At 63.0% G+C, this 57,671-nt stretch carries 47 protein-coding genes and 3 pseudogenes; 22 read left to right on the forward strand and 28 right to left on the reverse strand.

Translation table 11 applies throughout. The features are described from left to right. Positions 1–33: 33 nt before the first annotated feature. From ACE10W_RS29095 to ACE10W_RS29105, 3 genes are all read right to left on the reverse strand, one after another. Positions 34–3,228, reverse strand: a complete 3,195-nt coding sequence (locus tag ACE10W_RS29095) for a hypothetical protein (protein WP_271551049.1) — start codon at positions 3,226–3,228, stop codon at positions 34–36. Positions 3,229–3,240: 12 nt separating this feature from the next. After that, the gene (locus tag ACE10W_RS29100) at positions 3,241–3,534 is read right to left on the reverse strand and encodes a hypothetical protein (RefSeq protein ID WP_271551050.1); all 294 of its coding nucleotides are present in this window, start codon (positions 3,532–3,534) and stop codon (positions 3,241–3,243) included. A gap of 169 nt (positions 3,535–3,703) precedes the next feature. Then, the gene (locus ACE10W_RS29105) at positions 3,704–4,369 is read right to left on the reverse strand and encodes a hypothetical protein (protein WP_271551051.1); all 666 of its coding nucleotides are present in this window, start codon (positions 4,367–4,369) and stop codon (positions 3,704–3,706) included. Positions 4,370–4,614: 245 nt separating this feature from the next. Between ACE10W_RS29105 and ACE10W_RS29110 the strand changes: the two genes are divergently transcribed. From ACE10W_RS29110 to ACE10W_RS29120, 3 genes are all read left to right on the forward strand, one after another. Beyond that, positions 4,615–4,926 carry an AlpA family transcriptional regulator gene (locus ACE10W_RS29110; RefSeq protein WP_304564128.1) on the forward strand — a complete coding sequence of 104 codons (312 nt, stop codon included), beginning with the start codon at positions 4,615–4,617 and terminating at the stop codon, positions 4,924–4,926. Positions 4,927–5,668: 742 nt separating this feature from the next. Continuing rightward, positions 5,669–6,880, forward strand: coding sequence for a transglycosylase SLT domain-containing protein (locus ACE10W_RS29115; RefSeq protein ID WP_271551052.1), 1,212 nt, complete (start codon positions 5,669–5,671; stop codon positions 6,878–6,880). An 883-nt stretch (positions 6,881–7,763) separates the two neighbouring features. Then, complete coding sequence (locus ACE10W_RS29120; RefSeq protein ID WP_028175692.1) at positions 7,764–8,924, forward strand: MFS transporter; 1,161 nt, start codon at positions 7,764–7,766, stop codon at positions 8,922–8,924. A gap of 2 nt (positions 8,925–8,926) precedes the next feature. Here the strand turns inward: ACE10W_RS29120 and ACE10W_RS29125 are convergent, their stop codons facing one another. Further along, on the reverse strand, positions 8,927–9,916 hold the full coding sequence (locus tag ACE10W_RS29125; protein ID WP_110116856.1) for a tripartite tricarboxylate transporter substrate binding protein: 990 nt from the start codon (positions 9,914–9,916) through the stop codon (positions 8,927–8,929). Positions 9,917–10,209: 293 nt separating this feature from the next. Here ACE10W_RS29125 and ACE10W_RS29130 point away from each other — a divergent pair, with 293 nt between their 5' ends. Next, positions 10,210–13,050 (forward strand): winged helix-turn-helix domain-containing protein, encoded by a 2,841-nt coding sequence (locus ACE10W_RS29130; protein ID WP_110116857.1) that lies wholly within the window; start codon positions 10,210–10,212, stop codon positions 13,048–13,050. A gap of 45 nt (positions 13,051–13,095) precedes the next feature. On the opposite strand, the gene ACE10W_RS29135 is transcribed toward ACE10W_RS29130, so the two are convergent. The 3 genes from ACE10W_RS29135 to ACE10W_RS29145 form a co-directional block, all read right to left on the reverse strand. Then, positions 13,096–14,034 carry an aldo/keto reductase gene (locus tag ACE10W_RS29135; protein WP_011088996.1) on the reverse strand — a complete coding sequence of 313 codons (939 nt, stop codon included), beginning with the start codon at positions 14,032–14,034 and terminating at the stop codon, positions 13,096–13,098. A 70-nt stretch (positions 14,035–14,104) separates the two neighbouring features. Beyond that, complete coding sequence (locus ACE10W_RS29140) at positions 14,105–15,598, reverse strand: MDR family MFS transporter (RefSeq protein ID WP_011088997.1); 1,494 nt, start codon at positions 15,596–15,598, stop codon at positions 14,105–14,107. Beyond that, complete coding sequence (locus ACE10W_RS29145) at positions 15,595–16,668, reverse strand: HlyD family secretion protein (protein ID WP_375762219.1); 1,074 nt, start codon at positions 16,666–16,668, stop codon at positions 15,595–15,597. The genes ACE10W_RS29140 and ACE10W_RS29145 overlap by 4 nt, the downstream gene beginning before the upstream one ends. 212 nt (positions 16,669–16,880) lie before the next feature. Here ACE10W_RS29145 and ACE10W_RS29150 point away from each other — a divergent pair, with 212 nt between their 5' ends. Beyond that, positions 16,881–17,522, forward strand: a complete 642-nt coding sequence (locus tag ACE10W_RS29150; protein WP_304564126.1) for a TetR/AcrR family transcriptional regulator — start codon at positions 16,881–16,883, stop codon at positions 17,520–17,522. A gap of 178 nt (positions 17,523–17,700) precedes the next feature. Here ACE10W_RS29150 and msrA read toward each other — a convergent pair whose 3' ends face one another. From msrA to ACE10W_RS29185, 7 genes are all read right to left on the reverse strand, one after another. Next, positions 17,701–18,216: a peptide-methionine (S)-S-oxide reductase MsrA gene (gene msrA, locus ACE10W_RS29155; RefSeq protein WP_038966770.1), complete on the reverse strand. Its 516-nt coding sequence runs from the start codon at positions 18,214–18,216 to the stop codon at positions 17,701–17,703. A gap of 29 nt (positions 18,217–18,245) precedes the next feature. After that, positions 18,246–18,686: a cupin domain-containing protein gene (locus tag ACE10W_RS29160; protein ID WP_011089001.1), complete on the reverse strand. Its 441-nt coding sequence runs from the start codon at positions 18,684–18,686 to the stop codon at positions 18,246–18,248. A 21-nt stretch (positions 18,687–18,707) separates the two neighbouring features. Beyond that, entirely contained in the window at positions 18,708–19,130 is a 423-nt protein-coding gene (locus tag ACE10W_RS29165) for an OsmC family protein (protein ID WP_011089002.1), read from the reverse strand. 206 nt (positions 19,131–19,336) lie between these two features. Beyond that, on the reverse strand, positions 19,337–20,185 hold the full coding sequence (locus ACE10W_RS29170) for an enoyl-CoA hydratase/isomerase family protein (RefSeq protein ID WP_110116859.1): 849 nt from the start codon (positions 20,183–20,185) through the stop codon (positions 19,337–19,339). Between the two features lie 72 nt (positions 20,186–20,257). Next, a complete protein-coding gene (locus ACE10W_RS29175; RefSeq protein WP_110116860.1) occupies positions 20,258–21,571 on the reverse strand; it encodes an epoxide hydrolase family protein in 1,314 nt (437 codons plus the stop codon). Positions 21,572–21,808: 237 nt separating this feature from the next. Next, on the reverse strand, positions 21,809–22,495 hold the full coding sequence (locus tag ACE10W_RS29180; RefSeq protein ID WP_375762220.1) for a VOC family protein: 687 nt from the start codon (positions 22,493–22,495) through the stop codon (positions 21,809–21,811). Positions 22,496–22,646: 151 nt separating this feature from the next. Further along, positions 22,647–23,312: a sensor histidine kinase gene (locus tag ACE10W_RS29185; RefSeq protein ID WP_271551097.1), complete on the reverse strand. Its 666-nt coding sequence runs from the start codon at positions 23,310–23,312 to the stop codon at positions 22,647–22,649. A 327-nt stretch (positions 23,313–23,639) separates the two neighbouring features. Here ACE10W_RS29185 and ACE10W_RS29190 point away from each other — a divergent pair, with 327 nt between their 5' ends. The 5 genes from ACE10W_RS29190 to ACE10W_RS29210 all read left to right on the forward strand — a co-directional run bounded on the left by ACE10W_RS29190 (position 23,640) and on the right by ACE10W_RS29210 (position 30,205). After that, complete coding sequence (locus ACE10W_RS29190; protein ID WP_110116863.1) at positions 23,640–26,483, forward strand: winged helix-turn-helix domain-containing protein; 2,844 nt, start codon at positions 23,640–23,642, stop codon at positions 26,481–26,483. A gap of 118 nt (positions 26,484–26,601) precedes the next feature. Next, positions 26,602–27,309, forward strand: coding sequence for a hypothetical protein (locus ACE10W_RS29195; RefSeq protein ID WP_011089008.1), 708 nt, complete (start codon positions 26,602–26,604; stop codon positions 27,307–27,309). Between the two features lie 181 nt (positions 27,310–27,490). Beyond that, entirely contained in the window at positions 27,491–28,192 is a 702-nt protein-coding gene (locus ACE10W_RS29200) for a type 1 glutamine amidotransferase domain-containing protein (RefSeq protein WP_171463800.1), read from the forward strand. Between the two features lie 82 nt (positions 28,193–28,274). Continuing rightward, positions 28,275–29,231, forward strand: a complete 957-nt coding sequence (locus ACE10W_RS29205; RefSeq protein WP_110116864.1) for a heme-binding protein — start codon at positions 28,275–28,277, stop codon at positions 29,229–29,231. A gap of 17 nt (positions 29,232–29,248) precedes the next feature. Continuing rightward, positions 29,249–30,205, forward strand: a complete 957-nt coding sequence (locus ACE10W_RS29210) for an alpha/beta fold hydrolase (RefSeq protein WP_110116865.1) — start codon at positions 29,249–29,251, stop codon at positions 30,203–30,205. A gap of 93 nt (positions 30,206–30,298) precedes the next feature. Here the strand turns inward: ACE10W_RS29210 and ACE10W_RS29215 are convergent, their stop codons facing one another. Beyond that, complete coding sequence (locus tag ACE10W_RS29215) at positions 30,299–30,439, reverse strand: hypothetical protein (protein ID WP_162603708.1); 141 nt, start codon at positions 30,437–30,439, stop codon at positions 30,299–30,301. A 248-nt stretch (positions 30,440–30,687) separates the two neighbouring features. Here ACE10W_RS29215 and ACE10W_RS29220 point away from each other — a divergent pair, with 248 nt between their 5' ends. Beyond that, positions 30,688–31,674 carry a helix-turn-helix domain-containing protein gene (locus tag ACE10W_RS29220; RefSeq protein ID WP_162603709.1) on the forward strand — a complete coding sequence of 329 codons (987 nt, stop codon included), beginning with the start codon at positions 30,688–30,690 and terminating at the stop codon, positions 31,672–31,674. A gap of 316 nt (positions 31,675–31,990) precedes the next feature. On the opposite strand, the gene ACE10W_RS29225 is transcribed toward ACE10W_RS29220, so the two are convergent. The 4 genes from ACE10W_RS29225 to ACE10W_RS29240 all read right to left on the reverse strand — a co-directional run bounded on the left by ACE10W_RS29225 (position 31,991) and on the right by ACE10W_RS29240 (position 37,439). Continuing rightward, positions 31,991–34,312: a molybdopterin guanine dinucleotide-containing S/N-oxide reductase gene (locus ACE10W_RS29225; RefSeq protein ID WP_162603710.1), complete on the reverse strand. Its 2,322-nt coding sequence runs from the start codon at positions 34,310–34,312 to the stop codon at positions 31,991–31,993. Positions 34,313–34,524: 212 nt separating this feature from the next. Continuing rightward, entirely contained in the window at positions 34,525–35,574 is a 1,050-nt protein-coding gene (locus tag ACE10W_RS29230; RefSeq protein WP_110116868.1) for an Ldh family oxidoreductase, read from the reverse strand. Between the two features lie 2 nt (positions 35,575–35,576). Then, positions 35,577–36,458, reverse strand: a complete 882-nt coding sequence (locus ACE10W_RS29235) for an alpha/beta hydrolase (RefSeq protein WP_110116869.1) — start codon at positions 36,456–36,458, stop codon at positions 35,577–35,579. A gap of 78 nt (positions 36,459–36,536) precedes the next feature. After that, the gene (locus ACE10W_RS29240; RefSeq protein WP_028175707.1) at positions 36,537–37,439 is read right to left on the reverse strand and encodes a VOC family protein; all 903 of its coding nucleotides are present in this window, start codon (positions 37,437–37,439) and stop codon (positions 36,537–36,539) included. Between the two features lie 23 nt (positions 37,440–37,462). Here ACE10W_RS29240 and ACE10W_RS29245 point away from each other — a divergent pair, with 23 nt between their 5' ends. Continuing rightward, positions 37,463–37,756 (forward strand): hypothetical protein, encoded by a 294-nt coding sequence (locus ACE10W_RS29245; protein ID WP_162603711.1) that lies wholly within the window; start codon positions 37,463–37,465, stop codon positions 37,754–37,756. Next, positions 37,749–38,480 carry a GntR family transcriptional regulator gene (locus tag ACE10W_RS29250; RefSeq protein ID WP_028175709.1) on the forward strand — a complete coding sequence of 244 codons (732 nt, stop codon included), beginning with the start codon at positions 37,749–37,751 and terminating at the stop codon, positions 38,478–38,480. Before ACE10W_RS29245 ends, ACE10W_RS29250 begins: the two co-directional genes overlap by 8 nt. A 147-nt stretch (positions 38,481–38,627) precedes the next feature. Here ACE10W_RS29250 and ACE10W_RS29255 read toward each other — a convergent pair whose 3' ends face one another. Next, positions 38,628–39,515, reverse strand: a complete 888-nt coding sequence (locus tag ACE10W_RS29255) for a branched-chain amino acid aminotransferase (protein WP_110116870.1) — start codon at positions 39,513–39,515, stop codon at positions 38,628–38,630. Positions 39,516–40,168: 653 nt separating this feature from the next. Here ACE10W_RS29255 and ACE10W_RS29260 point away from each other — a divergent pair. Beyond that, complete coding sequence (locus tag ACE10W_RS29260; RefSeq protein ID WP_171463801.1) at positions 40,169–41,041, forward strand: acyl-CoA acyltransferase; 873 nt, start codon at positions 40,169–40,171, stop codon at positions 41,039–41,041. Between the two features lie 37 nt (positions 41,042–41,078). On the opposite strand, the gene ACE10W_RS29265 is transcribed toward ACE10W_RS29260, so the two are convergent. From ACE10W_RS29265 to ACE10W_RS29285, 5 genes are read right to left on the reverse strand one after another with little or no spacing between them, the layout of a single operon-like run. Further along, a complete protein-coding gene (locus tag ACE10W_RS29265) occupies positions 41,079–42,443 on the reverse strand; it encodes a cytochrome P450 (protein ID WP_171463802.1) in 1,365 nt (454 codons plus the stop codon). Beyond that, positions 42,440–43,588 carry a homoserine O-succinyltransferase gene (locus ACE10W_RS29270; protein ID WP_110116872.1) on the reverse strand — a complete coding sequence of 383 codons (1,149 nt, stop codon included), beginning with the start codon at positions 43,586–43,588 and terminating at the stop codon, positions 42,440–42,442. The genes ACE10W_RS29265 and ACE10W_RS29270 overlap by 4 nt, the downstream gene beginning before the upstream one ends. A 26-nt stretch (positions 43,589–43,614) precedes the next feature. Further along, positions 43,615–44,889: an O-acetylhomoserine aminocarboxypropyltransferase/cysteine synthase family protein gene (locus ACE10W_RS29275; protein WP_110116873.1), complete on the reverse strand. Its 1,275-nt coding sequence runs from the start codon at positions 44,887–44,889 to the stop codon at positions 43,615–43,617. Between the two features lie 32 nt (positions 44,890–44,921). Then, positions 44,922–45,926 carry an amino acid--[acyl-carrier-protein] ligase gene (locus ACE10W_RS29280; RefSeq protein WP_110116874.1) on the reverse strand — a complete coding sequence of 335 codons (1,005 nt, stop codon included), beginning with the start codon at positions 45,924–45,926 and terminating at the stop codon, positions 44,922–44,924. Positions 45,927–45,952: 26 nt separating this feature from the next. Beyond that, positions 45,953–47,179 carry an acyl-CoA dehydrogenase family protein gene (locus ACE10W_RS29285; protein ID WP_110116875.1) on the reverse strand — a complete coding sequence of 409 codons (1,227 nt, stop codon included), beginning with the start codon at positions 47,177–47,179 and terminating at the stop codon, positions 45,953–45,955. Between the two features lie 243 nt (positions 47,180–47,422). Here ACE10W_RS29285 and ACE10W_RS29290 point away from each other — a divergent pair, with 243 nt between their 5' ends. The 6 genes and pseudogenes from ACE10W_RS29290 to ACE10W_RS29315 form a co-directional block, all read left to right on the forward strand. Next, entirely contained in the window at positions 47,423–47,692 is a 270-nt protein-coding gene (locus ACE10W_RS29290; protein WP_038966761.1) for a phosphopantetheine-binding protein, read from the forward strand. Beyond that, positions 47,689–49,572 carry a long-chain-acyl-CoA synthetase gene (locus ACE10W_RS29295; protein ID WP_110116876.1) on the forward strand — a complete coding sequence of 628 codons (1,884 nt, stop codon included), beginning with the start codon at positions 47,689–47,691 and terminating at the stop codon, positions 49,570–49,572. The genes ACE10W_RS29290 and ACE10W_RS29295 overlap by 4 nt, the downstream gene beginning before the upstream one ends. 34 nt (positions 49,573–49,606) lie before the next feature. Beyond that, positions 49,607–49,852, forward strand: coding sequence for an acyl carrier protein (locus ACE10W_RS29300; RefSeq protein WP_038966762.1), 246 nt, complete (start codon positions 49,607–49,609; stop codon positions 49,850–49,852). Continuing rightward, positions 49,839–51,224 (forward strand): AMP-binding protein, encoded by a 1,386-nt coding sequence (locus ACE10W_RS29305; RefSeq protein WP_110116877.1) that lies wholly within the window; start codon positions 49,839–49,841, stop codon positions 51,222–51,224. Before ACE10W_RS29300 ends, ACE10W_RS29305 begins: the two co-directional genes overlap by 14 nt. Next, positions 51,217–51,342 (forward strand): annotated as a pseudogene (locus ACE10W_RS29310) (SDR family NAD(P)-dependent oxidoreductase); the annotation flags it as partial. The gene ACE10W_RS29305 and the pseudogene ACE10W_RS29310, both read left to right, overlap by 8 nt. Beyond that, a pseudogene (locus tag ACE10W_RS29315) lies at positions 51,329–51,451 on the forward strand (3-oxoacyl-ACP reductase); the annotation flags it as partial. The pseudogenes ACE10W_RS29310 and ACE10W_RS29315, both read left to right, overlap by 14 nt. A gap of 17 nt (positions 51,452–51,468) precedes the next feature. On the opposite strand, the gene ACE10W_RS29320 reads toward ACE10W_RS29315, so the two are convergent. Then, a complete protein-coding gene (locus ACE10W_RS29320) occupies positions 51,469–51,729 on the reverse strand; it encodes a hypothetical protein (RefSeq protein ID WP_161533867.1) in 261 nt (86 codons plus the stop codon). A gap of 692 nt (positions 51,730–52,421) precedes the next feature. Further along, positions 52,422–53,108, reverse strand: coding sequence for a response regulator transcription factor (locus tag ACE10W_RS29325; RefSeq protein WP_246790647.1), 687 nt, complete (start codon positions 53,106–53,108; stop codon positions 52,422–52,424). A gap of 731 nt (positions 53,109–53,839) precedes the next feature. On the opposite strand from ACE10W_RS29325, the gene ACE10W_RS29330 reads away from it, so the two are divergent. Together ACE10W_RS29330 and ACE10W_RS29335 are read left to right on the forward strand one after the other, a co-directional pair. After that, positions 53,840–54,739, forward strand: coding sequence for a response regulator transcription factor (locus ACE10W_RS29330; protein ID WP_246790648.1), 900 nt, complete (start codon positions 53,840–53,842; stop codon positions 54,737–54,739). A gap of 1,322 nt (positions 54,740–56,061) precedes the next feature. After that, positions 56,062–57,171 (forward strand): Wzz/FepE/Etk N-terminal domain-containing protein, encoded by a 1,110-nt coding sequence (locus ACE10W_RS29335; protein ID WP_162603712.1) that lies wholly within the window; start codon positions 56,062–56,064, stop codon positions 57,169–57,171. A 151-nt stretch (positions 57,172–57,322) separates the two neighbouring features. On the opposite strand, the pseudogene ACE10W_RS29340 reads toward ACE10W_RS29335, so the two are convergent. Then, positions 57,323–57,611 (reverse strand): annotated as a pseudogene (locus ACE10W_RS29340) (hypothetical protein); the annotation flags it as partial. Between the last annotated feature and the right edge of the window lie 60 nt (positions 57,612–57,671).

Raw genomic sequence — 57,671 nt, forward strand, 5'->3', positions numbered from 1 at the left:
TTCCCCTCTTTCCCTTGGTGGCGGCATCTCGCGTCAGTTCGACGACGAAAAAGGATCATCGTCACGATCGCCGGATACCGCCGGCGACGGCCGATCGTCAGCCGCCCTGCGGATCTCGATCCGGTATAGATTCTGCTGATGACCAGGGACGCGGCGCAGGAACGCGACGCGGCCTTCGATCCACGTTGGCCGGCCGGTCAAATGCTTCTGGAAGAGCTTGCCGATACCCTGCGCGGTCGCCTTATCGACCGCTTTCTGCGCCAACTCCGCCAATCCGTCCGCAAGCTCCGCGGCATCCTCGTCGGTCGCGAGATTGTAATCCGAGAAAAGCGATGCCACTGACCGCGCGGTGAACTGCTCCTCACCGAACCGCATCCAAAGGGCGGTCAGAACGCGCGACGTCGTGCTCGCTTCCTCGTCCTGGGCCTCGCCGGCCAGGAGGAGCTTGCCGCAATCGAAGTCAATGCCGACCAAAGCCGCCGCGTATTCAACAGGCCATCCGGCCAGGTTCCACCAGCTCTTGAAGCGCGTTTTCGCCTGTTGCTCGCTCGGTCGGTTCTGAATGCCGGCAACCAGAATCAAATAGAGCGCCCGAAGAAGACGCGCGCGGTTCGCCTGCGTCCAGCCCACAGGATCGCTGTGCATGAAAACACGATTCTCCGGATCAGGCCGATCCACGTTCAACGACAGGATGAACGACCGGCTTGCCATGTCGCCACGAGGCGCGATCGAGTTGCCGGTGAAGACCTGAATGGTCGACGCCGGTACAGTCTCGAACATGGAAACGCCCAGGACGCGATCCGAGATCTCGGGCGCAGTGAGCGCGGCCTCAATATGGGGACAGCTGATCGTGGATCCACGGCTGATGTTATCCCAGATCAACACACCGACAGCTTGACGCAGATACGAGAACAACGCCTTTTTTCGCTCCTCCGCATTATCCGACCACGCCGCCGCAGCAGCAGGTCGGCCGAGAATTGCCGCGACAATCATTTGAATCAACGTCGTCTTGCCGCCACCGCGCTGGCCCGCCGTGACGAAGAACGCCGGACGCTCGGGGAGCAGCGCGCGCTGCAAAAGGGTGATTGCGAGAACGATGACGACGCATTTGCCGGCATCGTCGAGAGCCACATCAACGAGCCATTCACGCATCAGAAATTCCAGCGCCACGCGAGCCTCGTTGTCCGTCGGCTTGCCGGCGGGCAAGCACGCACGCAGGGCGGGATCGATGCGATGCACAACACCGAGAGCCCGATCGAGGCCGTTTCCGTCGATCACTCGTCCGGTTGCAGTCACGAGCGGCGCCTGATTGATCCCGCGAACAACGGGCATCTCGCTGTCTGCATAGTCAAAGAACGCTTTGATGAACGGCAATGGCGTTGCCGCGAAATAGATAGGTCCATCTTTGCAGACCTTCTCCCAGCGGAGATACTTCTCGATCAGCATCTGCAGGCTGCTCGCCGTCAACTCGGTGATCACCGGCTGGGTCGGCGCCTTCATCAGCTCATCGGGGCGAGCGGTCGCGTTTGCCGAACCGGACGTCAAAAGATGGAGAGCCCATGGCTCCTTTTCGTCGATCCGAACAGGAACACCGTTTGCGTTGCGCATCGGGGGCTCGGGGCTGTCGTCTTTTGCGAGAACATCGTCGATTAAGGTGACCGTCGGCAGCAATTCCTCATTGGCGTACGGAAGCGGACGAACGATCCGGGCATCGGTCGCCGCCTCCGCAAAAAACCTTTCTCGCGCCTGGCTCTTTCGTTCGGCGAGTTCGCACTTCATTCGCGCCTTGATTGTACGCACGCTCGCGCCAGCCGCCTTTGCTACCGACGCAGCAAAGTCGTCGAGCTCGTCCAGCTCGAGCCTGGCTTGAGCAAGAATCGCCATCGCGTGATCTACCATGCCGGCGGCGGGTCCGGCGGTGACGATCGCCTTTGCTGATGCCAGATCGTAACGCAGGTAATAGAGCGAACGACCATGCGCAAATGAGTGGATCACGAGATCGCCCTCGCCTCCTCCCAACACCATGGCTTTGCCGCGACCGTACGACACGCCCTCCAGCGGATCGGCAAGCGTTTCATTCACGTAACGCTCCGGCGTCGCCAGCACGGCGCCGACGGTGACGCTACCAAGGCGATCGAACTCCAACTCAATGTCGGGATAGAGCACGCCCTGGTGCCGCGCTTTGATCAAACGCAACGCGGTAGCGATCGGCGTGCCTGACCGAGCTGAGATGGCCTTGGCGAGATCTTGGTCGTGCTTGTTCGCGACCTCGGCAGCGGCTTTGCTCAAAGCTCGCTTGCTGTCAGCCTTGGCCAGGCTGATCCGGTGCCGGTCGTACTCGGTCGGCGGCGGCACGACGCGGCTGGAGTCAATCGCCTGGCCGTCAAAGACGCGAGGCTCTCGCTTCGAAGAGTTCTGGACCAGCGGCGGGACGAGCAAGGGAGTACCCTCGAAGCACAAGCGCTCGCCAAAGCCCACCATGCGATCCACGATGCTCCGTTCGAGCAATTGGCCGGCGCGGCCGATTATGTACCAGCCGTATCCATTCAGCCAGCATCGGTCGTGGAGATCGGTCAGGAAGCGCTCGATGTCGCCACCGTCAGCGACGAGCAAGTAGTGATGCTCGCCATCCGAGCCGGGGATCAAATCACCAGTGTCACCACGAGATAGCCCTGAGCTCGTGCTGGCGCGGCTCACGCGGGCGGCAAGCGCGAGATCCGGAGCGACCATGAGCAGGCATTCCCACATACCGCCGTTGGAAGCGATCTTGGCTTTGACCTCCGAAGGCATGCCCTTGGTATCAAAATCGATCAAGACCCAAGACGGCACGCCCGACCGATAGTCGATGAAGTCGCGGGTCCGGGCAATGCTGCCGGGGCTCTGGTTGATGCGGTCTTTCGTGACGATGTGGACGGGGGTGGCGATGTTCTTCGCCAGCGAGCCGAGCGCAATCGCTTGATTGGGACGACAAGCGACGATGATGCGCGCGAGCATAGCCGCGGTGGCGGCGAATGCGCGCGTAGCCATACCCTTGCTCATCCAGCATTTCGAGCCGTCGCTGTTCAGCGAGCCGTCGTCGTTCAACGACAGCCGCTTCGACATCAGCGGCGGCTCGTCCATTTTCGTGATCAAGGTCAGTTGTGCGCCCGCCAAGTCGGTCTGACCGGCGACGTCGCTTTGCTTGATGTCTTCGTCAGCTGACTGAGGAACAATGTCAGGAGTGCTCATTGTCGCGCACGACTACTTGTGCAAACGCGCGTCGGTTTCGCGTTCGCGGATCGCGGCGAGCTTTTCTTGATGAGCTGCGCGATCTTCAGCAACGCGCAGCTCGACAGCACGCTCCAGCTCATCCGCCGCATTGCGCATCGCGCGGATGATGTTCGTGAGCAGGTACTGCGACCAGCTGTCGGTCGGCGCGCAGGTCAGCGCCGTGCGCGTGATCTGCTCAATGTCGCGACATGCGCGGTACACGTACCGGTGCAACGGCATCGGCGACTTGGGTTTGGGACCTCGCGGGACGATGGTGAAATTCATAGCGTGGAGACCTCCGCTCTTGCGGGGTCGCACCGGCACGGCATCGTCATTGTGCAATCGAGCCAAGACCGGGATGCAAACCCAGTTTTAGGGAAAACCCCATCGCGGCGCCGCGTTGGGGTTATTCACTCTGGGACTTGGTCTGGCTAAATTACAGGAAAGGCGGCGGTCACGTTTTGGGGCGCCGATTTGCTTTTGATTTCTTGGGGCCGGCGCCAGCGAGTTCTGCGGCAATCGTGTTGATATTGGCGTTGGATGCTCGGATATTCTGTTCGACCCCGAGCCAGTCGAACAAAGCATCGAATATCTGCTTGCGCGGCCGCTCTCTGCGACTCGTGGTGATCTCGTACTCGGCCATCAGCTTTAAAAAAGGCTCGACCACCAGTTTCCGCACTTGGCGCTTTTTGTAGCCCTTCTGATTGGACGCGAGCCAGTGGTCGATATTCAGCATGTAGTCCGATAACTCCACAGCCATGCGGTGTTTAGGACGGTGGTCGGCAATGAGCATCCGCAACGTACTAGCATCGGCGTTGGGGTTGAGCAGTTGCAAGCTCGCCAACTCGATTTCGTTGTCCAAGGTATCCGACCCGGCAGCTTTATGAAGCGCGAGCACCTTCGCTATGGCCGCGCGAAGTTGGCGCACCCGCTTCGGGACCAGTAGTTTTGACGGATCCGCAACACTGCGTTGGTAGTCGAGTGCGATCTGCTCAAGAGCGGCCTTCAGTGCATACTCACCGAGGGGACCCATCTCGTTCAAACCCATCGCCGTTAGCAGTTTCGCGAACTGCTGCTCACGGTTATTTACGTTGATAAGCGGTCGCCTGTGCTTGGTCATTCGGACTCGCCGATTGGAACGATAGTCGGCAGCACGAAAACACTCCGCCGGTTTTCGTTGGCAGGAAATGCGTCATTCTATACGCAGAACAAGCTCGCACTTCGCATTTGTTGAGAGACTTCCCCAGCTAAAGCGCAAATATCGTTACAACAGCGTTACTCGCCGGGAGGGATCGCCGGCCCACGAAACCTTCGGTGAGGCGGGTGTAGCGGGCGCGACACCGGTGGAACGACCCTGAGATTGTGATGATAGCAACCAATCAACGCGAAGCCGAAACGGAGGACGTAGCACCGGCTAAATCTCGTCCTCGCCGCATGCTTAACGAGACTCAGGTGCTGGGGATCATCCCGGTGAGCCGCACTACCCTGTACCGCATGGAGAAATCCGGCCGCTTTCCCAAATCGACCTATATCAGCCCGAACCGGCGCGTCTGGTTTGAGGACGAGATCATCGCGTGGCAGAACGCTGTTGATGAATTCGACCCGCACCGGGCACGGGGCAAGGGGCGGCGTGCGCGTGCGGTTGCTGCCGTTGCGGGCACACCGAACACGCGTTGAGGGTGCTCGTCTAGTGCTCGCCGGCGATCTGCCTTGAGCGACCACCAACTGCACGATCTGCTCGCCGACATGCGGTCGCTCGCCGAACTTTAGCAAAGCGCGATGTCCGTGGTTGAAGGTCTTAGGCGCCATTTTGGTTGTTGCAGCATGACCGGCGCCTCGATCCGCCCGGTCACTATCCGCGGTTTGTCGAGCCAAGGCGGGCGCCGTGCCTCACCAAGATCGTCGCTGATCGCGGCGCAGTGCGAACCAGCATTGCCAAAGGAGCGCGCGGCAAAGCGCCACTGGACGGCGTGGAAGTACCGAATGCTCGTTTCCGCGCTGCAGCCAGATACACCGACCATAAGGCATTGCCCGACGCTTCTGCGGCGCGGTAATTGCAATCTCGTCCTCGATTCGCATATCCGCTGCGCGCACGCGCGTCGAGCCCATCAAGCTCTTCAATCAACTGGCGATCAGACAAGTCGGGTAGAGAGAATTTACGCTCCTCCGGTTAATTGCACCCCGCGAGCCCCATGCCGTTCTGTGGTCGTCATTTTTTGGCCCGGCCCCTTGCCAAGCAGTTGACTGAGAACGAGCCAAAGTTTGATCGCGGCTAGCGTCGGCACAGCTTGGCCGGGTCGCCTCTCACGGGTCAAAGGCACCGCGCGAGTTTGCCGCTCGCTCGAACGCACGAAGATGCCTTGTTTAGCGATAGTTGCGCGATATGGCGCCCGTCCTGTTCCTCGGCAAGAGGCCCATCATGACTGCAACTTCCAATTTAGGCAGTCTTGGCGACGCGGCCAAGACTGGCCGCACCTGCGCCACACGTGCGCCCCATTGTCATCCCCTCGCCTCCTTAATCTGCGTGCCAAGTCAGGGACAGAATGGGGGGACCGCGGCCGCGCGGCTGGCGACATTGAAGATTTGGCAAGCAAGCTGTATTGCCGGCGCGCTGACAGCGCTTGCCGCGGTTGGTCAGATCGCGGTACCGCGCCCAAGCATCGCAACGCCGAATGCAAGAGTGGCTGATGCATTCAGGGGCATCCCGCTGAATGTGACGACGGTCCTGACAAATGCTGGCGCCGCGTTTCCGGCCCCGGCCATCGAGACGAAATTTGATACAGGATTATCGGCTAATGCGATCGTCGCGGCGAGATTTAGCGCCGCGGCGCCGGACTCGATGCCGCCGTCCGATGTAACCACTTCGCAAGGGCAAATGTTGCAGGTCGCCAGCCTTGAGGCAGCGTTGCCCGAGAACTCGGCAACGCTACAGCAGGACCGCCCGCCCTTTGCTTCGCCCAATCCGGGCGAAGACAAACAGTCGTATCTCAAATACTACGTCTACTCGGAAATTTCGCCGCCGGAGAAACCCGCGAAGATCGCCTTGTCGGCGTTGAGCGACGTTCCGCTCGGAACGCCCGTCCGGGAGATCGAACGTGCGGCCGAAGCGTTCGGTGTCGATGTCAATTTCATGAAGGCGGTCGCCAAAATCGAATCCGATTTCAATCCCAGGCAACGCACCGGGTCCTATATCGGCCTGTTCCAGCTGAGCAAGTTTGAGTTCAGCAAATACGGATCGGGCGACATCCTCAATCCTCGCGACAACGCTATGGGTGCGGCCTACAAGTTTCTCAGCGAGGCCGCGCTATTCGAAATAATGACGCAGAAGAAGCCGACCTTTTCCGACCTCTACCTGATCCACCAGCAGGGCTGGGAAGGAGCCGCCCAACACATCAGCCGTCCGCAGCGGATTGCCTGGAAATCGATGTGCGCAACCCAGGAGGGCTCGGCGAAGGGCGAGCGATGGTGCAAGCGCGCTATCTGGGGTAACACGCTGCCTGCGGTCAAACGCGAATGGAAGTCGGTCGATAGTCTCACCTCGGGTGCGTTCGTGGCGATGTGGCGGGACCGCGTCGACACGCTCTATGCCCGCTATCCTGTGCTAACTGCGGCGGCCGAACGCTTGAGATAGAACAGCTTGCGACTGCTCTCACGCACACCTCTTGGCCCACACATTCGTTTCGTCGAGAAGCTGTGTCGGCAATCTAGTTCCGGCGCCGGATAAGTTTGCGTTCCACTTAGAGACTGGGTGGTTGTTCGGCTTCGGCGGCCGAATTGACCCGACACCTCGACCAGTGCCGCTCCGCGGCCCGGGCTCCTAGATTATTCACAGGGCAATCACCTTGCTGATGGCCGGCCCTTGGCAGAAGTGTAGCCGCAAGTGATCTGCGTCCGCTTTCCCGATTGAGCGGTCTAGGGCCTATTGGGGCCGGTCATCGCGCCCGTGGATCGCTTCACTATCAATAATTCGACTAACGCTTTGGTCGAAAACGGTTTTTTTGTGTCGCAGCCGAGTGAAAAATGCTGGACGCAAGGACCACACGGTTTTGCCGTACGCACGGCCCGCCATTTCGCCGCAGTTTTCCCGGCCCTGTCGACGGAGCCGGAAACTTACAGACGAGACGAACCTGACAGCGCCGCTCATCCAGCACGAAGTCTTGGGCTCACGGAGAGCAATCCGCCCTGCCCACGCCTCTCGCGCCCGACGCTGCCGCGTCCACCGCAAGCCCGGCTCGCGAAACGTGACGACACAAGATCGCCCCTCAAGGATGAGCCGGGATGGGCGACACATACGACAAATCAGAATTTCTGTAAATCGGAATATTTTCATGACGAGGGATTGACGGGGCAGCGAAACAGGGCCGGTGTTTTGCCCGACAGGCAATCCGCCGGCGCCGAGATGCTCCGCAACATCTGGGAACTGCTGCGACAAATCGGGCACATCAGGACATAAAGTCGCGGTAATCGTCGGGCTTGTCGACCGCGCCCTCCTTGCCTCTGCTTCCGGAGTTCTCATGCTTTCTGCCGACCGGCCGGCGACACGGCTTGCGACGCGACTTGCCTTCCTCGTCGCGGGCTTCGGCATCGCGTGCTGGGCGCCTCTGGTGCCGTTTGCGAAAGCACGGCTCGGCGTCGACGACGGCGTTCTCGGACTGCTGCTGCTCAGCCTCGGCATCGGCTCGGTCGTCGCAATGCTTCTGACCGGAATCATGAGCGCGCGTTACGGCAGCAGGCCGATCATCATCGCCGGCGGGCTCGGTCTGGCGCTGGTCCTGCCTCTGCTGGCCATCGCAAGCTCGCCGGCGACGCTGGCACTGGCGCTGCTCGCCTTCGGCGCCGCGCTCGGCTCCATCGACGTCGCCATGAACATCCATGCGGTGGAGGTGGAGCGCGCAGCGAAACGTCCGCTGATGTCCGGCTTCCACGCGCTGTTCAGCATCGGCGGCTTCGCCGGATCAGCGCTGATGACCGCGCTGCTCTCCCTGCAACTCGGCGCGCTCGCCTGCACGCTTATTTGCTCCGTCCTGATGCTGATTGCGATGCTTGTGACCTGGTCGCGCCTGCTTCGCTCAGTGCAGGTACAGGACGGACCGCTGTTCGTGCTGCCGCACGGCTCCGTGCTTCTGCTCGCGCTGCTCGGCGCCATCACCTTCCTGGTCGAAGGCGCGATGCTCGATTGGGGCGCACTGCTCGTCATCGGCGCCGGCCTTGTCTCCGAGGCGCAAGGCGGGATCGGCTACATCGTGTTCTCGATCGCGATGACGATGGGGCGACTCGGCGGCGACGCCGTCGTTGCGCGCATCGGGGATCGCACCACCCTGTTCTGGGGGAGCATCATTGCGGTCGCGGGCTTTGCGGTGCTGCTCACGGCTCCGGTTGCGGCGGTCGCCATAGTCGGCTTCCTGCTCATCGGCCTCGGCGCCTCGAACCTCGTGCCGGTGCTGTTCCGCCGGGCAGCCCGGCAGACGGTGATGCCCACGGGGCTCGCCGTCGCGGCGATCACGACCGCGGGCTACGCCGGCATCCTCGTTGGTCCCGCCGGCGTCGGCTTCGTCGCACGACTTGGCGGATTGCCGACGGCGTTCTGGCTGCTGGCTGTGCTGATGGGACTGGTCACGCTGTCGGCGCGCATCGTCACGACGGAGCAGCGCGAGGTATCACCTGCCGGCACGTGAGCTCATGACTTGCTCAATCCAATCGATCTGATCACGGGCGCCAGGCTTGCCGTTGTCGCATCGATAATGCGCTGGAATTTGTCCGGACTTGAATCGCTGTCCGGCTCCATGCCCTGGGCACGGTAGCTCGCCTGAAGCGCCGGATCGGCCATGGCGAGGCGCGTCGTCTGCGCGATCCGATCGATGATCGCATCATCGGTGAGTTTGGGAGCAAAGATGCCGAACCAGCCCTCATATCTGAGATCCGGCATGCCGGATTCGACGGCGGTCGGAATATCAGGTGCGCCGCTCAGCCGCCTTTCGGTCGTGACCGCAAGCAGCCGGATCTTTCCGGCCTGGCTCAGCTGCTGCAATTGAACCGACATGACGCCGATGACGAGCGAGATCTGGCCGCTGACGAGGTCGTTGGTCGCCTGCGCGATACCCCGATAGGGAACGTGGACGATGTCCAGTCCGCCCGCCTGCTGCTTGAACGATTCCCCGACGAGATGATTGCCGGTGGCGATCCCGGGCGTCCCGTAGGACAGCTTGCCCGGATTGGCCTTCGCGTAGGCGATCAGTTCGCGCAAATTTGCGGCAGGCACCGACGGATGGACGGCGAAAACCAGCGCACTGTTGATCAGGCGATAGATGGCCCGGAAATCGCCGACGGAATAGCCGGGATTTGACGAGGTCAGGGGAATGATGACCTGCGTGCTGCCATTGCCGAGCAGCAGCGAATAGCCGTCGGGCTCCTCGCGCGCGACCGCTGCGGTTCCGATCGCGCCACCGGCGCCGCCGATGTACTCGACGAAAGTCGGCCCGAGCAGCGCCGACATCTTGTCCACCCAGGGGCGCCCGATCTGATCGCCCGCTCCGCCGGCTCCATACGGAAGCACGAGGCGAATGGGACGAGACGGATAATCGGCGGTTTGTCCGCTGCGTGGGATGGCGGCGAGCGCCGCCGCGCCCGATAACACATGAACGACCTGTCGCCGCGAGTAGGAGGGCATGTCTCAATTCCGGAAGCGGTAGTCACTGTCGAGGCGGGACCGGCTCCCGAACCAAGCAATCGCAGCAATCCGCGACCGCCGTCAATGCTCCGCCCGGACAAGTCCCGGCGCGGTCGCCATGGGACGGCGACCTAACCCCTTACGTTCTAAGTCTTATTCCGGCGGGCCGGTGGCGACCCAAGCGATCTGCGCAGGTCTGCCAGCCATGCTGCTTTCGGACAGTTTACTGTACGCCTCGTTCTGCTAGACCAAAAAATAATACCTTTTGACTCCCGTCGTGGGGGCAATGGCGCGTGCCAGAGCATAACGAAGACTCGGCCATTTCATTTGGGCCATTTCGCCTGTTTCCAAAGTCCCGGCTCTTGGAGAAGGAGGGCTCGCCGCTTCATGTCGGCGGCCGCGCGCTCGATATCCTCATCTTCCTGGCCGGGCGCCCCGGTGAAGTCGTCGACAAGAGAGAGCTGGTCAAGCGCATCTGGGCCGACGTCAATGTCGACGAGGGCAGCCTGCGCTTCCATGTCGCAGCGCTGCGCAAGGCGCTCGGCGATACCGGCAAGTCGGCCCGTTATGTCGTCAATGTGCCCGGCCGCGGCTATTGCTTCGTCGCGTCGCTCGCTCAAGCGGCCGCTCCGGTCGCGCCGGTCTCCCTCGACATCGTTCCTCCGCGCTCCCTGCCCGTTCAGCTCGCGAAGATGGTCGGACGAGAGGAGGTCATCGAAAAGATCTCGAACGGACTGTCGCTCTATCGCTTCATGACCGTGGTCGGCCCGGGCGGGATCGGCAAGACCGCGGTCGCCGTCACCGTCGGGCATCGGCGTTCCCAGGATTTCGGCGGCCGCGTCTTCTTCGTCGACTTCGGCCCGCTGCGGGATGCCAGCCACATTGCAACCACCATCGCCTCCGCGCTCGGGCTGACCATCAGCGCGGAGGATCCGACGCCGGCCCTGCTGACATTTCTCAAGGCCGGCCCGGCCCTGCTGATCTTCGACAGCTGCGAACACGTGCTGGACAATCTGGCCCCGCTCGTCGAGCGCATCGTTCGCGAAGCGCCGCAGCTTCGTGTTCTCGCGACCAGCCGCGAGTCGTTCCGGAGCGAAGGCGAGCGGATCTTCCGGCTGTTCCCGCTGGATTGTCCGCCGGAACGGGAAGACCTGGGTGTCGCCGAGGTCCTCACCTACCCCGCGGCCCAACTCTTCATCGAGCGTATTGCCCAGAGCTCGGGTCCGTTCCAGCTCAGCGCGGAAGAGGCCCCGCTCGTCGCGAGCATCTGCCGGCGCCTCGACGGCATTGCGCTGGCAATCGAGCTCGCGGCGGGCCGCGTCAATGCCTATGGCATCGCAGGCACGGCTTCCCTGCTCGACAGCCGTTTTTCGCTGCAATGGCGCGGACGACGCACGGCCGTGCCGCGGCACCAGACGCTCGCCGCGGCCCTCGACTGGAGCTATGACCTGCTGCCCGCGGCGGAGAGCGCCACCTTGCGGCGACTATCGGTGTTCGCCGGCCCCTTCGCGCCGGAGGCGGCCGCCACGGTCGCGGCAGGCGACGGCGTCAGCGCATCGGAAACCCTCGAAGCGATCGACAGCCTGGTCACCAAATCGCTGATCTCGCCGTCCGGCTCGCGGACGTTGCGCTATCGCCTGCTCGACACCACGCGCACCTACGCGCATGGAAAGCTCAACGAGCTCGGTGAAACCAGGCAGTTCGCGCGGCGCCACGCGGAGCATTTTCGCGATTTCTTCGAGCGGGCCGAGGCCGACACGTCGACGCCGCTGCCCGAGTGGCTGCACGTGTATGGCGCGGAGCTGGACAATGTGCGCTCCGCGCTGGACTGGGCCTTCGGGCCCGACGGCGATCCCGCGCTGGGAATCGCGCTGACGGCGGCCGCAGTCACGCTGTGGGTGCGGCTTTCGCTGTTCGCCGAATGCCGCGAGCGCTGCAGAACGGCACTGGCAGCGCTCGGAGACAGCGGCGGTGACGGCCGCGTCCGCATGCAGCTCCTGTCGGCACTCGGCTGGTCGCTGATGTATGGCGAGGGCCGTGCGCGCGAGGCGCGCCCGATCCTCGAGACAACCCTCGAGATCGCCGACAGGCTCGACGACAAGGATTTCCGCCTGCGCGCGCTCTGGGGCCTGTGCATCGACCAGTTCAACAACGGACAGTTCGGCAAGGCCCGCGCACTCGCCGACCGTTTTGCGAACGCGGCGGCGAATTCTCCCGACAAGTCCGATGTCCTGCTGGGTGACCGGCTGATGGCCGTCGCGCTGCATTATCTCGGTGACCAGAACGACGCGCGGCTGTGCATCGATAGGGTGAACGCGTCGCTGCATGTGCTGGCGGAGAAGCCGAAGATATTCCCGCTCGACCTCAGGATATCGACGCAATATTTCCGGGCCCGCATCCTGTGGCTGCAAGGCCTCGCCGACCAGGCCCAGGCGCTGGCCGCACGAACCATCGAGGAGGGCCTCGCCAACGGCCACGCGCTGACCTTCTGCAGCGTGCTGGGACAGGCGGCCTGCCCGATCGCCTTCTGGGCCGGCGATTTCGCCGCCGCGGAACGCCACGGCGCCGAGCTGCTCGAACACACCGAGCGACACGCGATCCGGCTGTGGGGCCTGTGGGCACGCGCCTTCAACGCGGCAGTCGTTGCCAAGCGCGGCGACGTCGCGACCGGCCTGCCGCTGCTGCGCGAAGAGCTCAACCGCGCCGGCGATGCGCGCTTCCTGCCGCGCTTTCTTCCTCTGCTCGGTGAACTCGCCGCGTGTTTCGGCGAGGCCGACCAGACCGATCGCGGCCTGGAGATGATCGAGGACATATTGGCGCGTTGCAACGACCGCCAGGAGCGCTGGTATCTGCCGGAGCTGACGCGCATCAAGGCCGAATTGATGCTCAAGCAGACCAAGGGCCTGCCCGCCGCCGAAGCGGCTTTTCGCGAGGCCATGGACATCGCGACGCACCAGGGCGCACGATCGTGGGAGCTGAGATGCGCCATCGGCCTCGCGCGGTTCAGACTGGGACAAGGCCGCGATGCAGAGGCGCTGGAGGTTCTGGAAACCGTTTGCCGGCCGCTGACCGAGGGATCCCGCACCGCCGACATGCGCGAGGCCCGAGGCCTGATCGCGCAGCTCCGGAACTGAGGCAGCGCTGCTCGGCCGTCGAGCGATCGCTCCGCACTGCCCGGTTCATCGGGCCCTTGGAATAAATCCGGGCACGCCAGTCTCCACCACTGCGTTGAACCTGACGTTCGTCGTGATCCCGTCTCGTATCTCCCGCATCGCATCCTCGGGCAGAGCCGAGATGTCAAAATTCTCCCGGATTCGCGCGGGATTGGTCGAGGTCGTCAGGAACGCCGTGCCGCGCTGGACGGCCCACGCCAGGCAAACCTGAGCCGGTGTCTTCTGCACGCGCCGCGCGATGGCTGTGATCACGGGATCCTCCAGCACGCGCGGCTCCATGGCATGTCCCAACGCCGCGAACGCCTGGAGCACGATGCCATGCTCGCGACAGAAGTCGAGCAGGTCCCATTCGGGAAGATACGGATGCGATTCGACCTGCACCATGGCAGGCCTGATCCGCGCGACGGCAACGATCTCGCGCAGCTTCTCCAGGGTAATGTCCGACAGGCCGATCGACTTGCAGTGCCCCTCGTCAACGAGGCGCTCCAGCGCGTGCCACGTCTCCACCAATGTAACGCCGGAATCATAGATGACCCGACCGCTTGCGTCGCGCGGATCCTGCTCGTCACCGGGCTGAAAGGCAAAGGGCGTATGGATGATGTAGCAGTCGATCTCGTCGAGTTGCAGCCGTCGGCGGCTGGCGTCGAAGGCAGGCTTGACCCGCTCCGGCCGATGATTGGTGTTCCATAGCTTCGTCGTCACGAACAGCTCCTCGCGCCGGAGCTTCCCGGCCTTGAAGGCGTCCTGCATCGCATCGCCGACCGCCGCTTCGTTGCGATAGCGCTCCGCACAATCGAGATGTCGAAATCCGGCCTCCAATGCGGCCCTGATGGCCTGCCTGGTCACGAGCGGATCCGGAATGAGCGTGCCAAATCCCACTGCCGGAATCGTCACGGACTCATGAGTTGGAATCCTCGTGTCACGAAGCGAATCGGAGGTCGTCATGGTGATACTCCCTTGTTGTCTGCTCGCCGCCCTAGCGGACGAAGCGATCGAGGTTGGCGGCTCCCCGGCATTAACCGGCAGGCCGTGGCTTGCGGAGAAAGAACACCAGCGGGATCACGACGAGCATGGCGAACATCAGGATCTCGAACTGATCGATGACCGCGACCGTGGCCGCCTGATGCGTGACCATGCCGTTGAGCGCGGCAAGGCTTGGCTTCCCGATCGGGCCCGCGCCATGCGCCGCGACGCGGAAAGGCGTGAGATGCTTGGCGAGCGCGACGTGCACGGCCTGGGTGTTGGCATAGAAGAAGAGCTGGACCACCGCGATGCCGATGGTGCTGCCATAAAGGCGCGACAGGTTGATCAGCGCGCCGCCTTCCGGGCGAAGCTTCGGATCGAGCGTGCCGAACGCGGCCCTCGCGAGCGCCGGCAACAACATGCCGAGACCGGCACCCTGGAGCATGCCGGCTTCGACCACCGGCCGCCAATCCATCGCCGGCGAATAGCCGAGCATCAGCCAATTGGCATAGACCACCAGCGCCATGCCGCCCATGAGGAACGGCCGGTAGTCGACCTGCCCCGGAACCAGGCTCGTCAGCACCAGCGCTCCCACCAGCGCCACACCGCGCGGAATGGTCATGTAGCCCGTGGTGTCGACGGGATAGTTGAGCAATTCCTCCAGCATCGGAGACGTCAACGCCAGGGTCGGCAGCAGCACGAAGCCAAGCGCGAAGGAGATGACCGTCGAGAGGACGAGATTGCGATCCCTGAACAGCGCCGTGCGGAGAAAATGCTCCCGGGTCGTCAACACGTGCACGCTGAAGAGATAGAAACCCAGGACCGAGGCGACCGCCTCGGCCCAGATCTCCGTCGAGGCAAACCATTCGAGGCGCTCGCCGCGGTCCAGCAGCATCTGTAGCCCGATCATGCCGACGGAAAAGGTCGTCAGGCCGAAGAAGTCGAAGGGCTGGCTTCGCTCGGCCCGCTTCTCGCTCAGCAGCGAGGCCATCGTCATGAAGATGAAGGCCGTCATCGGCAGGCTGACATAGAAGATCGACGCCCAGCCGTAGTATTCACTGAGCCAGCCGCCAATGGCGGGGCCGGTGCTGATGCCGAGCAGGGAGCAGACCGTCGATGCCAGGCTCATGCGCGCATGCCGCGCCGGCGTCACCTCGAGCAGGATGGCCAAGGAGAGCGGCGCGAGCGGTCCGCTCGCCGCGCCCTGGAGGATCCGCGCCAGCACGAACTGGATCGACGTCGTTGCCAGCGTGTCGAGGACAAGACCGAACGTGAAGATGGCGAGGGCAGCCTGATAGACCGCCTTGCGGCCATAGCGGCCCGCGAGCCACTGCGTGATCGACATGGTCACGGCACTTGCCGCGATATACGAGGAGAACACCCAGCCGACCTCGTCATTCGCCATCGAGAGCGTCGCCTGAATGTGCGGCAACGCTGCATTCGGTATCGAGATGTTCACAGCCTGCATGTAGATCGCGATAAGGGCCGCCGCGGAGATCGCACGATGGTCGCCGGCCGCGCCGGTCGATGGGACGGTCGTGCTCATTTGACCTCCGTCGCGAGCGCGCCTTGGAGCAGATGCGGCCAGCTGCGGCGGTGGCCGGTATCGACCCGCGCCGTCACGCTGATGCCGGAGAACAACGGCCGGGTCGGATCGAGATCGTCGAGCTCGAGGCGCACCGGCAGCCGCTGCACGACCTTGACCCAGTTCCCGGTCGCATTCTCCGGCGGCAGGACCGAGAAGTCCGACCCGGTGCCGGGACTCATGCTGACGATATGCGCCCTGAACTTGCGATCCGGATAGGCATCGACGTCGATCGTCGCCTCCTGGCCCGGACGCATGTGGGTCAGGCCGGTCTCGCGAAAATTCGCCTCGATCCAGATGTCCCGGCTGGACATCAGCGAGAACGTCGGCGCTCCCGCGTTGACGAAGCCCCCGATCTGCAAGTCGTCGACCTTCGTCACGATACCGTCGTCGGGCGCAATCACCGTCGCGTAGGAGAGATCGAGCCGCGCCCGGTCGAGCTGGGCTCTTGCCGCGCGAACCGTGGGATGACGATCGGCATCGATATCGGGATCGCCGTTGAGCGCGACGACCGTGTTGGCAATCTGCTGTTCGATCGATGCCATGCGGTGGCGGGCGACCTTGAGATCGGTCTCGGCCCGCTCATAGACCGCACGCGGCGTGAAGTCGGAGGCGACCAGCATCTTCTTGCGATCGAACTCGCGTTCGTCGAAGGAAGCCGATTCCCTGGCCGATTGCAGCTCCGCCTGCTGCTGGCGGTGGGTCGCCTTGAGCGAGTCGATCTGGAGTCGCGCGCTGCCGAGCCGCGCCTCGGCCTGATCGACCGCAATCTGATAGGGCTCGGGATCGATCCGAAACAGGACCTGCCCCCGTCGCACGCGCTCGTTATCGCGCACGGCGATCTCGACCGCCTGGCCTGACACCCGCGCGTTGATGGTCACCTTGGCGGCACGCACGAACGCGTCGTCGGTCGAGACATATTGTTCCTGCGCAAGATACATGAAGGCGCCGAACACGGCGACCACGGTCGGCAGCGCGAGCATCAGGGGCCGGCGCAGCCGCCGGCCGAGGTCCGCTCCGAACAATGGCACAGCCCCCTCGCTCCCGCGGAAGCTGCGATCGCCCAACCAGCCGGCGATTGGCGCAAAGTTCAAACGCATCGTGAGCCCTCGTCTTATCTTTTTTACTAACGTACGTTACAAATATTGTACTGCAGTGCCGCTATCAAGACGCGCGGCCATTGATTTTTATAACGGTCCATACAAATATATGTGTGGAACAGTACAACCAGGATTTTGGCGACATGGCACGGAAGAAGAGCGAAGCGGGCCCGGCGCGCCGCGGACGGCCGCCCGCCTATGACGCAGAGACGGCCCTCAAGCGAGCGACGGAGACGTTCTGGAGAACCGGCTACTCCGGCACGTCCCTGGACAAGGTCGCCGCCGCGACCGGCATGAGCCCACCGAGCCTCTACGCCGTGTTCGGCAACAAGCACACGCTCTATCTCGAAGCGCTCGCGCGCTATTGGGAGATAAGCCTTGCCGCAACGCGTGAGGCCCTCGCGGGGGACCATCCCTTGGACGAAGCCCTGATGCTGGCCTATGACGCAGCGCTGTCGATCTATTTTTCCGGCAAGGGAACCGCGCGGGGCTGCTTCGTGGTGGGAACCGCGGTGACCGAAGTCGCAGAAGATACGGCGATCCGGATCAGCGTAGCTGCGGGATTGCGCGCGATTGACGCCGATTTCGAGGCCCGCTTCCGCCTTGCCCAGGACAAGGGCGAACTGAAGCGTGATGCCGATCCGGCAGCGCTTGCAATCCTCGCCTCTGCCACGATGCATACCATCGCCATTCGCGCTCGCGCCGGCGCCCGCCGCGCCGAGCTAAGGGAGCTTGCCCGGAAGGCCGTGGACGTGATCTGCGGATGCCGGGCAGATGCGCATTGAGCCGCGAGGCGTTCTCGGGATCGAAAACCTGCGTGCCGGTGACGGTCGGGAGCAACTCTCCCGCACAATGAAATGACGACAACCGGCACATTTGCATTCCTCGTCAATAGGCGGCTGCCGTCGCGAGCGGTCCGCGCGCAAGACCCAGCCTCTCCCCGGCAATACGTGACGATGCGATCTAGCCTCCCGCAGCCGCCGCCCGCCGCGGCAGCTTCCAGCCGGGCCGGATGAAGTGACAGGTGTAGCCGTCCGGATAGCGCTCGAGATAATCCTGGTGCTCCGGCTCGGCCTCCCAGAAATCGCCGGCGGGCGTGACCTCGGTCACCACTTTGCCGGGCCACAGATGCGAGGCCTCGACGTCGGCGATCGTGTCTTCCGCGATCCGCTTCTGCTCGTCGCTCGTCGTGAAGATCGCGGAGCGATAGCTCGTGCCCCAGTCATTGCCCTGACGGTTGAGCGTGGTGGGATCGTGGATCTGGAAGAAGAACTCCAGCATCGTCCGGTAGCTCGTCTTGGCGGGATCGAAGATGATCTCGATCGCCTCGGCGTGCCCCTCGTGATTGCGATAGGTCGCGTTCTTGACCTCTCCGCCGGTGTAGCCGACGCGAGTCGAAGTCACCCCGGGCTGCCTGCGGATCAGATCCTGCATGCCCCAGAAGCAGCCGCCGGCCAACACTGCGCGTTCCGTCGTCATTTGATGCTCCATTCGTTCAGTCGAGATATTCAGCGCTGGTCCGCAGCCGCATGCAAGCGCGGATCATCATGGTCATCGTGATATTCGAGGCCCAGCGGACCGATGGCGGAAACCTGCGTGACGTATTCGCCTGATTTCGCCCAGTGATAATGCCAGGTCTCGCCGGGCAGCACGATGACGCTGCCCGGCGGATAGGCCTTGACCTTGTCGCCATCAAAACGCTCGCCGAGCCCGATATAGAAGACACCCGACATGACCGTGTAGATGCGGTCCTCGGGATGCTTGTGCGGCATCAGCCTGGTGCCGCCGGGCACCTTCACCCGGACCACGTAAGGTCCGGGCTCGGCGGGATGGCCGACCATGACGGCGAGGCGCGCGCCGGATGGAAACGCCGGGAACGGCTGCCACGCGATATCCTCCGGCAGGATCGCCCGGAACCTGTCTTCATCCGGCTGATGTTGGCGAGGCATGGTGCTGCTCCCTCTGTTCGGTCAGATCAGCTTGGCGTCGAGCGTGATCGCGGCGTTGAGCACCTTCGACACCGGGCAGTTCTTCTCGGCCTCGCCGGCGATCTTGGCGAAACCTGCGTCGTCAAGGTTCGGCACCTTGGCGCGGAGGGTTAGTGCCGACTTGCTGATCTTGAAGCCCTTGCCTTCGGGCTCGAGCGTAACCGCGGCCTCGGTCGAGAGCTCGTCCGGCGTGAAACCGGCAAGCTGAAGACCGAAGGCCAGCGCCATGGTGAAGCAGCCGGCATGGGCCGCAGCGATCAACTCCTCGGGATTGGTGCCCTTCTCGTTCTCGAAGCGCGTCTTGAACGAATAGGGCGTCTCGGCGAGCACGCCGGATTCGCTCGACAGATGGCCTGTGCCATCGCGGCCGGTGCCCTTCCAGACTGCTGTTGCTTTGCGGATCATCTCAATTCTCCTTGTTGGGTTTAGCGCCGGCGCTCGGTACCGGAGGAAAGCGACATTGGCACGACCGCCTGTCACCATTCCAACCGGCCGAACGCCGCAGCGGTTCCGTCGGAGCCCCGTTCCGATGGAATCGGAACGACGCTCCGGATTCTTGTTTTGACGCGTTTTCTTCACGCGAACCGGTATCCACTTCGCTCGAAAACGCTCTAATTTCCGATCTGTCCGACGTGGAAGCCGAGCCGGTTCTCGACGTCGCCGGCGCGATGGAAGCCGCGCGCCATCAGCGCCTTGATACGGGCCTGGCTTGCCGGGCGGCCAAGCGCGGCCAGGAACGCATCCCACTCGGGCTTGATCTCGACATCGGGCGGAAGACTGGCGACATCGACCAGGCGCTTGGTCTCGGCAATAGCCTCCTTGTCGAACGACGCGATACGCATGGCGAGCGCCTCGACGAAGCCATCGAGCTCGGCATCCGGCAGCGACCGGTTCACATAGCCGTAGCGTTCGGCGAGATCGCCGCGAATGTCGTCGGCGCCGAGCAGCACTTCGAGCGCACGGCCGCGGCCCATCAGGCGCGGCAGCCGCGCCATCGGTCCGCCACCGGGCACGAGGCCCGCACCGACTTCCCATTGCGACAGGATCGCCTTCTCGCGGCTGGCAAAGCGCATGTCGCTGGCGAGCGCGAGCTCGCTGCCGACGCCGGTGGCGCGGCCCCGGATCGAGGCAATGGAAACCACCGGCGCACGACTGAGACGCACCAGCATGTCGGGCAGCGCCTGGAGACCGGTCGGCCCGGGCGGGATGCCCAGCGAATCCTCCAGCGGCGCGAGGAAGTCGTAATGCGTGATGAAAAAGCCGTCGACGGCACTGTCGAACACGACAACCTTGACTTCCGGATCGGTCTCGATCGCGGTGACGATGTCGCCCAGCAGCGGAAGCTGCCTCGGGCCGAAGATGTTCACCGGCGGCATATCGAAGGTGACGCGCCAATATGACGGCAGGCGGCGCTCCAGGCGGATGTCCTCGGTCGTGAAGGTACGTTCGGGGCGGTTCATTGTTTGCACTCCTGATATGGCGTCGTTCAAGGACGGGGGACACGCGCCGGGTGCGCGCGTCCCCCATGCGGTTCAGATCGACTGGCGCAGCGGGCGGAAGGCGGTGCGCATTTCCGCAGAGAACAGCGCGGGCTGCTCCCAGGCGGCAAAGTGGCCGCCCTTGCCGAGCCGGTTGTAGTGCATCAGCTTCGGGTAGACCTTTTCGGTCCAGCTGCGCGGGGCGGCATAGATCTCGTCCGGAAACACGCTGACGGCGACCGGGATATTGATGTGCTTGGGCTCGAAGAACACCAGCTTGTTCTCCCAGTACAGTCGGGCCGACGAGACCGCGGTGTTGGTGAGCCAGTACAGCGTGATGTTGTCGATCACATCGTCGCGCGACAGCCCTTCCGCCCCGCCGTCGAACACCCGCGCGATCATCGCAGCGCTGCGCGCATCGTGGTCGAGCATCCAGGACGCAAGGCCCGCCGGCGAATCCACGAGGCCATAGAGCGTCTGCGGCCGGTTCGACATCTCGATCGCGTAGCCGAGACCGTGCTTGTAGAAATCGTCGAGCTGGTCGTAGGCAATGCGCTCTTCGGCCGAGAGGTTTGACGGGCGCGTTCCGCCGGGCTGCAGCGCCTTGGCGATGTGATCAGGAACCGTGGCGGGCATGTTGGTGTGAATGCCGACCAATTCCGGCGGCGCGATCACCGCCATCTGCTCCGTCACCGCATTGCCCCAATCACCGCCTTGCGCGACGTAGCGATTGTAGCCAAGCCGCTTCATCAGCACGATCCAGGCACGCGCGATGCGCTGCGGATCCCAGCCGAGCGTCGTCGGCTTGCCGGAGAAGCCATGGCCGGGCAGCGAAGGGATCACGAGATCGAACGCGTCCGCCGCCTTCGCTCCATGCGCGGTCGGATCGGTCAGCGGGCCGACGATCTTCATCTGCTCGATGATCGAACCCGGCCAGCCATGCGTGACGATCATCGGCAGCGCATTCTCGTGCCTGGAGCGGACGTGGATGAAGTGGATGTCGACGCCGTCGATCTCGGTGACGAATTGCGGCAGCGCGTTGAGCCGCGCTTCCACCTTGCGCCAGTCATAATCGTTCTGCCAGTAGCGCACGAGCTGCTGGACCGTGGTCAGCTGCACGCCCTGCGACTGGTCGGCGACGATCTCGCGATCGGGCCAGCGCGTTGCCGCGAGGCGCCGGCGCAGATCGAGCAGATCCTCCTCGGGCACGTTGACGTGGAAGGGGCGGATCGCGCCGCTCGCCGCCGCCTTTGCCGGACGGAGCGGCAACAGGCTCGCAACGCTGGCGGCGACCGCGGTCATCGCGGCCTGGCCCAGCAATTGACGGCGGTCGGGGTTGAGGATGTCGGCGCGTGCTTGCGTGGTCATGTTGGATCTCCCTTGCTTTGGTCGGCACCGTTGACCGAATTCGAAATCGAGACGTCGGCTCGTCGTGCAAGGAGATTGGCGCAGGCACTTCCGATTTGCTCGTTATGGATTGTTAGACCGCGTTAGCCGTTGCGAGCCTGCGCGCTAGAGGCTAGCGATCTTGCGATGCGCGATACAACGCAACACGGCGCGCGATGTCCAAGTCATCGCGCGCCGTGAACGGAGAATGCCACAATGTCAGGAGGGCAGCGGCTGACCGGCCTGTTCGCGCACGATGTAGTCGGCGTACCAGGCCGCCCAGTTGTCGTGTCCGCCGGTTCGCTTCTCGTGCTCGCCATGCGCCACCGCCGCGCGGCGCAGTGCCGCCGCCAGATCGGTCTGCGAGGGGAAATTCGTGCCGTCTGCCTCGATGCGTCCGGGCAGTCGTGTGGTGATCTCCTGGAACAGCCAGCCATTGCCGTCGGGATCGCTGAACGAGGCAAAGGAGCTGTAGCTGCCGCGCTTCGGGTCAACACCGCTGACCCGGATACTGCCGAACAGGTATGGCTCGTCCGGCCCGGCATGAACGTCGCCGCCGCCGTGGAACGGCTCGCTGACCGCGATGCCGCGGCCAAGCAGATCTTGTCGTGCCGCCTCCAGATCGGAGACGATCAGATACAGGCCGCGCACCGAGCCGGGCGCTGCCGCCGTGACGTTCCTGCCGAAGATCACCGAGCAGGCCGAGCCCGGCGGCGTGAACTGGATCACGCGCCAGTCGTCGCCAGAGGAAAAATCGGCGTCCAGTCGCCAGCCGAGGCGCATGTAGAACGCCTTGGCGCGGTCGACGTCGGACACCGGGATCACGACGACCTCGAGCTTCAGATCAACGCTGCGCGACGGCGAGGGTCTGGTCCCGGCTTCGCGATCGATTTCGAGTGTAGCCATGTCGAACTCCCTGATGTGAGGCGCGGGCTCTCAACCGAACCCATTCTTGCAGGCTCAACTTTGCTTTGCAGGCTCAACTTTGCGCAGAACGGCGAATGTCGCTCGTTCTCGAATGCTTGGGCTCGTTAGCGGGTCCGGATACAGTCGAACTTCAAGCGGCCGGCATCACGATGGTCACCCGCGTGCCGCCCTCCCCCGCCTCGCCATGCAACCGCGCGTGGATGCTGCGTGCGAGCCCTTCGAGAATGCGGATGCCGGTGCCCTGAAGCGGCCCGGTGGCGCCGATCCCGTTGTCGGCCACCGTACAGACCCAGGCGCCGTCGCGGTTGTCCATGTCGATGCGGATCAGTGCCCCATTCTTGTTCGGGAAGGCATGCTTTGCCGCGTTCGTGACCAGCTCCGTCAGCATCAGCGCGAGCCGATGACATTGCGATGCCGGCAGCACGCCGCTCTCGATCGCGGCCTCGCAGCGGACGCCCGCCGGCTCCAGCACCGCTTCGGAGAGCGCTCCGCAGAGATTTTCGAAAAAAGCCCCGACGGGGACGGCCGAGTCATCGTCGTTGTCGGACAGGAGCTGATAGAGCCTGCCGAAAGCAACGACGCGCCGCTCGAACCGATCCACCGCAAGCGACACGTCCCTGGTGCCGGCCCGCGTGAAGTCGCGACGGACTGACGCACCCAGCAGCGTCAGCGTGTTCTTCATGCGGTGATGGGACTCCCGCAGCACGAGTTCCCAATCACGCGACTGATCGTCAAGGCTGGCGACAAATTGAGATCGAACGGCACTGGCGTCCGACATGGAGCCGATAACGGACATGATAGCCTCCCATTGGAATAGGACCTAACTCGGAAGCCATACTGGATGCATCGCGCGCGTTTTGCCCGTTAGACGTTGCAAGATTCTGTTATGATCGGCGGCATCACAAACCGGCAGCGGAGGCTGTCGTCGCGACGGTCAAGCCTGCTGACGATTTGTCGCAGTCGCGTCATAAACCGCTCGCGTTTAAGCAAAATTCGCGACGGGTATCCCGCCTGCATTCGGCCGATCCCCACGCGATTTCGCCACTTTCGGTCCGTTTACTGATAACCTCGCTCAGGTAGGTCAAAGCGCAGACGCCAGCCCTTTCACTGGAATCATTGGCCCGTGCCGGACACTAACGACCAGGATTCGACGATTGCCTTCGGTCCATTCCGGCTGCTCGCAAAGTCGCGGCTGCTGGAGAAGGACGGCGCCCCGCTTCACCTTGGCGGCCGCGCACTCGACATTCTGATTTTTCTCGCCGAGCGCGCCGGCGAGGTCGTTGACAAGCGCGAGTTGATCAAGCGCGTCTGGTCCGGCGTGACGGTCGACGAAGGCAGCCTGCGCTTCCACATCACGACGCTGCGCAAGGCGCTGGGCGATGCCGGCGAAGGTGCCCGCTACGTCGTCAACGTCCCCGGACGCGGCTATTGTTTCACCGCCCCGCTGCTTCACCCGGCTCCTTCGGAGAGCCGGACCAGCCCGCCTGTCGCGTCGCCCCACGCGCTGCCCTCACCGCTTGCGAGGATGATCGGGCGGGACGAGGCCGTCGAGAAGATTTCGGCCGAGCTTGCCCTGCATCGCTTCATCACAATTGTCGGCCCCGGCGGGATCGGCAAGACCTCGGTCGCACTTGCCGTCGCGCATGGCGAGCTCACGGCCTTCGACGGCCAGGTGAGCTTCGTCGATTTCGGAGCGCTGACAGATGCCCGACTCGTTCCCGGAACGATTGCGGCAACCCTGGGCCTGACCGTCAATTCCGACGACCCGATGCCGGGCCTGCTGGCGTTTCTGCGCAGCCGGCGGACGCTGCTGGTCTTCGACAGTTGCGAGCACATCCTCGACGAGCTCGCACCGGTGGCCGAGCGGCTCGTCCAGGAGGCGCCGGAGCTGCATATTCTCGCCACCAGCCGCGAATCCTTTCGCAGCGAAGGTGAGCGCGTCCATCGGCTGTTTCCGCTGGATTGCCCGCCAGAGCGCGACGGGCTCGGCATCGCCGACATCCTTGCCTATCCCGCAAGCCAACTCTTCGTGGAACGCATTGCCGAGAGCCTGAGCGAATTCGAGCTCAGCGAGGAGGATGCGCCGCTCGTCGCCGAGATCTGCCGGCGGCTGGACGGCATAGCGCTGGCGATCGAGCTCGCGGCCGGACGTGTGAACGCCTACGGCATTGCCGGGACCGCCTCGCTGCTGGACAGCCGCTTCTCGCTGCTGTGGCGGGGACGGCGCAGCGCAATCCCGCGGCACCAGACCTTAAGCGCCGCGCTCGCCTGGAGCTACGATTTGCTGCCGGCAGCCGAAAGCGCAACGCTGCGCGGATTATCGGTATTCGTCGGGCCCTTCACCCTGGAAGCCGCGCTTGCCGTCGCGTCCTGCCAGGGTATCGGCGAATCCGAGGCCGTCGAAGCCATCTCGAACCTGCTCTCCAAGTCCCTGATCGCGACCTCGCCCGCGGAGCGGCGGCTGCGCTATCGCCTGCTCGACACCACCCGCACCTTCGTCGCCGGCAAGCTGGTCGAGAGCGGCGAAGCGGCCCGCGTCGCGCGTGCCCACGCCGAATATTTCCGCGATTTCCTGCACGACATCGCGCTCAAATCCACGGGCATGCAGAGCGCGGGCGGCTTCCTTCCCTATGCCGACCACCTGCCCAATGTGAGGGCCGCGCTGACCTGGAGCTTCTCGGACGGCGGCGACCGGACGATCGGCGTGGATCTGGCGGCCTCAGCGGCCCAGTTCTTCCTCGAGCTGACATTGCTGACGGAATGCTACCGCTGGACACAGCAGGCGCTTGTATCTCTCGATAAGGGTGTGATCGACAGCCGCCAGGAGATGACGTTGCAGGCCGCGCTCGGCGTCTCCGTGATGTTCACGCAGGGCAATACGGAGGCGGTCCGCTCCGCCTTCACGCGCAGCCTCCAGCTTGCCAGAGAGCTCGAGGACCTGCACTGGCAGCTCTGGCTGCTGCGCGGCTTGCACATCTACCTGACCAGGGTCGGAGATTTTCACGGCGCGCTCGGAACCGGCGAGCAGGGCGAAGGCGTCGCGCGGAAGCTGAATGATCCAGCCGCCACACTGAACGTGGAATGGATGCTCGGCGTCGCCCACCATCTGATCGGCAACCAGGACAAGGCCGTGCAGTGCTGCGAGAGCGCGATGGTGCACAATCCCGGCTCGCAGCGGCTGAACATCGGCCATCTCGGTTATGACGACCGCATCGTTGCACTGGTGGCGCTGGCGCGCGGGCTCTGGCTCACCGGCCGGCCCGATCGGGCCGTCGAGGCGGCCAGATACACGGTGCGCGAGGCCGAGCTGCTCGAACAGCCGCTCACCCTCGGCATTTCCCTGATCTGGACCATCTACGTGTTCCTCTGGGTGGGCGACTGGGCCAGTGCCGAAAGCCTGATCGAGCGGCTGATCGACCATTCGGCGCGGCACTTCCTCGGCCCCTACCACGCGGTCGGCATCGGCCAGAAGGGCGAGCTGCTGCTGCGCCGCGGCGACGTCGCCGGCGGGATCGAGCATCTTCGCCGCAGCCAGGCTACGCTATACGCCACACGGCACCGGATCATGACGACGGTGTTTGCGACCGCGCTTGCCGAGGGTCTCGTCGCGCAGAACCAGCCCGATGAGGCCTTGCGCACGATCGATGAGGCCATCGCCCAGATCCCCGAGCACGGCGAATCCTTCGACATGCCGGAGATGCTCAGGGTCAAGGGCGACATCCTGGCCGGGTCGGGAAATGCCGCGGGGGCCGAGAATTACTTCCGGAAATCGCTCGATCTATCACGCCGGCAATGCGCGCTCGGCTGGGAGCTGCGGGGGACGATCAGCCTCGGCCGCGTCTGGCGTCATGCCGGAAAGGCCGGCGACGCACGCGATCTGCTCGCGCCGCTCCTCGCGCGGTACCAAGAGGGCCTCCAGACCCGTGATCTCGTCGCCGCCAGGGAGCTCCTGGGCGCGCTGAATTGAGAGTATCTTCAACGAGATACCGCCATACTGCCTGCTCGCAACTCCTAACAACTTCTAACACGCCAAGCCGCATCCGCCCCGCCATGGTGGTGACGTTTCACGGTGGATATGGCGGGACATGGCTCTCCTTCACGATGTAATCGATGCCAGCGGCGGTTTGGACCGCTGGAGCAGCTTGAACCGTTTCACGCTCCACCTTTCCGTCGGCGGAATGCTGTTCTCCAGTGCCGGACATGCCAGAGAATTCAAGGATGTGACCGCGGAAGGCTCGACCCGGACGCAATCCGTCCGCTTCACTGGCATCACCGGGGGAGAACACTCAGGCTCCTTTCAACCGGACGCGATCACGATCGAAAGCCTGGATGGCGAGGTGCTGCGGACCTGGCGCAATCCGAGCCTTGCATTTCCCGAGGCCAGTGCCCCCGCGCTTGCGGACGAACTGCATCTCGTCTTCTTCTGCGGCGTCGCGATCTGGAACTATCTGACGATTCCATTCCTGCTCGCTCATCCCGATGTCGTGTTGGAGGAGCTGTCACCGTGGTCTGAAGGCACTGAGACCTGGCGGCGGCTGCGGGCGCAATTCCCCGCGCACCTGATCACCCTCGCGCCCGAGCAGATCTTCTATTTCGACCAGAGCGCGTTGCAACGGCGGACGGATCACGATCTCTTCGGGATGAAGGTAGCGCATTATTCCTGGGCCCATGACAATTTCGCCGGCATCGTGGTGCCGACGCTTCGGCGTGTGCAGACGCTGCAGGCTGATGGAACCGTGATTGCCAGGCCCGTGCTGATGGACGTCGAGATCTTCGACGCCGTGTTCGAGTAGCCGCGGCGACACGCCGCCCTCGCAACGTCTAACACCACATAACGAGCCAACGGCCCAACTTGGGTGCAGATTACGCTTGCGAGCGGCGAACGAACGCAGCAGCTCGACGAAGACTTGCACCGATGTGCTCCACCAGGAGGGAGCGCGTCATTCAGCAAACGCAATCAAGGGAATCCGTGTCATGAAAGTATTGATGGTCATCACCTCCCACGACCAGCTCGGCAACACCGGACGCAGAACCGGCTTCTGGCTCGAAGAGCTTGCAGCCCCCTACTACGTCTTCAAGGATTCCGGCGCGGAGATCACGCTCGCCTCGCCCAAGGGCGGCCGTCCGCCGCTCGACCCCAAGAGCAACGAGCCCGAGTTCCGCACCGACCTGACGGTGCGTTTCGAGAACGATGCGGCGGCGGAGGCCCAGCTCGACGAGACCGTCCGCCTCGACAGCGTCCGGCAGGAAGACTTCGACACGCTGTTCTATCCGGGCGGCCATGGCCCGATGTGGGACCTCGCCGAAGACAAGAACTCGGTCAAGCTGATCGAGTCCTTCCTCGCCGCCGGCAAGACCATCGCCGTCGTGTGTCATTCGACCGGAGCGCTGCGCCACGTCAAGACGCCCGATGGCAAGCCGCTGGTCCAGGGCAAGGAAGTGACCGGCTTCACCAACGGCGAGGAAGAGGACGTGGGCCTGACCAAGGTGGTTCCCTTCCTCGTCGAGGACGAGATGTTGAAGCTCGGTGCCGTCTTCTCGAAAACGGCAAACTGGGGCGTGCACGTCGTCAGCGCCGGCCAGTTGATCACGGGACAGAATCCGCATTCGTCGGGCCCCGCCGCGCAGACGCTGCTCGCCGCCCTCAAGGGCAAGCCGATGGCGAAGGCTTCGTAAAATTCTGGATGCGGTCGCATCTCGGGAGGCGCCCGCGACGGCGCCTCCCGACGCCGCGATATTCCTCGGAGAGGACACGATCATGGACCTGCTTTCCTATGCGAAGACGATCGCAGAGCGCATCGAAGCGGAGGCTGCCCGCGCCACAGTTCCGATGGCGGTTTGCATCATCGACATTCACGGCAACATCATTCTCAAGCACCGTATGAGCGGCGCGCCGACCTTCTCGCTCGAGCTGTCGGAGCGGAAGGCCTATACGTCCGCGCTGGTGGGGCTGCGAACGGCGGAGCTCTCTCCGATGGTCCAGCCCGGACAGGCGCTGTTTCCCCTGATGGGAGTTGCGGGCGGACGCTTCTGCTCGATGGGCGGCGGCGCGCCGCTGCACATCGACGGACAGCTCGTCGCCGGCGTCGGCATCAGCGGCGGGACCGTCGAGCAGGACGTCGACATCCTCGAGGCGGGGCTTCGCGAACCCGCGGCCACCGATACGGTCGATATGAAGATCGAGGTCGTCGTCCTCCCGGTCTCGGACGTCGAGCGCGCCAAGCGCTTCTATGCCGACCTCGGCTGGCGGCTCGACATCGACTATCAGGGCCCAAGCAATTATCGCGTGATCCAGTTCACGCCTCCCGGCTCGGGCTGCTCAGTCATTTTCGGCAGCAACCTCACCATTGCTGCTCCCGGCTCCGTGAAGGGGCTCCATCTCATCGTGTCCGACATCGAGGCCGCATGCGACGACCTGTGCCGTCGCGGCATCACCGTCGGCGAGCCGTTCCACGACCCCGGCGGCATATTCCATCATGCCAGCGTCCAGGACCTTGCCGCCGGCCCGAACCCGCAGCGCAAGAGCTACGCCTCCTACGCCTCGTTCAGCGATCCCGATGGCAACGGCTGGGTGTTCCAGGAGATCACCGCGCGGCTGACGGGACATATCGAGGACGGCGACGAAAGCTTTACGCCCGAGCTCACGGACGTCGTGCGGCGGGCCGAAGCTGCCGCGCGCGCGAGCGCCGGAGCGGGCGATCGCGCCGCGGCCTGACATCGGAGCGACGACATATGAGCATTCCAGCCACCCTCGCCCTCTCTGCCGCCCTTGCCTGCGCGACCGTGCAGGCCTCGGCGCAGGAGCTGCGGTCGAGCCGGCGCTCGATCAGCTATCACAACGTCGAGATCCGGGGCCTCAAGATCTTCTACCGCGAGGCCGGGCCGGCCGACGCGCCGACCGTGCTGCTGTTGCACGGCTTCCCCTCCTCCTCGCGGATGTGGGAGCCCCTGCTGCCGCTGCTGGCCGACAAATATCACCTGATCGCACCGGACTATCCCGGCTTCGGCAACAGCAGCGCGCCGCCGCCGTCCGGCTTCGCCTACACGTTCGACAATATCGCCGGCGTGATCGGCGAGCTCACGGCGAAGCTCGGCCTGAGCCGCTACGTGCTGTTCATGCAGGATTACGGCGGCCCCGTCGGCTTCCGCATGGCGCTGGCGCATCCCGAACGTACCAGCGCCATCATCATCCAGAACGCCGTTTCGCATGAGCAGGGGCTGAGCCCGCTCTGGGAAGCGCGTCGCAGATACTGGGCGGATCCGGCGCACGAACTCGAGGCGCTCAAGGCCAACTTCACCTCTCTGGAGGCGACACGCCAGCGGCACCTCGGTTCCAGCCCGCGCCCGGAACGCTATGATCCGGATACATGGACCGACGAATACGCGTTTCTGACGCGCCCGGGCCAGGCCGAGATCCAGACCGCGCTGTTCCTGGATTACCGGACCAACGTCGCGTCCTATCCCAAATGGCAGGACTGGCTGCGCAAGACGCGGCCACCGACGCTGGTGGTTTGGGGCAAGTACGATCCATCCTTCGCCGTCGCCGGCGCCACGGCCTATCGCGACGATGTTCCGGAGGCGGAGGTTCACATCCTCGAAGCCGGTCACTTCGCGCTGGACGAGGCGACCGACGAGATCGCGTCGCTCGTCCGCGACTTCCTTGCGCGACTGGACGGACACAAGGGCTGAAGACGAAGGCAGGAGGCGCCGACGGCTTCCGCCGGCGCGGCTCTCGACGTCATGATCCACTGCTGCGGGAGCCATGTCCTGCCGAAAGCTCGTTCACTTCTCGCTCATCCTGACGACCACCTTCACCGCATCGAGACGCGCGGCGACCATATCGAGCGCCGAGGCGATGTCCAGTGAACGCCGAGCGCGAACCTCACACCGGTGGGTCGATCGCCACATCAGGTCCGGCGCCATCCTCGCGCCACGCCAATCGGCGCAAAGACTTGAAACATCTGAGAAAGTCGACCTCTCTGCGACGGGCTGTCACACCATGTTCGCGCACACAAAATCTAACACATCCTAATCATCACTAACGGGCTTCTTGTCCGGCTCACGCCTATCCTCTGAGCATGGAAAACCTTCTCGAAAGCCTTGTTGAAAGCTTTGGGCTTGGGGGTTTGCCGGTCGCCGCCAGCGGCCGCGATGCCAAGAGAGGACGAGCGATGTTTACCGACTTGCAGGCGGCGCCTGCCTGGATTGAACTTCAGGCCGAGCCGCGCGATCACCAGCTCCGCCAGGCAGCACAGGCGATCCCGAGGGAACGCGGGTGGCGCCGGATCGACCGCGGCCCGGAGGCGGCGATCGAGGACATCACGATTTCGCGATGGGAGGATTTCAGAGACAGCTCTTCGCACGACGCGACGACGCCGGAGGATCGCTACTTCGTCGGAATTGCCCTGAAGGCCACGCGTGCGAAATTGACCCGTGACCGCCAGGTCATTTTCGACGGCACCATGCCCGCAGGGACGCTTTATGTCAGCGCACCGTCGAAGCCTCTCGCCGCACAATTCCAGGCGCCTTGCGCTTTCCTGCACTTCCATATCTCCGCCGATCATTTCCCGGCGCAATCGCCTGCCGCGGAAGGACTTGGCGACCTCGTCCTGCTGCGCGACCCGCTCGCGGCCGAGCTCGCCAGGGCGCTGACCGAGCATGGCGATGCCGCGGACCGGGAGTTCACACGCTGCGTCGGCCAGACCCTTGCGATGCATCTGGCCCGGCTGGAGCCGCCGCGTGCCAGGGTCAACGCCTTGCCGAAATGGCGGCTGCGGCGCGTTGAGCAATATATCGCGGACAATTTCGACCGCTGCATCAGCCTGTCCGAACTCGCCAATGTCGCCGGCCTGTCCAGAATGCACTTTGCAGCACAGTTCCGCGCCGCGACCGGCTACCGTCCGCGCGAATATCTGCTCAATCACCGGATCGAGAATGCGAAGACGCTGCTCGCGACGACCGGGCGGCCGCTGGCCGAAATCGCGCTTGCCGTCGGGTTCAGCACCCAGGCGCATTTTTCGACCGTCTTCAAGCGCATCAGCGGCCAGTCTCCGGCACGCTGGCGCCTCGCCAGCAAGGCCGAGCCTCTCGCAGCGGAAGCGCTGCCGCGGCGCCGTCCTGCTGCAGACAGGGACTGGATGGCCAGCGCGGCCGCGTAGCTCGTCCTTTCGACACGACAGGCGACATGGCGTTGCGGAATACGCGTCTGGTTTGGTCTGCAACGTTTCGAACGTAGTGCCCTGCCACTTGTGCCGGCTCGCGCCCTCGTCCTCCCGGGCCTACGAGCCACTCGGGGCCGTCCCTGCTCCCACACAGGACGGCCCCTTTTCTTTGTCTGTTGACGGGGATGAAGTTGCGCTCACAGCCTCCACATCGTCATCGCGAGCGCAGCGAAGCAATCCAGACTGCCACCGCGGAAAGACCCTGGATTGCTTCGCTGCGTTCGCAATGACGGGGCAAGGGGCGAACGCCCCGCTACACCGGATCGAACGCCCGGATCGGCGGCAGATTGCCGGTGAATTTCTCCACCTCCACCGTCGTCAGCTGCCCCGTGCAGCCCTGCGCGAAGGACGAGGTGCCGACGTCGCGGGTGAGCACGTTCGGATTGCCGTGGACGCAGAGCGGCGCGTCGTCCTCGGGGTCCATCGGGTCGTACCAGGCGCCGGTCGGGAGCTGGACCACGCCGGGCGCGATGCCGTCGGTGACGTGGACCGCGGCGAGGCAGGCGCCGCGCTCGTTGAACAGGCGGATGATGTCGCCGTCCTTGATGCCGCGCGCGTCGGCATCAACGGGGTTCATGCGCGCGACCTCGCGGCCGCGATGCTTGGCGCCAAGCGAATGTCCGCCGAAATCGAGCTGGCTGTGCAGGCGCGTCACCGGCTGGTTGGCGACGAGGAAGCATGGCGCACCGGGCTTGGGCATGTCGGTCTTGTCGAGCCAGACCGGATGGCCCGGACAATCCGGATCGCCATGGCCGGCGATCTTCGTCGAGAAAATCTCGATGCGGCCGCTCGGCGTCGGCAGGGCGTGAGCGACCGGGTCCTCGCGGAAGCGGCGCAACCGGCCGCCGTCGTCGGGCTGCTGCGGCACGACCAGGCTGCCGCGCTGCCAGAATTCGTCGAAGCTCGGCGCTTCGAGGCCGCGCTTGGCGAGCGAGGCGCGGGTCGGCTCGTAGAGATGTTTTAGCCACTCCCGCGACGTGCGTCCTTCGGTAAAGGGTTCGCGCGCCCCGAGACGCTCGGCAAGATCGGCAAAGATCTCGTAGTCGTCGCGCGCGAGGCCAAACGGCTCGGCGATCCGGTGCATCGCGACCATGAGGGGATCGTTGCTGGAATAGCCGATGTCCTCGCGTTCCAGCGTCATGGTCGACGGCAGCACGATGTCGGCGTGGCGCGCCGTCGCAGTCCAGGCGAGCTCGTGCACGACGAAGGTATCGAGCTGCGCAAAAGCCTTGCGCAGGCGGTTGATGTCCTGGTGGTGATGGAAGGGATTGCCGCCGGCCCAGTAGACGAGGCGGATATCCGGATAGGTGCGCGTCTCGCCATTGTAGCGATAGGTGGCTCCGGGATTGAGCAGCATGTCGGCGATGCGCGCGACCGGGATGAAATCACGGACGCCGTTGCGGCCCTGCCCGAGCGTCGGCCCCGGCACGTCGTTGACGCGGCGGCCGTAATAGCCGATCGCCCCGAGCGAATAGGCGTAGCCGCCGCCGGGCAAGCCGATCTGGCCGAGCGCTGCCGCCAGCACCATGCCCATCCACACCGGCTGCTCGCCATGCTCGGCGCGCTGGAGCGAATGTGAGACGGTGATGAGCGCGCGCTTTCCGGCAAGGCGACGGGCGAGCGTGCGGATCGTGTCCGCGTCAACGCCTGAGACCGCGGCGGCCCACTCGGCGCCCTTCGGCTGGCCATCGCTCTCCCCGGTGAGATAACGCAGGAAGACGGGCCACCCTTCGGTGTAGCGATCGAGGAAGGCCTGATCGTGCAGGTTCTCGCTGACCAGCGTGTGGACGATGCCGAGCATCAGCGCGGTGTCGGTGCTGGGCACGCACGTCATCCATTCGGCACCGGCCTCGACCGGCAGGTCTTCACGCAGCGGGCTGACCAGGATGAACTCGCAGCCGCGCCGGTGCGCCGCCGCCATGGCGCCGCGCTCGACATGCTTGCTGATCGAGCCGCCGGCCACCATGGAGTTCTTCAGCGCCATGCCGCCGAATGCCAGCACGATGTCCGTCTCAGTCGCGATCTGCTCCCAGGTGACGTTGCGCTTGGTGATGTCTTCGTAGCCCGCGAGAATCTGCGGCAGCAGCACCGAGGAGGCGCCCGAGGAATAGGAATTCACCGAACGCACATAGCCGCCCATCGCGATATTGAGGAAGCGATGCACCTGGCTCTGCGCGTGGTGGAAGCGGCCCGCGCTCGACCAGCCATAGGAGCCGCCGAACACGGCGCCGGGCCCGCGCGTGTCGCGGATGCGGCCGAGCTCGTCGCCGAGGAGGTCGAGCGCCTTCTCCCAGCTCACGGAGACGAATTCGTCGCGGCCGCGGCGATCGTCCGGACCGGGACCTCGCTCGAGCCAGCCGCGGCGAATCGCCGGCTGGGCGATGCGCGCCTGGTGCCGCAGTGCGCCGGGGAAATTGTCGATGATGCCGTTCGGATCAGGATCGCCCGCATAGGCCCTGACCTCAAGGCCGGCTGCGCCGTTGCGCGCCGAGAACACGCCCCAATGCGAGGTGTGCGGCTTGAAACCGTCGGACAGGTCAAGGCCGGGGTCGGGGAAGCCAATCGTATCGTCCATCATCTGATCCTTGTTCCGGTACATGGTGGCAGTATACCGATCCACGTCCCGATGTCGTCGAGATCAGGGTTGACGGAAACGCTGGGCTCCCGCGCGCAACGCAGGCAGGTGGGGATGCGTGACGGAACGGTCGGCGACGGATCGCCAAAACACGCGATTTCACGCCGATAAGGGCGACCAGGTCGGCCCGGGGTGCGCCCGAGGGTCCTCGACTAGGCAACGCCTTCGGGCACCGCCACATTCAGTTTCGAGGCGAGCGCCAGCAATCGCGAAACAGTTCCCCGCGCGAGCGGAATCCCCGCGCGCGACCGTCTTTCCATTTCCTCAAAGCCGCGCTCGCCCGGCAGGTATACGCTGTCCACCCCGGCCGCGGGCGGCAGGCTCTTGATCGCCGCGCCGAGCCGATCGACTTCAAGGGTGAAGTTGTCGCCGAAGGCTGACGGGTCGAGCACAGCCACCAGACCGTTGCCGCCTGGATCGCCGCCGTGGACGAGCGCCACGGCGATGAGTGGGTTGGCCGTCAGGACGCTGGCGAGAACCTCTATCATCAGAGAGAGGCCCGAACCCTTGGGACCGGCCATCGGAAGGACCGCTTTTGCTTCGCGCGGGTCTGTTGTCGCCTGGCCATTCCCATCGACAGCCCAGCCAACCGGAATCGGCTGACCGGCATCCCTCGCAGCCATGATCTTTCCGAGCGCCACCGATGCCGTCGACATGTCGAGGAGCAAGGGACGATCGGGATTGCCGGTCGGCGCGGCAATCGCGATCGGGTTCGTTGAGACGCCCTCTGCGCTGGATCCGTGATAGATCATCAGCGGTTTCGAAGCCGTCATAACAATGCCGATCCGTCCCACCTGAGCGACCTGATGCGCGTAGTATCCGATCGCGCCGGCGTGGCTGATGGAGCGAACCGCGCACCAGCCGATCCCGTGGGTGTCCGCAAGCTCGCTTGCTTTTCGCGCAGCAAGGCTCATTCCGACGGCGCCAGGCGCGCGTTGTGCGTCGATCACCGCCACCGCGCCCTTGCCCGAAACCTGGCGCGGTTCGGCGGCGGGATTGATCAGACCAAGCTCGACCATCTCGACGTAGCGCGGGATCCGCAACACCCCGTGCGAATCGGCGCCGCGCAGATTGGCCCAGACGAGCATGGCGGCCGTCTGATCCGCCTGGTCGGCCGTGAAGCCGCCCGCCCTGAGAAGATCCGCCGCGAACGGTCGGAGCGCATCGGCGCCGATCGCAACCGTGTCTGAAGCGCCCGTCATGCTCAGGCACCGAGCGGAGACGGGAAGAACTTGTCGAGCCAGCCTTTGATGATCGCCTTGGTGCGCGGCGCATCGCCTTCGGCGAGCGGGAAATGCGAGGTGCCGGTGATCAGCACGAGCTCGGCCGGCTGGCCGGCCTTCTCGAACATGCGGATCGACTGCTCCGTCGGCGTGATCGTGTCGTTGGCGGTGTGCAGGAACAGGATCGGACGAGGCGCGATGTTGCCGACGACCTCGTCCGCACGAAAATTGTACATGCTCCACGCGGTCTCGACGGGAATCTCCATGATCGCCTTTGGCGAGAGATTCTTGCGCAGATGCTCCGGGATCGGGACGGCATCGAAGCGGGAGATCCACATGCTCTGGCCGGTGTCCTGCTTTTGCTTGCGTCCTTTCTCCAGAAGCGAGGTGAATTTTGCCCAGGCTTCGGGCGTCGGATGCTGGCCACGGAATTTCCGCTCCCCGTCGCCCCAGCCGCAGGACGAGATCACGCAGGCAAAGCGATCGTCGACGCCGGCGGCGTAGACGGAGACGGCCGCGCCGAAGCTATGGCCGACCACGCCGATCCGCCCAGGATCGACCTCTTCCCTCTCCGCAAGGAACGTCAGCGCGTTCTTGGCGTCCGCGACCTGGTCGAAGCAGCGCACCTGCGCACGTTCACCTTCGCTCTCCCCGCAGCAGCGGAAATCGAAGCGAAGCGCCACATATCCCATCTGCTCGAGCATGCGCGCCTGGATTTCGGCGTGGGATTCGTCCTTCGATCCGACAAAGCCGTGCAGGACGATGAAGGCAGGCAGCCGCTGGCCCGGCTTTCTCGCGTCCGGCACGTGCAGTACGGCCGATAGCTTGAGCCCGTCAGACCGGAAGGTGTGCTTCTCTTGCATTGGCATCTCTCTCGTAGGCTGCGACAGGGGCAGCGCGCTCACGCAGTGCGCACACGGGCAAGGCTGCCCGACTCCCCGTCAGGTGATGGCGGTGAAGGGAAAGTGGAACTGACGCCATTCGAGCGGCGCGGGCGTGCCCCAGACATTCATGCAGCGCACATTGCCCGGGCGCTCGAGATTGGTGATGACATTCGGCACGAAGCCGTCGTCGTCAGCGATGAGAGCCATCGATCCGGAGCACTCGATCATCGCGCCGCTGGAATCGGTGTAATAGGCGTAGGTGTTGTCGCCCGGCCGATGCCGGCCCGGCCCCCACAGCATCTGCCTGTCGAAGCGGTCAAGCAGGTCACCGAGCTTCAGGTAGTCGTTGAACTCCCTGAACTCGAAGGAGTAGTGGTGCAGCCCCACCTTGCCGCGAACGACGCCGACGATGTGATGCTGGCGATTGCCGCCGTACATCCAGCTCAGGCTGTCGTCGACCATGCGTTCGGATATGCGGAGGCCGCAGATCCTCTCGAGCTGCTGGCGCGTTGCAATCGGATCGGGCGACGTCAGATTGAGATGATCCATGCGGTTCGGTCCGACGCCGTGGGTCGGATAGCGCCGACCGTAGATCTGGTCGCGCGTCGGCGTATGCACCTCGAAGCGCAGCCCTTCCGGCGTGGCGAAGGTGACGCCCGCGGCCATGCAATCGAGGCTGGGTTTACGCGAGATGACGCGACATCCGGCGCTCTCGACGCGCGACTCCGCCTCGCGGACGGCATCGACGGTGAGCGCCTCCAATCCGATCGTATGGGTCGCATTCTCGTGCGACCTGAGCAGCACCAGTTCCGCCGCGCGCCCGTTGGAGCTCAACCAGGTCTGCCCCTCGTCCGTGTAGGTGATCTGCAAGCCGAGGATTTCGGTCGCGTCCCGGACCACGGCCTCGATCGCCGTGGTGTTGATTTTCACGTGCCCGACCGCATGAACGATAGGCGGCATTGCTCCCCTCCCAGGGCTCGACGATGTTTGATGTCCTGATACCGCATCAGGGCAATGCACACAAACATATTTTCGATGAAATGGTATTATTTCGAAATTATGTGACTTCGTCCGACCCTGCTCGCCGACGATGGGACCCGAAGCTGTTCGGAGAATTCGCAGCAATCCCGTCGCTTGCTGCAGGCTTCGATCCGTTCAACACCGTGGATACCGCCGTGCCAACCGGGCAATGGCAGCCCGAACTGTTTGATATTCTTTCGAAAATCGATGATACTGACTGGCAGCAGAGGGATGGCAGGACGGCGTCGGATGCGTGAGAGGGTCAAGCCAGCAGGTGAAACACGCGCGGCTGACGTGCTCCACCGGATGCGCGCAGACATCATCAGTTGCACTCTCAAGCCGGGCGCCAAGCTGCGGTTCGAGGCGCTACGGGACATGTACGCGGTGAGCTTTTCGACGCTGAGGGAGGCGCTGTCGCGCCTCGTGGCCGAAGGGCTCGTCATCGCGGAGGATCAGCGCGGCTTCGTCGTCGCGCCGGTTTCGATCGACGATCTCAACGACCTCACCTATGTCCGCGTGCTCATCGAGCGCGAATGCGTTGCGCTCGCGATCAAGAACGGCGACGACGCCTGGGAGGCGGACATCATCGGCGCATTCCACCGGATGGATCGCCTGCAGAACCGGCTCGGCTCAAATTATTATCTCTCGGAAGAATGGGGCAAGCTCCACGGCGATTTTCATTTTTCGCTTGTTGCCGCGTGCGGCTCGCCCAACCTCCTGGAGATCCGCCAGAAGCTGTTCGAACGCGCGCACCGCTACCGCCGCATGTCCTCGCAATTCCGGACCAAATGGCGCGCCAAGGATGTCGAGCACAAGATGATCATGGATTCGGTCGTCGCGCGCGATGCCGCGAAGGCCGAGGAGCTGATCGAGCGCCATATCCGCGAGACGACCGACAACGTGATCAAGCACGCAGGCCACCTCTTCGTCACATCCGACGAGGAACGCCCCCGCCGCACAAGCCGGGTCGCCGCTGAATAGGTGCCAGCAAGGACGGTCCTCCTGCTCGCCGTCACGCGCATCCCCTCACATTTCGCAATGCTTCTTGGCTCACCAGAGGGACCGCGAAAGCCATCCTGATCTGGAGTCGCGCCCTATCCTCTCGCAATGTTGCCCAGTGATGCCCTCTCACGCAGCAAGCTTCATTCCGTGGGCAAAATCCCAATACAGCTTTCGTGCCCGCGCATAAAAGCGCCCTGGCCTGAGTTGCCGGTCGTCGATCCGGATCACCGGCGCGACCTTTGCGAAATTGCCGGTCGAAAAGATCTCGTCCGCGCTGACGAAATCGGAGTAGCGCAGCGTTGCCTCCAACACCGTGATGCCGTCACCGCGCAAAAGTTCGATCACGCGCTGCCGCGTGATTCCGTTCAGGAACGTGCCATTCGGCGCAGGCGTAAAGACAACGCCGTCTTTCGCCATGAACACGTTGGAATTGCCGAACTCCGTGACGTTACCGAGCATGTCCAGCATCAGGCAATTCTGGAAGCCGCGCGAGGCGGCTTCCCTGAGCGCACGCGAACTGTTCGGATAAAGACAGGAGGCCTTGACATCGGCCGGCGCGCATTCGGCGGTCGGTCTGCGGAACGGCGACAGGGTAATCGCGCTGCCGACGGGCTCCGGGATCGGCGATTCGTAGATGCAAAGGCACCAGTCCGTCGTTTCCGGATCGAACAGCACACCGCCGCCGATGCCGTTCTGCGGCCAGTACATCGGGCGGATGTAGAGTTCGGCATTGACCGGGAAACGGGCGATACCTTCGCGCACCAGTCCGAGCCACGTGTCGAGATCGACGACCGGTTTTAGCCCGAAGTTGACCGCAGATTGATTGACGCGGGCGCAATGACGATCGAGGTCGGGCATAACGCCTTCGAAAGCGCGCGCACCATCGAAGATGGTCGAGGCGAGCCAGAGCCCATGGGTGCGTGGCCCCATGATCGGCACATTGCCCTCGTGCCACTGGCCTCGGAAGAATGTCCATGTCCTCGAATGGCTGATGGAATTGGTGGCGGAGACCATGACGAACCTCCATGTATGCGCGACGGACTTAGGTCCGTGGACCATAGCCTTCGCGGAAAGCGCCTTGCGGTCGACCGGTCCGGCCTCCGTTGCCGCAATCTCCGGGACAGCGACCGCCTACCGCCGGAACAAGGCGCGGTCGGGAGACAACCTAGCCGACCGAACCTGCCTGGTCGGGAGCGTAAAGGTGGACGTCGGAAAGTCCACGCTTTCCAGCGGGGTACCTCCGAAGTGGAGCTACTTACCCGAGCCGTGGTCAGGTAAGTTTGCAGCTGACCTTGTGGCACGCAGTGGTGGTTCGCTCGGTCGAGAGATGGTCAATGGCTCGTTCTTCCGAAAGACAGTACGTCAATGATGCGAGGGCCGTAGTCGGCTACGGAGATACGAAGGATTTGGCCTACAACGATTTGCTGGAGAAACTCAAAGCGCATGAAAGCGAGATTAGATGTGCTCGCTCAAATGAAGGCGAACTTCTTCGACCCTTTTTGTTTCCCCCGGCCGGCGTCAATTTCCGCATCTACTGGCGAAAGAGCACTGGCAAGATTCGTTGGCAGTGCTCGTGGGGCCCTGGCGTATTGGAATTCGAGTGCGCCTGTGCTCCCGAGTGCGAAAATTGAGATCACGGTCGCATGGGGTTGAGAGGTTGGTAGGCGTTGTCCTGCATCAAAATCCGTCTCATAACTGATGCCGACATCCCGGCGGCCATAGACCTGCTGACCGGCGGATATGGGTCAGGGCGCCCTCGCAGTTTCTGGGAGGATATTTTCTCCTGCTTGAGTCACCGACTACTGCCCGCAGAAGAATTGCCACGCTACGGATATGTGATCGACAGTGACGGCGAGCTTGTTGGTATCTTGCTCTTGATATTCTCGACAGTCTGGGAAAATGGCAAAGCCAAGATCCGTTGCAACGGGTTAGGCTTGTATGTTGATCCGGCATTTAGAATGTGCGCGCCACAGCTCATAAAAAAGGCCTCCGATTTCAAGGAGGCCACGGTGCTCAACCTGACGCCGGCGAAAAATACATTTCGCATGATAGAAGCCTTGAGCTACGTCAGATATTGCGGTGGACTCTTTGCCTCAATTCCCTTGCTCGGTCGAGCTAGCAAGGAGGCGCCCGCAAGGGTCGTCGATGTGCACACCAAGCTTGATGTTCGATTGGATCCACACGATCGCAACCTGCTGCTCGAGCACGCAGATTGCGGATGCATCAGTCTGTGGTGCATTACACCTCAAGATGCTTATCCTTTTGTATTTCGAATCCGGCAATTCAGCAGGGTTCCATGCGCGCAACTTGTCTATTGCCGCAGTGTGGATGACTTCGTACGCTTTGCGCGGCCGATAGGCTTATTTCTTGCCCGGCATACCTGGCATGTCGTGGTATTGCTCGACGCGAACGGACCAATTGACGGACTGGTCGGCAAATACTTCCCAGGGAAGGCCAATAGATATTTCCGCGGATCGGATCGGCCGCGGTTGGGAGATTTGGCTTATACAGAGATAGCGCTCTTCGACATCGGCCCCTGAGGCTTTCACCCTTCCCGGCGGCCGCGAGGCGCCGGGTTCACGCCCCTCCCCCGGAACTCATCGCTCGCGTCTCTGGTCCCCGCCGGCGGGTTTCATAACCATTCGCCGAAGCTCTGATCTCCGGGGTCATGACGAAATCATGCTTGCTGCGCAAGTTCACGGCAGCCTCCAGCTCGGGAGGCTTTTCTTCATCGTAGCCCAGCCGCAGCTGCCTGGCGATCATCACCAGGTGAATCTGCATTTCGAGGCGCGCAAAGATTTCACCGATGCAGTTCCTCGGCCCTACGGAAAACGGGAGCATCGTCGGCGGATGTCGTTCCTGCAAGAAATCGGGACCGAAGCGATCCGGACGGAAACTATCCGCTGCTTCCCAGAGCTTGCGGTGTCGCTGGATGTGGTAAGTGGAAATATATACTTCGGTTCCGGCAGGCACGAAATAGTCGCCAAGGTAATCGTCCTTCAGCGCCCTGCGCGTCATCAGCCAGCCGGGCGGATACAGACGTAGCGCCTCCTCGATAATGCGTCGCGTGTAGCTAAACCTCCCGAGATCATTGAGGTCAGGAAGCTCGCTCGCAGGCACATTGTCGAGCTCCCTCCATAACTTTTCCTCGACCTCCGGGTGCTGAGAGAGCAAGTACCAGATCCAATTCAGGGTGGAAGCCGTCGTTTCGTGTCCGGCGACAATCAGGGTCATCGTTTCGTTGACCAATTGGCGGTCTGGCATTATTTGGCCACTGTCCCGGTCGCGCGCTTCCATAAGCATGCCGAGCATGTCGGCGGATCTGATGTTCTTTTTCCTCCTTTCGGCGGCAACCCGGCTCACGATTTCTCCCAAAGACCTGAACTCTTTCGCAAACTCGAGGTTGCGCGCAGACTCGTCGGTCAGAATACTGAAATGCGGGCGCACGTATTCGTAGTCGGCTCCGAAGATTGCGCTGAGAACCGACTCCGCGACCATGCGGCTGATGTCACGAGTGGCATTGACGCTCTTCTTCTCTCGAGCTCCCTGCTTCCATCTTTCAAGCAACGCCACATTGGCCGCCGTAATGACGTGACTGAACGCTCCGATCGCGTTGTGGCGGAAAGCAGGCTGGATCATCCGCCGCTGATGTTTCCAGAACTCTCCCTCGCTCACCATAAGGCCATTACCGAGGAGCCAGGCAATGCGCTTGATCGCCAGGCCTTTCTTGTAGTTCTGCCAATTCTTGCGAAGGACGTGCTCCGCGTACTCCGGAGTACTGATCACATACACGTCGGAACCGTAGACAGACGCCCTATAGATGTTGCCGTATCGTTTGAAGCATTTGCTCATCCAGCTCAGGAGATCTTGAGTTGGGCTGCAGGGCTCGTCCGGCCCTGGTGGATAAAGGTGCGCCGTTCTCGTACCTGTTTCGGACATCATACTCGTGTCCCTGACTTTGAGCCCGGCGCGTGGGGACCCCCGGATCGGACGGCGACCAACCGGTGTCGACTTTGACGGGCCGAAATTCCGGAATGCGGCCTCGTTCGGCACGTCCCGTTGGAGTGCAACGCTTTTGAGCGTTCGGCTCGCTGCGACGCCAGGTAAAGCAGCCAGTTGCGGTAGATGCGTCTGGCCGGAAGTTGCCAGCCGTTTTGCAGATCCCTTGCCAGCTGATTGGCAGGGAAATCATCGAAAAACTCCGGACGTCTGTCCAAAAGGGCCTTTCGCCGATAGGCGCCCAAGATCTCTTCTGCCTCCTCGTCCAGATAACCCGTCGGTATCGTCGGACAAACTTCGTTCTCGCCCCGGAGGAAACGGCCCATGTCCCTTCTGTATTCGCCCAGCAGGGTCTGCGTTTCGTATTCCGGGTGGCCCTGGAAATGGACGAAAAGGCTCTTCTTCTGTTGCTTGACGAAGCAATCGACACCAGCCTCCGCCGACCAGGTGAGAATGGAATATCCGCAGCTCTCGAGAGTTTCATCCTGCACCTCGTTCCAGCGGGCGTGCGGCATTCTGAAATTCGCAGGAACATCGTGCATCAACGGATGATTTCTCGTCTTCGTTTGAGTGAAGACACCGATGCATTTGGTAGGCAGCTTGTGGCGCGTAACGCCGTCCAGGTGCAGGACGGCCCCATGGACGGCCAGACAGGAAAACACCGACGACACCGTATTCTCCCGGGCCCAGTCCGCGATCTCGGCGAAGGTGGTCCAGTACGGCTCGTCCGTCAGACTGGCGGCTCTGGGTTCGGCGCCGGTCACGATCACGCCGTCGAGGCGTCTGTTCAGCAGATCGTCGGTGCCACGGTAGTATCGACGAACGTAATCGCGCCCCCATTCCGAACGGGGGGTCGCTTCCATCGTATAGAAATGCAGCCTGACGCAAAGTCGTCCGGCAGCCGCAGCCAGCAAGTCGAACAGCTGGCGCTCGGTCGACATCAAGGCCGCATCCGACATGTTGTTGATGAGCCCGATGTCGAGGCACTCCGCCCGGTTTCCCGGTGACGCCATCGCGCGGGCGCCGTTGCCGGGCGCTCTCGATAAGAGGTGGTGCTCGTCCGAGTCTACGTCGATCAAGACAGTCATGCGAGTGCCTTCATGGTTGACGAACGTCAATTCGCGGCGCAGAGGGCCTGATCGAGATCCGCGACGATGTCGTCGATGTGCTCAATTCCGACGCTCAGCCTGATCATCTCGGGCCGTACGCCGGCTTTGTCCTGTTCTTCGGCCGACATTTGCCGGTGCGTTGTCGATGCGGGGTGGCAGGCGAGCGTTTTCGCGTCGCCAATATTGACCAGCCGCTTGCAGAGCTTCAGCGCGTCGTAGAACCGCTTGCCCGCCTCGAAGCCTCCAGCCACGCCAAAAGTCAGCAGTGAACACGCCCGGCCACCCAGATACTTCTGCGTCAGCACGAAATAGGGGCTGTCGTGAAAGCCGGCATAGTTCACCCACTCGACACGGCGGTTGTTGCGCAAGAACTGCGCGACCTTTGCGCCATTCTCGACGTGCCGCTCGATCCGGAGCGCGACGGTCTCGATGCCCTGGAGCAGCAGGAAAGCGTTCATCGGCGCCAGGACGGCGCCGGTGGTCCTCTGGGAGACGGCGCGGCAACGCGCAATGTAGGCGGCGGCGCCGTAGCGCTCGGTAAAGACCAGCCCGTGGTAGGATTTCTCCGGCTCGTTCATCATCGGGAAGCGCCGGCGATGCTTCGCCCACGGGAACGTGCCGCCGTCGACGATAATTCCACCGAGCGTCGTGCCATGCCCGCCCATGAATTTCGTCAGCGACTCCACGACGATGTCTGCGCCGTATTCGATCGGCCTGAGCAGGATCGGTGTCGGCACCGTGTTGTCGACGATGAGCGGGACGCCGTGCCTGTGCGCGGCATCGGCCATCACCTGGATGTCGCAGACATTTCCGGCCGGATTCCCGACGCTCTCGCAGAACACCGCCCGTGTATCGTCGTCGATCAGCCTTTCGACGCTTTCCGGCCGGTCGTCGTCCGAAAAACGGACCGCAATGCCCTGCCTCGGCAGGATGTGCGCGAACAGCGTATGCGTGGTGCCATAGAGCTGCGGAACCGAGACGACGTTGGAGCCCATCTCCGCGAGGTTCACGACCGCATAGTTCACTGCGGCCTGACCACAGGCCACGCTGAGCGCCTCGATGCCTCCTTCCAGGGCGGCGACGCGCTTCTCCAGCACAGCGTTGGTCGGATTGCCGATCCGGGTATACCGGAAGCCGTCCACTTCAAGGTTGAAGAGCGCGGCTCCATGATCGGCACTGTCGAATGCATACGAGGCCGTCTGGTAGATCGGCACGGCAACGGCTTTCGTTGCCGGATCGCTTTCGAAGCCGCCGTGAACGGCGAGAGTCTCTCTCCTCATGGAGGCGCTCCCTTCCGCTCTCCGATCCCGGGCTAGCTCCCGGCTTCCTTGGCGCATCGGTACTCCTCGAATGCTGACGGTGCCCCGCGGTCGGTCTGCGCCAGGCCAAGCAGGTCCCGCACTGCGATCGGCCACAGCGCGACGTCTTTGCCGTGGGTATGGAACATGGCGACGGCGAGACGGTCCATTCCGAAGGCTACGCAGGCAGTGTGGGCCGGCTCGCCGGCCGCATCGACGATGCCCCAGGTGGTGCCGAAATGATCGCGGTGGTAGTTGAAGCTCATGCAGGCGGTCGGTCGCTCCTCGGAGCGCAGAGGCACCAGCAGCTCGAACTTCAGCGACAGCTGCTTTTGGCTCACCGCCATCATCTGCCCGACCCGGCCGAAGAACGGGTCGTTGGCATGGTCGATCCTGAAGGTCAGCCCGAGATCTCGGGCGATCTTCTGTGCGCGTATGATCCAGCGCTCCCGGAACGCCGAGACGTGATCGGCGCTCCCGATGCAGACGAATTCGCGCATCCTGAAGGACTGCAGCCGGTCGAGATGGCGCGAAGGTTCGCGACGGAAACAGTCGGCGGCCACGTCGAAGCTCCAGCCGGCTGCCGGCACGGGCCCTCGGCTCGCGGCGATCGGATAGAGCGGATAGCAGGCTGCCGGCGACAGCACGAGATCGGCTGGCGATAGCGATTCGGTCCAGTCGCCGCCGGCATCGAAGCGGCTGATCGCCGCGTCGATCTCGCTTTCTATGCCGTGCAGGCCACAGACGCAGCCGAGAAGATTGGGAAAGCTCTTCAGATAGCCCGACCTCTCAAGCTGGGCGCGGTTCATGACGGGCGGGAAGCGCATCACCTCGGTTTTCGGCTCGCGATTGCGCGAGATCACCGCCGCAATTCGCTCCACAACGTCTTCATAGAGTGCGGTGCGGCCATAGACGCCGGGAGAGCCCATCTCGTGGAACAGCGCATCCGCAAGATGGTCCAGCGGATCGGCCGGAGGCGGAGTGGAGTCCGCCGGTGCTTCGACAATGGCCAGGTTCATTAGGCCGTTTCCTTTTCAGAAGGAGATCAATCGCACAAAGAGCCCGGAACGGTGCTCATCAGCGTGGCGGTACCCATGCTGGAGAGGATGCGATCGTTATTGATCATGATCGGAGCGGAAAGCACGTCACGCAGGTGGCGACCGATACTGACGTCGGTGTCGTTGCGGTATCCGGACAGGCCGCAGGCGCGCATCGCGTGCATGACGGTCGCAACCGCGAGCTCCGAGGCCTCCACCTTGAGAAGATTGATCGAGGACTGGAAGTCGACGGACGAAAGCGCGCGCATGTCCCGTTCGCGTGCTCCATAGAGCTGGAGATTCGCGGCGATGACGGCGCGTAATTTCGTCAGGGTCATTTTGGCGGCGGTGAAGTGCGCCGCGCCGGGAGGCATGTTGCCGCCCGATCCGCGGGCGGCCTTGCGAATGAAGAGCTGCGCCCGGTCCACCGCCGCAGCCGCGATTCCCGCCCAGACCGACGACCAGCACAGGTGGGCGACGGGCGTCATCGTCTGCGCATGGATCTTTTCGTATGCTACGGGGAATATCTGGTCCGCGGCGCCCCTGAAATTCAGCTTGAAGCCGGCGCTGCAGGTCCCGCGCATGCCGAGCGTCTCCCACCCGAGAGTGGGCTCCAGCGTATAGTCGTCACGGGTGATGGCGAGTAACACCTGATCGGATCCGGCGGCGGAGTCCGAGCGGCGGGCGACGGTGATGATGCCGTCCGCCTCGGCGCCGTACGAAATCACGGTCGCGTCGCGCACCAGCGAAATCTCGGTGCCGGCGCTCTCCACTGCGGCCGAGCTGAAGCGTATGTTTCCGCCGTTCTGGCCTTCCGTGGTCGACGACGCCAGCAGCATCTGCTCGGCAGCCACGCGGCGCATGAGGCTCTCATGCCAACCACTGCCCGCGCCGTGGCGAACCAGGCACGCGACCTTGGTCTGATGCATCGCGAAGATCATCCCGACCGAAGCGCAGGCGCGGCCGAGCGCGTAACACATATCGGCCACCTCGGAGATAGGCGCACCGTCTCCGCCGAACTCGACCGGAATCTGGGCGCCCAGAAGTCCCTCCTTGCGCGCCGCGTCGATCGCCTTCCGCGGGAATCGCGCCTCGCGATCGACCGCCTCGGCCTCCGCCGCGGCGACCTGCGCGACATTTGCCGTTCGCTGCTGGAACGAGGAGCCGTCGGGAGAGAATGCTATTCGGCCAATTTCCGTGGCGACGTTGCGGAACTGAACTTCCTGCACAGTCATGGGCCCGAGCCTCCCGTTTCATGGTTGTCATGATTGGACAATGCGAGCCAGATCGAGATGAATGCCGCTCAAAATCGACAAGTAGCTCACTTCCCCTGCCGCGTCGCTGGCGCAGAAGTGGGTGTCAAGGAGCTTCCACTCCCGGGCGAGGTACCTCCGAAGCAGAGCTATTGACCGAAGGAACAGTTGGGTATCGTCGCCCCGAATGTGATCACGCCTGGCCACGGCAGGAGACCGGCTGAAATGCACAACACTGCCATCAACGTTCAGAACCGTGTTCTGTCGGTCGTCAGGAGCGTCCTCCAGCAGAACGCGATCAGCGCCGATGTCCACCCGGAGTCGCGACTCGTGGATATCGGACTCAGCTCGATGGGGATGGTCGAGTTGATGCTCAAGGTCGAAGCCGAGTTCGATCTCATCCTTCCCCAGTTCGAGATCACGCCCGAGAATTTTCGATCGGTAAAGGCAATGGAGCGGATGATCCTCAACCAGCTGGGATCCGGGTCGGGATGAAGCCAGTTGAACAGAGGTTCTGCTTCGACAACCAGGCGAGCCGCAATGAACGGGTGCGCACGCACCCCGAGCCAGCTCAGCCGCAGGCGACCAGACGAGACGCTCCGCGGCGCAGACGGTCCGCCGCCAAGACCTGGCTGCAAGCCATCGCACTCACCGCACGGCTCGAAGCCCAGCCGCATCGGTTGTTCGCCGACATCGTGGAGGATTGGGCACAACGTCAGCCCGGGCGGCCCGCGTTGCTCTCGGATAGCCAATCCTTCACCTATGGCGAACTCGCTGCCCGGATCAACCGGTATGCGCGCTGGGCGCGGGACGTCGGCCTCCAAGCCGGCCGCACCGTCTGCGTGCTGATGCCGAACCGGCCGGACTACCTCGCCTGCTGGCTCGGCATCAGCAGCGTCGGCGGGACGGTGGCACTGATCAACACCAGGCTGGTCGGCCAATCGCTCGCCCACTGTATCGACGTCGCTCATGCCGATCACCTCATCCTCGCTGCCGATTGCGTGGATGCGTTCGAGAGCTCACGTCCGCACCTGCACCGCGAGCCGCAATGTTGGAGCCTCGGCACCGGCGATCCAAGCGGCGATCTGGATGCGGCGCTCGCCGCATTCGAGCCACGTCCGCTGTCCTCCGCCGAACGCGGCGACGTCACGATCGACGAACGCGCGCTTCTCATCTACACCTCGGGCACCACGGGCCTACCGAAGGCGGCGAACGTCAGTCATCGCCGCATTCTCGCCTGGGGCGGATGGTTCTCCGGACTGACGGACGCGTCCATCGAGGATCGTCTCTACGATTGCCTGCCGCTGTATCACTCCGTGGGCGGCGTCGCCGCTCCCTGCAGCATGCTCTGCGCGGGCGGTTCGGTCGCGATTGCGGAGAAGTTTTCCGCTGGCAGCTTCTGGGACGACATCGAACGTTTCGACTGCACCGTCTTCCAGTATATTGGTGAGCTTTGCCGCTATTTGCTGAAGGCGCCAGCGTCTGAACAAGAGGCGCGACACCGGCTGCGGCTGGCGGTCGGTAACGGATTGCGCGGCGACATCTGGGAGACGTTCGCCAACCGGTTCGCGATTCCGCAGATCCTCGAATTCTATGCCGCAACCGAAGGCAATTTCTCGCTGTTTAATGTCGATGGAAAACCGGGCGCGATCGGCCGGATCCCGCCGGTTCTGGCGCATCGCTTTCCCGCCTCGATCGTCAAGATCGATGCCGACAGCGGCAGCCCGGTCCGGAGCGCTGCAGGGCTCTGCATCGCCTGCGCACCTGGCGAGATCGGCGAGGCCGTCGGACGTATCGGTGGCGGCGATCGCGACGGCCGGCCTTTCGAGGGCTACACGGATCCCGAGGAGACGAAGAAAAAGGTTCTGCACGACGTCTTCGCTGTGGGCGATGCCTGGTTCCGCACCGGTGATCTGATGTTGCGCGATGCGCAAGGCTACTTGCACTTCATCGACCGCGTCGGCGACACCTTCCGCTGGAAGGGCGAGAACGTCGCGACCAGCGAAGTGAATGACGCAATCAGGGACTGCCCCGGCGTTCTCGACGCCTCGACCTATGGAGTTGCGGTGTCCGGGGCCGATGGCCGCGCCGGCATGGCGGCCTTGGTGGTGGACCGAGATTTCGATTTCGGGATATTCAAAGAACACCTTTCGCATCGGCTGCCGCCTTATGCAGTTCCAGCCTTCGTCAGGCTGTGCCCGGCGCTCGAGACGACCGACACCTTTAAGCAGCAAAAGCAGCGGCTGATCCGCGAGGGATTCGATCCTTCGCTGGTGGACGATCCGCTGTTCCTGCGTGATCCGGCGACCGGCGGCTATCGTTCGATCGACCGGGCCGTCTACGCGCGCGTCGTTGAGGGCGAAATCAGGCTCTGACATCGGCTCGGAAAGCCGAAATGTGAGGTGTACCATGTCGGTCAAATCGAAGATCTTCTCCGCGATGGAGCAGATCGCCGAAGAACAGAAGGTCACGCTTCCGCCGCTCGAGGACGATCTGTCACTGAACGAAACCGGGTTCGATTCGCTGGCATTCGCCATCCTGGTTGCGCGGCTGGAGGACGAGCTCGGTATCGATCCGTTCACTGTCGCCGAGGACGCAGCCTTCCCGTCTACCCTCGGTGAGTTCGTCAGGGCCTACGAGAATGTCCCCGCCTGACATCATTGCGTTGCGCCAATATCTCGGCGCGGGGCCGAAGGACCGCACGATTTCCGATGCCCGGCACAGTGTATCGCTGACCGACATGGTCGAGCACAGCTGCCTGACCGGCGGGTCCTTCGAGTTGTCCGGCCGCTCGGTGCTGCTTGCGACGTCGAGGCAGCTGCTGTCCGCGCTTGCAATGATCGAGCTCGACGGCGTCGCCCGCCGCATCCTTCTAGGCCCGCCCGACCTCGATTGGGATCGCCTGCAGGTCCTGCTCGAGCAGGCCGGGATCGACACCATCGTCACCGATCAGCCGCTACACCGATGCAGTGCTGGCATGCGCGCTATTATCGGCGTCGACCTGCCCGAACGGAAGGCCGTGGGACGGAAGGTCGACCATGCGACCGAATGGTTGATGCTGACCTCGGGGACGTCGGGGCTGCCGAAGATCGTTCGACATACGCTCGATGGACTCGCCGGCGCGATTATCGCCGACGGGCCCGCGCGCTACCGGAACGCAACCTGGGCGACGTTCTACGACATTCGCCGCTATGGCGGCCTGCAAATCTTCCTGCGGGCCGTGATCGGCGGCGGATCGATGGTGCTTTCGGAGCCCGGGGAAGCCATTGCCGTGCATGTGGCGCGGCTGCGCGCGGGCGGCGTCACCCACATCTCCGGAACGCCGTCGCACTGGCGCAAGCTCCTGATGAGCGGCGCGTCCGCCAATTTCGCGCCGCACTATGTCCGCCTGTCGGGCGAAATCGCGGACCAGGCAGTGCTGGACGGCCTGGCCAGAGCATTTCCACATGCGTCAATCGGACACGCCTATGCCTCGACCGAGGCGGGCGTCGGTTTCAGCGTGGACGATGGGCGCGAGGGTTTTCCTGCCTACCTGATCGGGCAGAATCACGCCGGCGTCGAGATGAAGGTGGTCGACGGCTCGCTGCGGATCCGTTCCCGGCGTACGGCGCGCGCCTATGTCGGCACCGATGCACCGCCACTCGCCGACACCGAGGGCTTCGTCGATACCGGCGATATGGTCGAGCTGCGCGGCGAACGATACCACTTCGTGGGCCGTCGAGGCGGCATTATCAACATCGGCGGGCTGAAGGTGCATCCGGAGGAGGTGGAAGCAGTGATCAACCGGCACGCGTCAGTCGAGATGTCGCGTGCGCGGTCGCGCAGGAGCCCGATCACCGGAGCCATTGTGGTCGCCGACGTCATCCTCACCAACGGCACTGATGGAGACCGCCATGAGACGATCCGCGCGGAGATTCTCAGCCAGTGCAAGGACTGCCTGTCAGTATGGAAGGTGCCCGCGGTGATCCGCTTCGTCGAGCGGCTCGACGTCACGGCAGCGGGGAAACTGGCACGCACCGATGCGTAACGTCATCGTCACCGGCGGCAGTCGCCGGATCGGCCTTGCCATTGCGCGCAGGCTCGCCGCGTCCGGCGGATACAATGTGATCGCCGTCGCGCGCCGCGAGAGCGAGGAGCTTGCGGCGCCTGCCTGAAGCCGACGACGTCGCTTCCATGGTCGAATATCCTCTCGGCGAAGGCGGCCGGAACATCACCGGCACCGTGGTGACGGTCGACGCCGGCAACACTGCCTGAGCGCCGGCCTGGACGCGTCATTCCGGCGATAGCCCCTTCAGATACTCGAGCATCGTGTTGCAGGCTTTCTCCGCCTCCGCGAAGGTTGAAAACGCCGAACCGCCAATCTTGATCGCGCCGTTACCCCGATAGAGCGGCCGCCACGACGCCACATAGCCGGCACGACCATGAAAGCCGGCACCAGCAGGGGTCTCATACGTGATCACAAAGGAAAAGCCGTCGCCGGCCGCACTCCAGATTTCCATGTCCTCGACGGCACGGTGAAACAGAAGGGACATCAAGATGCGTCCGCGCACTCGCTTTCGGCTCAACCACAGAACTCCGGTCCTGACAGCAGGCCGTCAGGAGGGAACGACCCTGACCACTGGGGGGGCAGGAAGGAGGGCCAGGGCCGTCGCTCCGGATGTGCCGAGATCCAATCGGCACATCTCTGCGATCATGTCTGAAGTCGTTCGTTATAGCCCGCGACTACGTTTTACCTGACAGCGGACAAACTGCGATCGACCCAGAGCCGCAGATGACGACTAAAATACACGTCCCGCCCGATGCCTTGGCTGCGATTCTGGATCAGGCGCGAAGCCTGAGGGACTACCCCATTAGGCTTCCCGGACATCGACCTCGCCAATCAAGCGGCGCTTGAAATCAGTCTTCAGCCCCCACTTGTTCCTGCCGATCGACTGCGTTGCGGGGGTGGGGCGCCGCCATGACAGACGCACTTTCATCACCGGCCGCCAAGGAGACGGATGATGGGCCGGGTGGTCGCTATCGATCTTGGCCTGGGACCGGCTCAGTGGCCGTCGATGTTACGGATAGCCTGCCGCACGCGCGACTGAACCAGGGTCTCCGGCAAGAAAGCCGGCGTCGGGCCGGCTCACGAGGATCTTTCCGGCCGGGTCGCTGCATCCAATGGAGGCCACCTGCCCATTGCAGTGGGAGCGACGACCGGGAATGCTGGTGCGTGACGAGCCTCTCAGCGCTCCCCATTTGTCGATCCGGGATGCGGCGCCTTCTCCCGCGGGGCAGTCGCGCGATCATGTTGCGAGATGGCGAGGGCCGCGAGCACCGTCCGATTGCTGATTTCAAGTTTTTGAAAGATGTTGTGAAGGTGCACCTTGATCGTGCCGTCGGTCGTGTTCAACCGCCGCCCGATTTCCTTGTTCGACAATCCTTCGGAGACCAGACGCATGATCTGACGCTCGCGTTCCGTCAGCGCTGTCAGCCCGCTCTCCGAATTCGTGCCCTGCTCGCGCGACGCGATCGACTCGGATGGGGTCGATGGCAGCACGTTGTGACCATTGGCGATGTGCCGCAACGACTCCACCAGAGCCTCGGAATCGGTATCTCTTAGGATGATGCTACAGGTCACGGGCGTGGCCGAGAACACCAGTTCGCAATCTTCACTCGCGACGAAGAACACCAAATGCGTCGAACGATTTTCTGAGTTGACGGTCGAAAGAATTTTCGCGGCGGCGAGCCCGGGCATTGCGGGATCGACAATCGCCATATCGGGCGCCAGGCGCCGGATCGCTTCGATGCAGCTGGCGGCGTCGTTACAAGATGCAACGATATTGAAATCGGCTACGGCACCGAGCACCTTGCTCAGCCCCTCCAAGACCACCGGATGCCGGTCTGCAATGACTACACTGATACGTCGCATTGGGCGCTCCTCAGCGGATCGTCCCCTAAACATAAACCCCGCGCACCTGCTGCTGTTTCCACCACTATCGATAGAATCACCATAAATTTCTCTTAATACAAGCAGGATCGATATCGCATCGCAAGCTAGGATTAACATGCGCGCGGCTCTGCTCGCTTCCCGACTCTCACTCGGGCTGGAATGCCCGTAAGAATCCGGTGATCAGACTGCGGCGGACCAGCCTCTGTGGTTATCCAGTCCGGATAACAGCGTAAGTGCACACTCCGACATCTCCTCAACGTTCATATGCGCAGAGCCGTTAACTCGCTCACAGAATGCGTTCACGCAGAGATAGTATCGACGAACAAAGACCTTCGAAAAGTTTTTCAATGTTGAGTTAGCATCTCGATCTAATTCACGCAGAGGCTGCGCCAGACGGTATTTTTGGGCACCGTAACCGCACGGGTATACGCAGACCCATCTCTATAACCAACGATATATAGGGCGATCCGAAATTCGCATCTAACATTCATAAAAGCTTAAGCAAGATGGATTGCTCGAAATCCACCAACGAGACCAGGCAAAGAACGGAGGTCCATGATCGAGGTAGCTCAATATATCTAGAGACCACAAGCCGACGGAGAACGACCAACCGAACAACAAGGGCTCGTTCTTACGTCGAGGACCAAGAGAACAATTGAGTTCAACCGCCCATCGCTGTTGTGTCATTGCGTAGTAGGCTGGAGGGTAAAATGAGGAGGCGGCAGTCTTGCGAGACCGTTCTTATTGGAAAGAACGTTTTGATTAGAGAAGGCATTGCTAGAATCCTGCACACGGCAAATTTTCACATCCCGGTATCGGCGTCGAGCCCCGAGGAACTGCCGAGCACACTTCAAGCAGAAAAACTGATGTTCCTCATCGTCCATACCGGCGATGGCTTCAATGTCGCGATAGAACAAATCGGATTTGTGAAGGATCGGTATCCGGACGCGCGCATCGCGATCGTGTCCGACAATTATCGGCCGGTCGATCTTGCCTCCGCATTTCGAGCAGGGGCCAACGGATACTTCGTGAACGTCAATTCGTGCGACGCATTCATCAAATCCGTCGAGCTCGTGATGATGGGCGAGACCGTCTTCCCGCCTGCATTCCTGTCATTCGCCCTTGATGCCGGTCGCGATCGCGAACCTGAAACGGCAGAGCCCGGCGGACGAAAGGCCATCCTCGCCGCTGCAGACGACGCGATCTTGCCCCAGCTCTCTCCGCGAGAAAAGGCGATTCTATCCTGCCTTATCGAAGGCGACTCCAACAAGTGCGTTGCCAGAAAAATCAATATCGCCGAGGCTACCGTGAAGGTTCACGTCAAGGCGATCCTACGCAAGATCAGGGTCCAGAACCGGACACAGGCGGCGATCTGGGGCATGAACCATGAGTCGCTGGTGCGGCCGGCAAACGATCGCGCCCCCTCAGCCGTCGATGCGGGCAGAGGGATCGCGAAGCCCATCGAGATGATCTCTGAAATGGAGCAGCTCAACGAGCCGGCTCCATTGGTTCCCCACTCCAGCCACGTCGTGGTATCCCGTATCGACGGCCTAGTCCGCAAGGGTGTGGGCCGAGGGACTCTCGCGGCGGCTGCTCGGCTCTGCAAGTAGGTTCAGGGACCCGGAAACGATTGCCGTCGCGCGAGCGATCCGAGCGCGAAGTAAGGCTGCGACACTTTCGTTGAGTCCCGACTTCGTTGAGTCCCGACGCCTGGGCGCCTAGCAGGGTGCTCCCTATTGCCCTTGCGTAGACTAGCACGCGAGATCGCAGCGGATCTTGACGGGTGGACGACGCGCAACGCGCAGGCTGCGGGACATTTTTTTACCGCTCCCGCAGCGATTCCTGTTTGTACCTCGCCAGCGGCGAGAGAAGGTAGCTGATGATCGTGCGCGCGCCGATCTTGATCTAATTTAGACCGTCACCGCCAGGACTGTTCCGGTACCGCAGGGCGACCTCGACGGCGTCATCCGGCCGCAGCTCGGTATCTTCGCCTGCGAAAATCCGTTCCGGTCCCTCCTCGCCTCTTCTGATGATGGCACTCTCAGCTTGGTTCGCGGCTCCTCGCACGAGTTGTGATCGCACCATGCGGTGTACTGAAGCCTCTCGCCGACGTTCTGCAGCTTTCGCGAATTTGGTTGAGCTTCACGCTTGTCTGTTGCAGCTCACGGAGCAGATCGAGCCTCCGCCGGTCGTCGAGCTTTGCCAGCTTTCTGGTGAGTTCGTCCTGTTCTTTCCTGCAGCAGGTGCACAGAGGTCTGCAGCTTCCGTGTTGATGACAGCAGCACGGCGCGACGCACATCCGTAAAGCGAAGGCTAGTCACAGAACGCTTGCCCAAGAGATCAGACATTTTCTGCAGTCCTTCGAGGTCTGACTGAGGTCCCTCCTCCTCGTTCTTCTGCTGCTCTGAACAGCCCGCGGATCTCCTCGTCTCCCTCTCGGACGCCGCTCTGGAGGAAGGCATTTCCCTACTGATAGTCACTCTGCCTGGTCCTAAATATTCTGTTTCCGCATTGATGATTTCCGAAATCGCCGACCGTGCGGAAAACGCATATCCCATCGCAATCTACGACCCAGTCGCTCATCTCCGGCCAATCAGTACATTCCGGGTCACTGGACGGAAATCGGAAAAAAATGGGTAACTATCATGGTCCATTGAGTGGCAGCACTGCCGGATTAAAGTTCGACGCGCAATTCGCGCGCACCCCCGTTCCAAACCGCTCTGATGTGGCTGCGAACTGATGATCAACAGCCGATTGGACATGGAGGGTGCTCACTATCGATGAGGAATAGAACGTTTGTTTTGCCGATCGCCGGTCTGCCGTGTTGCTCGAACGGCATGCGATTTCCATGTGTTGCTGTCCGCGAACAGACTTGAAGACGCATCAACTTGAGCATCGTCGCGGAGCCTCAACTATCAGCAGTGGTATGACAATGCTCCAGACCAACGGCACAGATAATTGGGTAAGTCGTGACAATATGCCGCCTGAATTTCGCCCGGGGCCGGCCGTCTCGCTAGCAGAAGTGCTGGCCGTGCTGGCGTTCATCCGACGAAATCTATTTACCATGTCGCTGACGTGTTTTGCGGGGCTCGGCATTGCCATCCTTTACCTCGTCACCGCGGTACCGACATTCACCGCCAAGGCGCAACTCCTCGTAAACACGAAAGTGACCTTAGTGGACTCTGCGGCGGTGTCGACGGTCGTGGAAAGTCAGATCGCAATCATAAAGTCTGAGAGCATCGCTAGCGCCGTGATCGAGAAGCTCGGCCTTGCTCAAGACCCGGAATTTGCGACAGGCCAAGTTAGCGGCATGATATCCCGGCTGCTCGGCTGGAGTAAGCCGAAGACGGAAGCTAACGCCGCGCGCTATGCCGTGGAACCGTTCGAACGTAAGCTTTCGGCCAAGCGTATCGGCCCTACATATCTTGTCGAGATTACCTTCGATTCCCGAAATCCGGATCGGGCGGCGCAGATCCTAAACGCCGTTGCCGAAAAATACATTACTCATCAAATGGACAAGGCAAGCTTGCAAGACGAGAAATGGGTTACGGATCGACTGAACGAATTGAGCACTCAAGCTTTGGCTGCAGAAAAGGCCTTGAAGGACTACGACAGGAACAACAAGACGAAAGATGCAGCGGATTCCGCTGATACTCGCGATAGATTAGCCGCCGGTGCTGAATCAGCAAAAAACGCCTATGACAATTTTCGCCACGTGCTGCGTAAGACAGAAGCGACGCAACAACAATCCCCGCCGGTGTTTGAGGCGAGTCTCGTCACCGGGGCGTCGCCTCCTTTGGGGGCCAGCTCGCCAAAACCTCGAATCGTGCTTGGAATAGCGATCGTTGGAGGGCTGCTTCTTGGAATCGCGATAGGAATGCTGCGCGATCTGTCTGATCGCATCCGCACCAGCGGGCAGAAGGCTTGTCCAAGCGCAGAGGATGGCAGGATCGAGCGACCTCTTCCGGATGGGATTCGACCAGATCATCAATTTGAACCATCCGCAAAGGCAAAGCCAGTGCGCCTCACGGGTTCGGGGTGAAGGGGCTACCATCATCACCAATGATCGGGGTGTCCTGGCGGTCAGTTCCTGCTGGACACGAAGGCGTTGCCGTATCCTTGTTTTCGACGGACCCAGCTAGCCGATTTGATCGCGCTTTGGACGGCGGGCAGACGCCATAGCACGGCCCGGTGAGGGCGAGGCGAAGGTTGTGGCCGGCGGCGCTGAGGATGAGGTTGGTCGCCCCCCGTCGCGACCTTTGAGGTGACAGCGGCCGAGGTGGCCATCTTCCGTCTGCGCTGGCACTGCTGTCGGGAACGGATATGCTCGGCGCGCGCCAGCGGGCGCTCGAATGCCGCCTCAAGCTCGTCCTGGCCGATGATCTTTCCGCGGATGTCGCGGATAAGGCGGCCTTCCTGTCTCCGCAGCAGGCCCAATTGCCGACGATGGCGCTTGAACTGCCCAGCATAGGCATAGCGTCCCACCGTTTTTCGTTAGACCGGAAGCTCACCAGACGCGCGACCAACATCCTTATCGCGCCC

This window comes from Bradyrhizobium sp. B025 (assembly GCF_042257955.1).
GTDB classification, from domain to species: Bacteria; Pseudomonadota; Alphaproteobacteria; order Rhizobiales; family Xanthobacteraceae; genus Bradyrhizobium; species Bradyrhizobium diazoefficiens.

Bases quoted from the DNA above. Each gene is read 5' to 3' on its own strand.
- ACE10W_RS29095 (WP_271551049.1), bottom strand. From the start codon at position 3,228: ATGAGCACTCCTGACATTGTTCCTCAGTCAGCTGACGAAGACATCAAG.
- ACE10W_RS29100 (WP_271551050.1), bottom strand. From the start codon at position 3,534: ATGAATTTCACCATCGTCCCGCGAGGTCCCAAACCCAAGTCGCCGATG.
- ACE10W_RS29105 (WP_271551051.1), bottom strand. From the start codon at position 4,369: ATGACCAAGCACAGGCGACCGCTTATCAACGTAAATAACCGTGAGCAG.
- ACE10W_RS29110 (WP_304564128.1), top strand. From the start codon at position 4,615: ATGATAGCAACCAATCAACGCGAAGCCGAAACGGAGGACGTAGCACCG.
- ACE10W_RS29115 (WP_271551052.1), top strand. From the start codon at position 5,669: ATGACTGCAACTTCCAATTTAGGCAGTCTTGGCGACGCGGCCAAGACT.
- ACE10W_RS29120 (WP_028175692.1), top strand. From the start codon at position 7,764: ATGCTTTCTGCCGACCGGCCGGCGACACGGCTTGCGACGCGACTTGCC.
- ACE10W_RS29125 (WP_110116856.1), bottom strand. From the start codon at position 9,916: ATGCCCTCCTACTCGCGGCGACAGGTCGTTCATGTGTTATCGGGCGCG.
- ACE10W_RS29135 (WP_011088996.1), bottom strand. From the start codon at position 14,034: ATGACGACCTCCGATTCGCTTCGTGACACGAGGATTCCAACTCATGAG.
- ACE10W_RS29140 (WP_011088997.1), bottom strand. From the start codon at position 15,598: ATGAGCACGACCGTCCCATCGACCGGCGCGGCCGGCGACCATCGTGCG.
- ACE10W_RS29150 (WP_304564126.1), top strand. From the start codon at position 16,881: ATGGCACGGAAGAAGAGCGAAGCGGGCCCGGCGCGCCGCGGACGGCCG.
- msrA (WP_038966770.1), bottom strand. From the start codon at position 18,216: ATGACGACGGAACGCGCAGTGTTGGCCGGCGGCTGCTTCTGGGGCATG.
- ACE10W_RS29160 (WP_011089001.1), bottom strand. From the start codon at position 18,686: ATGCCTCGCCAACATCAGCCGGATGAAGACAGGTTCCGGGCGATCCTG.
- ACE10W_RS29165 (WP_011089002.1), bottom strand. From the start codon at position 19,130: ATGATCCGCAAAGCAACAGCAGTCTGGAAGGGCACCGGCCGCGATGGC.
- ACE10W_RS29170 (WP_110116859.1), bottom strand. From the start codon at position 20,185: ATGAACCGCCCCGAACGTACCTTCACGACCGAGGACATCCGCCTGGAG.
- ACE10W_RS29175 (WP_110116860.1), bottom strand. From the start codon at position 21,571: ATGACCACGCAAGCACGCGCCGACATCCTCAACCCCGACCGCCGTCAA.
- ACE10W_RS29180 (WP_375762220.1), bottom strand. From the start codon at position 22,495: ATGGCTACACTCGAAATCGATCGCGAAGCCGGGACCAGACCCTCGCCG.
- ACE10W_RS29185 (WP_271551097.1), bottom strand. From the start codon at position 23,312: ATGTCCGTTATCGGCTCCATGTCGGACGCCAGTGCCGTTCGATCTCAA.
- ACE10W_RS29195 (WP_011089008.1), top strand. From the start codon at position 26,602: ATGGCTCTCCTTCACGATGTAATCGATGCCAGCGGCGGTTTGGACCGC.
- ACE10W_RS29200 (WP_171463800.1), top strand. From the start codon at position 27,491: ATGAAAGTATTGATGGTCATCACCTCCCACGACCAGCTCGGCAACACC.
- ACE10W_RS29205 (WP_110116864.1), top strand. From the start codon at position 28,275: ATGGACCTGCTTTCCTATGCGAAGACGATCGCAGAGCGCATCGAAGCG.
- ACE10W_RS29210 (WP_110116865.1), top strand. From the start codon at position 29,249: ATGAGCATTCCAGCCACCCTCGCCCTCTCTGCCGCCCTTGCCTGCGCG.
- ACE10W_RS29215 (WP_162603708.1), bottom strand. From the start codon at position 30,439: ATGGCGCCGGACCTGATGTGGCGATCGACCCACCGGTGTGAGGTTCGC.
- ACE10W_RS29220 (WP_162603709.1), top strand. From the start codon at position 30,688: ATGTTTACCGACTTGCAGGCGGCGCCTGCCTGGATTGAACTTCAGGCC.
- ACE10W_RS29225 (WP_162603710.1), bottom strand. From the start codon at position 34,312: ATGGACGATACGATTGGCTTCCCCGACCCCGGCCTTGACCTGTCCGAC.
- ACE10W_RS29230 (WP_110116868.1), bottom strand. From the start codon at position 35,574: ATGACGGGCGCTTCAGACACGGTTGCGATCGGCGCCGATGCGCTCCGA.
- ACE10W_RS29235 (WP_110116869.1), bottom strand. From the start codon at position 36,458: ATGCAAGAGAAGCACACCTTCCGGTCTGACGGGCTCAAGCTATCGGCC.
- ACE10W_RS29240 (WP_028175707.1), bottom strand. From the start codon at position 37,439: ATGCCGCCTATCGTTCATGCGGTCGGGCACGTGAAAATCAACACCACG.
- ACE10W_RS29245 (WP_162603711.1), top strand. From the start codon at position 37,463: ATGTTTGATGTCCTGATACCGCATCAGGGCAATGCACACAAACATATT.
- ACE10W_RS29250 (WP_028175709.1), top strand. From the start codon at position 37,749: ATGCGTGAGAGGGTCAAGCCAGCAGGTGAAACACGCGCGGCTGACGTG.
- ACE10W_RS29255 (WP_110116870.1), bottom strand. From the start codon at position 39,515: ATGGTCTCCGCCACCAATTCCATCAGCCATTCGAGGACATGGACATTC.
- ACE10W_RS29265 (WP_171463802.1), bottom strand. From the start codon at position 42,443: ATGATGTCCGAAACAGGTACGAGAACGGCGCACCTTTATCCACCAGGG.
- ACE10W_RS29270 (WP_110116872.1), bottom strand. From the start codon at position 43,588: ATGACTGTCTTGATCGACGTAGACTCGGACGAGCACCACCTCTTATCG.
- ACE10W_RS29275 (WP_110116873.1), bottom strand. From the start codon at position 44,889: ATGAGGAGAGAGACTCTCGCCGTTCACGGCGGCTTCGAAAGCGATCCG.
- ACE10W_RS29280 (WP_110116874.1), bottom strand. From the start codon at position 45,926: ATGAACCTGGCCATTGTCGAAGCACCGGCGGACTCCACTCCGCCTCCG.
- ACE10W_RS29285 (WP_110116875.1), bottom strand. From the start codon at position 47,179: ATGACTGTGCAGGAAGTTCAGTTCCGCAACGTCGCCACGGAAATTGGC.
- ACE10W_RS29290 (WP_038966761.1), top strand. From the start codon at position 47,423: ATGCACAACACTGCCATCAACGTTCAGAACCGTGTTCTGTCGGTCGTC.
- ACE10W_RS29295 (WP_110116876.1), top strand. From the start codon at position 47,689: ATGAAGCCAGTTGAACAGAGGTTCTGCTTCGACAACCAGGCGAGCCGC.
- ACE10W_RS29300 (WP_038966762.1), top strand. From the start codon at position 49,607: ATGTCGGTCAAATCGAAGATCTTCTCCGCGATGGAGCAGATCGCCGAA.
- ACE10W_RS29305 (WP_110116877.1), top strand. From the start codon at position 49,839: ATGTCCCCGCCTGACATCATTGCGTTGCGCCAATATCTCGGCGCGGGG.
- ACE10W_RS29320 (WP_161533867.1), bottom strand. From the start codon at position 51,729: ATGTCCCTTCTGTTTCACCGTGCCGTCGAGGACATGGAAATCTGGAGT.
- ACE10W_RS29325 (WP_246790647.1), bottom strand. From the start codon at position 53,108: ATGCGACGTATCAGTGTAGTCATTGCAGACCGGCATCCGGTGGTCTTG.
- ACE10W_RS29330 (WP_246790648.1), top strand. From the start codon at position 53,840: ATGAGGAGGCGGCAGTCTTGCGAGACCGTTCTTATTGGAAAGAACGTT.
- ACE10W_RS29335 (WP_162603712.1), top strand. From the start codon at position 56,062: ATGCTCCAGACCAACGGCACAGATAATTGGGTAAGTCGTGACAATATG.